Here is a 57,671-nt window from a genome sequence, read left to right on the forward strand (position 1 = left end):
TGTGACGTTAACTCAGTTAATATACGTTCACGTTCAACTGCCTCATCATTACGCAAGCGACTAATTTGGTTGTTCATTTCTACCACAGATGATGGTTCAATATACAACGTTTGTCCTGATGCAGATTGATCATGAACAATACCGTTAAAATCTTGTCTATATTCTGCTTTTACTGGAATTACATTTCTATCATTTCGAACAGTTACAATTGCATCTGATAATTTCTTTCGGTTGGCCTGACTTTTAACCACACGATCTAAATTCTGTCTAATTCGTTGATTTGTACTTGATATTTTACTTCGAATACTTTGTAACTCGTAACTCGCATGGTCATATAAATCATGGGCGTCACACTTATCATTAATATCCTTAAATAAATCCGTTAAAATGGGTAATTGTGCCATTTGGCTATCTAAGATAGGATATTTAACTTCTTCATCTTCTTCTAATAATTGATTATAAAATGTCTTAAACTGATTTTGAACTTGAATTAAGCGTTTAATCGCATTTAATTCGGTCACATTTAATACACCACCAATAGTTGAACGGTGAATGTACTGTGCTACTTTGGTTAGACCGCTTAAACTTGGCAATCGATGCTTATTATATATTTGTGATATTTCATCTGTTTCATTAATTTGAAATTCTACAGTTTCAAAATCTGTTGCTGGAGACATTTCTGCGACTTTTTCACGTCCTAAATCACTGATAGCTTCGTTAGCTACGAATGATTTTATTTTATCAAATTCTAAGACGTCTAATGTTTTTTGTCTCATGCAATCCCTCTATTTCTTCAATTTTTTATTATCATTGATAAATGATTTAAATGCTTCTCTAGACATCGTATTAATCACACGATCTTTAGTTACAAATCCTTTTTGAGCAGTAGCAACACCATATTTCATAAACTCTAAATGATCAACATGATGCGCATCTGTGTTAATAGTTAACTTTACATTTGGATATTGGCGTACGGTTTGTGCATTTAAGTCTAAACGTTTAGGATTGGCGTTGATTTCTAAGATAGTATTTGTTTCTTCAGCCAATTGAGCTAATTTTTCTATATTAGGCTCATAACCAGGACGTCGCCCAATGATACGACCTGTTGGATGAGCGATATGACGCACATATGGATTATGACAAGCATTTTCTAAACGTTGCATAATTTCCGCTTCTGATTGATTAAAACTTTGGTGAATGGCTGCAATAACATAATCTAGTTGTGCCAATATCTCATCATCATAATCTAAAGAACCATCCGGTAATATATCCATTTCAATGCCAGAGTATATATCAATCTCATCATATTCTTTATTTAATTGCTTAATTTCTTCATTTTGGCGAAGTAAGCGTTCAACTTGTAAACCATTGGCTACTCTTAGACTTTGTGAATGGTCTGTAATCACCATAAATTCATAGCCTTTAGCAATATTAGCCTCAACCATATCTCTAATAGAAAATGCACCATCACTATAAGTTGTATGCATGTGAAGGTCACCTTTAATATCATCGAGTTGAATAATCTGACTTAAATCTTTATCAAATTCACTGCCATCTTCACGCATTGAAGGTTCAATCCATGATACACCGAAATGTTCATAAATCTCCGCCTCGCTATTGAATTGAAGCAATTCTCCATTGGCTTTTTCAATGCCATATTCACTCACTTTTTCATCTTGTGCTTTTGCTAATTGTCTAATACGAATATTATGATCTTTTGAACCTGTGAAATGTTGTAATGTGTGATAAAAAGCTACAGGTTCGATTAATCTAAAATCAACACCGATTGTTTCATCGTCATACTCTAATTCTAACGATACTTTGGTTGACCCAATTGCTACATCTTTAACTTTATTTGGAATATCCAATAATTGTTGCTGAACTTTTTCTGGGTGATTTGTACTAATAATAAAATCCAAATCTTTACTTTGTTCTTTATATCTTCTAAAGCTACCTGCTGAAGCATATTGATCTATGTCATCTAGCCGACTAATATATTCAATGATTTGATGATTGAGCCCTCTCATTTGATCAATCGGATAACTTTCTTTCTTAGCACCTAACGCTTTGACTGCTTCTAAAATATTTTGTTCAGTTTTTTTCGCAAAGCCACTTAATTCACTAACTTTTCCTGTTTCACACGCCTCTTGTAACGATGTTTTATCAGTAATATTTAATTCTTTATATAATTTAGCAATTTTCTTACTACCTAAACCTTGTATTTTCAATAAAGGTACTAATCCTTCTGGCACCTCTTTTTGTAAGTCTTCTAAAGCTGTAGACTGACCATTTTGTCTATATTCATTAATCACATCACCTACACCTTTACCGATACCTTTAAGTTCTGTTACATCTTCTATTTCATCTAATGGTCTTTCGTCAACTTCTATACTCTGTGCCGCTTTTCGGTATGCTGACACTTTAAAAGTATTTTCCCCTTTTAATTCCATATAGGTAGCAATCTTTTCTAGTAATTGAATCACATCTTTTTTAGTCATATACATCTCTCCATAAAAAGAAGACCAGGACATAGCTCATTTTTTCAAATTGTCTGTCCTGACCTCAATATCATTTTCTTTATAAATTTAAAATCATTTGTGAAACATAAGGTGTATGCAATAAAATTTGTTTGGCAAGTAATGAATGTCCTAATTGACCTTGTAACATTGCATTGGGATATAACGCGATTATATAGGTAAATATTTGTATGATTATCACACCAATGAATAGGCTTAAAACAATACCTAAAACGCGGCTTATGATATTTAAAGGTTGATATGCCACTATATTATCAAATGTGACGATGATTAGATATAAAATCAACTTACAGCTTATTGCAATCACAATAAAAGCAATCATTGATTCAAAACGATACTGTAGGTGATTAAAATGAATGGCATATTGTGTATCAAATGCGACAGTCTTTGGAAATGGTAAAAATACAATTAATCGCTGCGCAATCTCTCGATAAAATTGTTGTGCAATCCATAACGATGCAAACGTACTTATAGCATGTATGCTCGAAAGCCATAATCCCCGTCGAAATCCAACAATTGAAACATAGCATAATATCATTAGTACAACGATATCTAATAGCATTTAATCTTCTCGTTGTTTAATCTGATCTAATTCGTGTTGTAATCGACGATTTTCTTCTTCTAAGCTCACTTTGTCATGCATCACGTTCACTGCTGTTAAAATCGCTTTTCTAGTAGTGTCTAAACCTGCAGATTTTCGTCCTAATTCTTTCATTTTCTCATCCACTAAATGTGCAACATGTCTTATATGTTCCGGGCTATCATCGCCGATTATTGTGAAATGTTGATCATTGATTGTAACATTTATCCTATTCTTAAACTCACCCATATCGATATCTCCTGACTTTTAATTAAATTATTCCGTATCTTTATTTAATTTAACCAAAATCATGTTTCTATATTATTTTGAACATAACATAATATTAATGTTTGGTTTTATACATTTACTTATCATTAAACATTATACATGAGTCACCTTTATTTTGTAAGTAGTGAGATGATAAAGAATAACTTTCTATTTATCAAGAGAGTATGAGCCTATCAAGTAATTATTATTTTTCCTTCCGTCATCATTCTAAGGTTATTAATGTTATGATATCATTTGATTATTATGAAAAGATTCTAGCAAAGAGAGGTCTAACACTATATGGCAAACGTTGTCCATAAATTAACAGCAACTGAGATTCAATCATTAATGTCCAAGATTAAATTTGATACATCCCAATTACCTCAAGGTATGAAAGCACGAGCAAAACATAATAACGCTGTGATTAATATTTACAATTCTGGAAAAGTCATGTTTCAAGGAAAAAATGCCGAAATAGTTGCACAGCAATTACTCCCTGAAAAAAGTAGCTCAACACCAAAATCAGCAGCTTCAACTTCTAAAAAAACAACTTCTTCAATTAAATATAATCAATATAACTGTATTGGAAGCGATGAAGCTGGTAGTGGCGATTATTTTGGTCCACTCACAGTATGTGCGGCATATGTCACAAAGGATCACGTCAAGATTTTGAAGGAATTAGGTGTAGATGATTCTAAAAAGTTAACCGACGCTAAAATCGTCGAACTTGCCGAACAACTTGTAACGTTCATACCACATTCCTTGCTCACTCTTGATAACGTCAAATATAATGAGCGTCAACGTGCAGGTTGGTCACAAGTAAAAATGAAAGCTGTCTTACATAATCAAGCAATTGCGAATGTTGTTCAAAAAATTGATGCGCCATCATTAGATTATATTGTAATAGATCAATTTGCGGAACGTGGTGTTTATCAACGTTATGCCTTGTCCGATTTACCTTTCCCTAATAAAACAAAGTTTGAAACGAAGGGTGAATCTAAGTCATTAGCTATCGCAGCTGCGAGTATTATCTCTAGATATGCATTTGTTAAACATATGGATCAAATGTCTAAATCAATAAAAATGGATGTACCTAAAGGTGCTAGCAATAAAGTCGATTTATTCGCTGCAAAAATCATTGAAAAATTAGGTGTCGAGCAACTCGATTCTATTTCAAAAAAACATTTTAAAAATAGAGAGAAAGCACAAATATTAGTAAATAAAAAATATCAATAATTACTATACACAAAAAGGCAAGTTCTACTGTATCCACAATAGAACTTGCCTATTACTTTTATTTTTAATTATCTAATTGTTGCACCTTTTGCTTTAAGTGCTTCAATGATTTGGTCATGTACTTTCGTTACACGTTCATCTGTTAAAGTATTTTCAGTATTTAAATAATATAATCTGATGGCAACTGATTTTTTACCTTCTTCTAAATGCTCACCTTCATATACATCAAACACAAGCGTATCTTGAAGAATATCAGCTCCATTTTGATGAATCGTATTTAATAATTCAGATGCTGGTACATCATGTTCAACTTCTAAAGCAATATCACGAGATACACCAGGATATTTAGGAATTGGTTGGTAATTGATATAACCTACTGATACATTCATCATTTCTTCATAATTCAATTCAAAGACATATGTGCGTTTTAAATCGTTATCAGCAGCTACTGTAGGATGCAATTCTCCGATGAAACCTATATCTTTACCGTTTAAAGATACCAACGCTGTTCTTCCTGGATGTAAACCATTGATTTCTGTAGCACGATATTCAAAATTTAAGTTAAGTTTTTGTGCTACGCGTTCTATGACACCTTTAGCTAAATAGAAATCCACTTTTTCTTTCTTACCTTGCCACTGATTTACTACATAATCACCTGTCATAATACCACTTAAATATTCTACTTCATCAGGCAATTCACCTTCAGCATTACCGAAGAAGACACGACCAATTTCGTATAATTTAACATCTTGATTTTTACGCGCAACATTATACGCAGCTGCTTCAATCAAATGTGGTAATAAACTTTGGCGTAACGTTGAATGTGCCTCGCTCATTGGCATTAATAACTCGATAGTTGGTCTATCTTGTAATGCAAAATCTTTCGCATGTGATTTTGATACAAGTGAATATGTGATTGCTTGGTTTAAACCCGCACCTTCAATTGTTTCTTTAACTGTACGTGTTTTATGCTGACGATCAGTTAATGCACCATTAGTAACATCTTCAAATACAGGTAAAGTTGATGGAATTTCATCATAACCATAAATACGAGCAACTTCTTCAATCAAGTCTTCTTTGATAGAAATATCTTTACGTCTTGATGGTACATAAACAGTAAGCTCATCCTGTTTACTTTCAGTTTCAAATCCTAATTGTTCAAAGATATTTTTAATTGCTTCAGTAGATAAATTAAATCCAATCGTACGATTAATTTTATCTGTTGTAATTTGAATTGGTGTAATGAACGAGCCTAAATCCCCTTGAGCTACGCGATCTTTAAGCACACGACCTGATGCATATGTTTCTAATAAATAACATGCGCGGTCAACTGCTTCGTTAACAAATTCTGTAGCAATACCTTTTTCAAATCGACTTGACGCTTCGCTACGTAAATTTAATCGTCTTGAGGTATGACGAATTGATACTGAATCAAAAATTGCGCCTTCTACAACAACATTTGTTGTATTGTCGCTAACCTCTGAGAAGTCGCCTCCCATCACGCCACCAAGTGCAATTGGAGATTGTCCGTTAGTAATAACAATATCTGACTCAAGTAATGATCTTTCTTGATCGTCTAAAGTTGTCATTTTTTCATCTTGATGTGCTTGACGAACTTCAATATGATTTGAACCAATTTGATCTTGATCAAACATGTGTAACGGTTGTCCATATTCTAATAACACATAGTTAGAAATATCTACAACGTTATTGATTGGTCTGATACCAGCTTTCATTAAACGTGCTTGCATCCATATTGGTGATGGTTCAATAGTGACATTTTTAACGATTCTAGCACTATAATAAGGAACTTTATCGCTATTTTTCACTGTCACTTGTAATTCTTCCATTGCAGAGTTAGCCTCTTCATTACTATTTGTTTCTGGCTTAGTCATTTGTGTGTCGTATAGTGCTGCAACTTCATAAGCTGTACCGACCATACTTAGCGCGTCTGCACGGTTTGGTGTTAAATCAAATTCCATAATTTGATCATTTAAGTACAATGCATCCAATGCATTTGTACCCGGCGTTATTTTTTCAGGGAATACGAAAATACCATTTTCAAACGCTTTAGGTACGACATTACTTGAAATACCAATTTCTTGTAATGAACAAATCATACCTTCAGAGCGTTCACCACGTAATTTAGCTCGTTTAATTTTAATTCCACCAGGTAATCTGCCACCCACTTTAGCAACAATGACATATTGTCCTTCATCAACATTGGGTGCACCACAAACGATTTGTACAGGCGTTTCCTCACCAATATCGACTTGGCAAATATTTAATTTGTCAGCGTCAGGATGTGATGCTTTAGATATAACATGGCCTACCACTAAATTTTTAATATCTTTTGTTAAATCTACTAAATCATCTACCTCAATACCAGTACGTGTAATACGTTCAGCTAAATCTTGAACATCTTGTTCTACGTCAACATAATCTTTTAACCATTCATTTGAAATTAACATTACGCTTCACCTCTATCTTCTACAGCCTTAAATTGATCTAAGAATCGCACATCGTTTGTATAGAAGTGTCGAATATCTTCAATACCGTACTTCAACATAGCGATACGGTCAGGTCCCATACCAAACGCGAATCCAGAGTATTCATCAGCATCAAATCCTGCCATTGTTAATACGTTAGGATGCACCATTCCTGCACCTAAAATCTCAATCCAACCGGTATGTTTACACACATTACAACCTTGGCCTTTACATTTAAAGCATGAAACATCCACTTCTACAGATGGTTCAGTGAATGGGAAATAACTTGGACGTAGACGAATTTCTCTATCTGCACCGAACAATTCTTTAGCTAATAATTCTAATGTACCTTTTAAATCACTCATCTTAATATTTTTATCTACAACTAAACCTTCAATTTGTGTAAATTGATGACTATGCGTCGCATCATCTGAATCACGACGATATACTTTACCTGGACAAATAATTTTCACTGGACCTTGTCCATTACGTTGTTCCAACGTACGTGCTTGTACTGGAGACGTATGTGTTCTCATTAAAGTCTCTTCAGTAATATAAAAACTATCTTGCATATCACGTGCAGGATGTGATTTAGGTAAGTTTAATGCCTCAAAATTATAATGATCCTGTTCTACTTCATAACCATCAACAATTTCATAACCTAAGCCCAAGAATAAATCTTCTATCTCTTCAATTGTACGTGTCAATGGATGTTTTGAGCCTATTTCTATTTGGCGACTAGGTAATGTCACATCAATTGTTTCTTCTGCAAGTTGTTGATTTAACTTTTCATTGGCTAAAATCGTTTGTCTTTCATCTAGTTCTTGTTGAATCGTTTGTCTTAATTCATTCACCTTTTGTCCGTACGCTGGCTTTTCTTCATTAGGTAAGTCTTTCATATTTTTCATTAAACTACTTACCGAACCTTTTTTACCTAAATATTTTACTTTGACATCTTGTAATGCTTTTTCATCATTTGCAGCATTAATATCAACTAATGCTTGTTGTTTTAATTCACTCATATAATCATTTTGAGTCATTTTAACTTCCTCCTTAGTTGCCAGTACATGTTTTTATACTCAGACATTAATATATATCTCAGTCATCTTTCTTTTATCTCACTCCAACAAATAAAAAAGACTCTCGTCCATTAACTGGGACGAAAGCCTTCCGTGGTACCACCCAAATTTATGCTTATGCATACACTTGTATACGTTGCTAACGAAGACGTACTCCGACTTAAATCTCTTTAAGTAGCCAAAAAGATGAAAAAAACTAACCAAAGTTGGAATAATTTTCAGTCACGATTATTCTCCCTTATACAACTTTATACATTAATTTAAGTCTTTTTATAGGCTATTGATTCACTTTTATATAAGTTAATATTTATTGTTATGAATTCATCATTCATTATAGACGATTTAGATATATAGGGTCAACCTACAATCACATCATAGCGCATTATGAAAAAATAAGAATGATTATTTAGTATCTAAAATTTATCCTTTGAGTTGATATAACAAGATACTACCCGCAATGGCTACATTTAAGCTTTCAGCTTGTCCATATATTGGAATCGTTATATTTTGCGTAGTATGTTCTAATAATGCAGGATCTACACCTTCACCTTCATTGCCAAGAATCAATGCAAATGTCTCTTGTGCTTCAACCTCTTTAAAACTTACTGCGTTATCTAATGCAGTGCCATAAACAGGATCATTAAAGGTATTAATGTATGACTGTAATGATTCTGATATAACTGGAATATGAAATACACTACCTTGACTAGCACGTAACACTTTATCTTGATAAGGATCTGCTGTTCCCTTTTCCATTACAATCAGGTCAATACCTGCAGCATCTGCTGTACGAATTAAAGTACCCAGATTACCTGGATCTTGTATTCTATCAATTAATAAAACCTGTTTCGCAGTCGTTATATCATAGTCCGGTTTCTTAATGACAGCAAAAAACCCTTGAGGTGTTACTGTTCCAGATAATGATTCAGCTACCTTTAAATTGATTTCAAATGTTTCATTTGCATACTCAATTAAGCTACTATCCGTTCTACTTGGATCAACAACGAATAATTGTTCAATCACTAAGCCACTTTGATAAGCTTCTTCTATTAAATGTACACCTTCAATAAGTGCTAAACCTGTTTTATCTCGATCTTTCTTTTTCTTCAATTTATTCGCATTTTTAATTTTATTATTCTGTGCAGACGTAATTTGTTCCATATATCTAATCTCCAATGTGATGATTTCTTCTTCAATATAATTGTATAGGATTGCGCTACTTTTTTAAATAACGAAAGCAAACCATCGATATTTTTACGTAATTTATAGAAAAAGTTACTTCAATATTTTGTCCTATTTAAATATATGATAATAAAAAATATCCTAATTGAAATGACTATTCCAATTAGGATATTTATTGATATCTAAAATTATTTAGATACGATTTCTTCACCATTGTAAGAACCACAGTTTTTACAAACACGGTGAGATAATTTGTATTCGCCACAACTTGGGCATTCAGTCATACCAGGTACTGAAATTTTGAAATGAGTACGACGTTTGTTTTTTCTTGTTTTAGACGTTCTTCTTTTAGGTACTGCCATGATTTATCCTCCTTAAAATTAAACACATCATTAAATGATATCAGTTTATTTAACAATATTATATCATTAATTAAACTGCTATTGGTCTTTATCGTATAATTGTTGTAATTTCTGAAGCCTTGGATCAACTTGCTTTCTGTCTGAATCATCATCTTCTTGGTCTTGTTCTTTTACAAGTTCCTCGAATTCATCTTCATCAATCACTTCCCAACCATTGCCTTCAGTTAACATTTGATTGCTATTGTCTGAATATGCTCTCATCGGTTTCTCGATAATTACAAAATCTTCAACAATATCTTTAATGTTAATCATACCGTCAGTTGCTGAATGATAATGTTCATCCTGCTCTTCTTCGTCAGTATAATAATCACTGCCTTCTAAATCAAACACTTCAGAAGTTTCGACATCTAGCGGTACTTCTACTGGTACTAATGTACGTGCACATGGCATCGTATATGTACCAGTGATATGCATATCTGCAATCACTTCGTTTGATTTAACAGTTAATTGTCCTTCAACATTGATTTCAGAAAGATCGATAAGATCTAATGATTCTTTTAAATGTTCAAAATTCACCGTTTGATTAAACTCAAATGGTTTACCTTGATATTTTCTTAATTGTGTTATTGACCATTTCATATGGCTTCACCTCTAACAAGCACAAAATTTATTTTAACTTTCTCAGTATAATATGTCAAGATTTTTTTCTTAACATACATACTTCTGTTACAATACTAATAATGAATTCTGAAAGGACGAATTGCAAATGAAAAGTGTTGGCATTATATCTGAATATAATCCATTCCATAACGGGCATTTATATCATGCACAACAATCCAAATTACAATCACAAGCGGATGTTTCTATTGCCCTTATGAGTGGCAATTTTGTCATGCGAGGTGAACCGGCTTTATTTAATAAATTTATTCGTACACAAATGGCCCTATCAGCAGTAGATTTAGTCGTTGAACTTCCAACCATCGCCAGTCTTTCATCAGGTGATTACTTTGGTGAAATGGCAATTAAATTAGCTGATTATTTAGATATTAATACCATCTCATTTGGAAGCGAGCATGGCAATATTAACGACTTAAAAGAAGCTACACGACAGGTTCTTGATTTGGAAAACAGTGATGCCTTTAAATCAAAATTAAAAGAAGGTAAGAGTTATCCTAGGATCATTAACGAATTAATCCAACAACAATCTACAAATGATATTTTACAATCACCAAATAATATTCTAAGTATTGGATATTTAAAAGGGATTCTGCAATTCGCACCTCAAATAGAAGCTATCACTATTCATCGCGATACTGCACAACATCGTGAGCAAACGATTCAACATCAACAATTTGCTAGCGGATCATCCATACGCCAATCTATCATTCATCATCATTCTGATTGGGAAAACGTTGTTCCAGAAGAAATTAAGTCACTATATCACTCGCAATTTACAACTGTTGAGCACGCCTTTCCGTATATCAAACATCAGTTATTAACACAGCGTATTTCAACACTTCAAACCATATATACTATGAGTGAAGGTTTGGAAAATCGATTAATCTCTATGATTAAGTATGCACACTCATTTAAAGATTTATTATCTAAAGTCAAAACGAAACGATACACTTATACACATATTCAACGCGTATTAATGAATATATTACTTAATATTCAACAAAGCGATATTAACCATGATATCTTTGCTGCTAGAATATTAGGTATGAATGAAAATGGTCGGGCATATTTAAAATATCTAAAACGACATTTTCCAGAACGACATTTTATTACGAATATCAACCAATCATCTTCCACTTATTTCCCAATTGAAATTAAAGCAACGCATATCTATAATCTAATAAGCCAGCAATTCGATGATGATTTTAATACACCAGTTATCAAATCTTAAAAAATGTACTTTTACATAATGTGATTCGCATTATATAACAGTACATTTTTTATTATATATGATATTTTTCTTTTAAGGCTTTAGCTACATTAGGTGGTACAAATTCTGAAATGTCAGCTTTGTATGCTGCTACTTCTTTTACTATACTCGAGCTAATAAATGAATAATTCGTACTAGTCATCATATACATGGTTTCGATATCACTGTTCAACTTTTTATTCATAGATGTTAAACGTAGTTCATATTCAAAATCACTTACCGCTCTTAAACCTCGGATAATTGTTTTAGCACCAACTTGTTTACAAAAATCTACTAACAAACCATTATAATGGTGAACTTCTACATTGGATAAATGTGCTACTGAGCCTCTTATTAAATCCATTCGTTCGTCTAAATTGAAAGTGCCACCCTTACTACTATTTTTTAAAACACAAACATGTATTTCGTCAAAACGATCTGCACTTCTTTCAATAATATCTAAATGACCATATGTAATTGGATCGAAACTTCCGGGAATGACTGCTTTCGTCTTATTCATATTATTCTCCTTTTTCTAATAACAAAGTATCTGTCAAACCATAATGATATCTTTTTATTTCTTTAAACGGTGCGCTTTGAATATGTTCATCATTACTAAACTCACAAATGATAATACCATTTTCTTTTAGTAAATTAAACTCCGCAATGCTTTTTAATGCTTCATCGATTAAACCTTTATTATATGGTGGATCTAGAAAAATATAATCGAATTGTATTTCTCTCTTAGCTAAGGCTTTCAAAGCTCGATCTGCATTATTTTTATAAACTTCTGATTGTGATATTAAATCGAGTTGTTTTAGATTTGATTTGATCACTTTAACCGCTTTAAAGTTCTGATCTACGAAAATGACCTTATCCATTCCTCGAGATAAGGCTTCAATACCAAGGGCACCACTACCGGCAAACAAATCTAAACCAAGCCCTGATACTTCATGTAAACTATTAAAGATGCCTTCTTTGACTTTATCCATAGTCGGTCTAGTATTGCGACCCTCTAAGCTTTCTAGCGCTTTACTTTTATGTATTCCTGCTATCACACGCATTTCATTCACACTTCCATTTCACTATGTAATTTAATATAATTTGACTTAAAAGGAGATTGATTTAACATATGAAACAATCATTTATTGTCTTGGGTGAAGGGTTAACAGATTTGTTTGAATTTACTACACTTATCGACTATAACCATTCACGCATTGATAAAATTATTTATTTCCATTCACCGCAAACTGAAAAACAATTATCATCTGTCGCTATTGTCATGCAACCAACTGAAGGTAATTATTTTCAAGCAATGTACATGATGATGAACGCAGTAAAATATCCTTATCCTGATAGCAATAAAAAGTTTGAAATGATTAACAACAAGGCAGAAGCCTATGATATTCCAGTCTTAGGCATAGACGTTCAACCACCTGAAGCATTTCATGACAATGACTTGTATTTTAATTATTTAATTAGCGTGTTACGACTACAACGATGGATTCCACCATTACAATAAAATACGTCATCTTAAACACGAGTTATAAAACTTCGTGTTTTTCTTTTTCATAAGTTTTCTTTAAAAATCGATAAGGGGATCCATCGATATGTCTTACATATTTTAATTTCATTAATTTATTTACAACATCATCCGCTTCATTCTCATTAACATACATAATAACGTACTTACGTTGTCTATTAGAATGAACGATGTGACCATATTTTCTAATTTGTCTCTCGTGTTTAATGTGTTTTAAGTAAACGACGAGGCTTACTCTAGGAACTAAATTCATCTCTCTTCACTCCATTTGATATACAATTTTAATCATATCATGAGTTTAAATTTTATGAAATAACAATCACCTTTTAATATAAACTAGGGAATTGCATTTGGAAACACATTTTATTTGTCAATTGTATTGTCTATCATTTGATTGTTAACACATTCTATTTCAGTACGCACTTCATTTTCCATATATAACTATTATCTGTTAATATGACTTTAATAACTTAAGGAGGATATTAAATGGTTAAACTAAATAAGTGGTTAGTTAATGGCTCATTAGCAGCGGCAAGTATAATAGGAAGTGTGCTTTATATTAATCAAAATAAAAAGCCACGTGAAATTAATGCAATTCCTCCATTCTTTTCAGGTGTAGCACCATATCTGTTTGCTCATAGAGGTGGTATGGCCGTAAGACCTGAACAAACTAAATTAGCATTTGATAATGCAGTTCAATATGGCGTGGATGGCTTTGAGACGGATGTACGATTAACTAAAGATAAAGCGCTCATTGTTTTCCATGATGCAACGGTAGATCGTACTACGAATGGATCAGGAAAAGTATGTGAACATACGCTTGCTGAGTTAAGAAAATTAGATGCCGGTTATTATTTTACAGATATTAATCGTCAATACCCATATCGTGGACATTCAGACGCAAAAATTCTTACGTTTGAAGAGTTATTAGAACTTTACCCAGAAATGTATATCAATGTAGACTTGAAAGATCATCCTGATAGCTATGAAGGTGCCATAGCACCTGAAGTACTTTATCATCAAATTTCTAAACATCAAGCAGAACACCGTGTTTTAGTCACAAGTTTCCATAAAGAACAAATAGAACGCTTTGACCAATTAAGTAAAGGTACAGTTGCAATTGGTGCAAGTCAAAGTGAAGTTACTGAAGCTTTCATTAAATTCAATACCTTTAGAGGTAACACTTATCATCCTAAAGCTAATACTTTCCAAATGCCTATCGAATTTAAAGGTATACGACTTACATCTGCAAGATTTATTAAATGGTTAACACTACTAAACATCGTACCAGGATATTATGGCATTAATAGCATTGATTTAATGACAGACCTTTATCAAAAGGGTGCACATACCCTTGTAACTGATCGTCCTGATCTAGCACAACAGTTTAAAGAAACATTAAAATAAGATGTCAAAATAATGGCAAGGTCTAATGTTAAACATAGACCTTGCCATTTATCTTTCTATAGTGAGCAATTACATGATCCTCCAGAAGCACATCCATGTGCAGTTGTTTGAAAGAATGGATTACCCGTTTCAATTTTTACATTATCTGATACTGCTAATGCAATTTTACTAATCACTTCATCTATTAAATTCTGTAATTCTACTTCTTTAGATTTATAGTCCATAACCACAGGCAACATTTCATAAGCTCTTTTACGTTGACGTGTTTCCATCATTATTGTTTTATAATCCGGATGATATCTACCAAAACGCATGACATCATCATATTTATCTTTAGACTTTAAAAAAGCTGAGTATAATAAGTGCGCTTCATCATCTTGATATAATAATTCCTTTGCTTCAATGTAGTCATGATATATTACAGAATCTACGATCATATCAGACAATGCTTCGACATCGTCTAAAATAGACAATGTTTCTTCATTTATCATTTGTCATCTTCCCCTTACTTATTTTTCTAAGAAAATTAATGAATAATAATCTTTCATCACTTCTCCGCCCATTTCATCATACTTGGTATTTAACATTCTTGATCGATGAATATCCGAATTCATCCAACTATGAATTAATGTAGGAACATCATCAAAGTTATAACCCACATTTTGACTTGTAGAAGTATAGCTAATATCTCGTTCATCTAATTGCTGTTTTAATGCATTTTCAGTAAATTCAACTGAATCATAACCACTCTTCGTTGCATCAAACAAATTAATAGAGGCTATATGCGCAATATCATTATTTACTTTTAATGGTTTTAAACCTTTTAACTTTCTCATTTCGTTTGTCACTTCATAGAGTGTCATTAACTGATTGGGATTTTGTTCATATGGTAATTCTTTATGTTTTTTGCTAGATGAAGACTGAGATTCATTGGTTTTGTATGGTTGTAATGAAGCTAATGCATCTTTATCTAAAAAACGAATTGCCATAATCTTATTAGATTGTTGATCAGAATATACTTGCGCATACACATTACCGTATTTAATTAATGTTTGCGTTTTTAAGTCTTCATCAGACAATTCAAACTCATAAACCTTGCCATTAGATTTAATAGTTGGTTCAGGATTAATGCTTGTATTTTCATAGATTTTAGAATTTTCTTCACCTATATGTAACGGACTCATATTTACATCATTGCCAGTAGCATATACAGATTTAATTTGATTATCTTTAACGCTTACAATGTAATATTGATTTTTCTTCTTAAACACATAATTTTTATAACCATCACTAACAGGATATGTACGATTAGCTTGCCCATACTTTTTAGTAAGCTGATTAATATTTTTCCCAATCCAAGTACCTACACCTTTTTTAGGCTTTGGATTTTCAATATCTTTATTAGTATTCTTAAACTGTTCAGTTCGCTCAGTTTTTTGATTTTTATTAGGGTTTTCTAATACATCAAACTTTAAACGTGGTGAGTAAAATAAATAGATTAGAAAAGAAACTAAAAAGACTACACCTAATATTCGTATTACTAATTTTTTCATTTTTCACCCACCTCAATAGAATTATTATCATTGTACATAAATATATATTTCATAATCAAGATAAGTCTATTTTCATCATAAATTTCATTATAAACACTTTTAGCTATTTATGTTTGTAAAATGAATTACCGATTTAAATATATTAAAAAACTGATAAAACCTACGATTAAGTTTTATCAGTACATTTAAAATATTAAATTATAAACCTAAAGTTGCTTTAATTAATGAAGTCGTTTCGCCACCTGGATATAAGATGTATAAAAGTAAATATACTGCCACACCAGTAATAGCTGTAAAGAACCAAATAATTGAAGCAATAGGTCCAATTTTTCTATGAATATTAAATTTATCTTTGAAGGCCGTAAAAATTTGTATTAAGCCTAATACCCCACCAATTGTTGCTAGGTTAATATGGAATACTAAGAAAATCGTATAGTAAATTTTAATACTATCTGGACCACCAAATGCAGTATTTCCTATAAAGATTGTACGACTAGCATAAATAATAAAGAATGTAGCTGCGAAAATAGCTGCCCATAGCATTACTTTTTTATGCTTATCAATTTGTTTTTTCCAAATAAGTCTCCAACCAATTGCCACTAATATCGCACTAATAACAATGCATGAGGTACTTAACGTTGGTAATATAGGCACGTTCATATGTTTCATCCTTACTTAATTTTATATTTATATCATTTTAATAAGTGATACGACTACAACAAGTACAAAGAATACAACTAAATAGTTTAATGAATAGATAAACATTGTTGTTGCCCATTTAGTTTGATCACTATTGCGTTTGAACGATGTCAAACCTAATGCCATCCAACCTAGATTTAATAATGTAGCTAATACAATAAATGTAGTACCTAAACTAGATAACATGAATGGTATTGGCAATAATAATACTAACCAAATGAACATACTTATACGTGTTCTATTGAATCCTTTAACTGATGGTAACATTGGAATGTTTGCTAATGAATATTCATCACTACGTTTAATAGCTAAAGCGTAGAAATGAATAGGTTGCCAACAAAATACTACTAAAAATAATGCTATTGCAGCAACACTGATAGAACCATCAATCGCTACCCAACCAATTAATGGTGGTACAGCACCTGGAAAACTACCTACGACAGTATTCCAAGTTGTGTGTCGTTTAGACCAAATCGAATAATAAGAAACGTATCCTACGATACCAATTAATCCTAATACGCCTGATGGAATATTGAGTAAAAATAAACATGCCTCACCTACTAACATCATACCAAAGCTTAAAATTAATAAGTGTTTATTTGAAATTCTATCATTTACAGTGGGTCTATTTTGTTTACTAGGCATGATCTGATCAATATCTTGGTCATAGTAATTATTAAGTGCACATGCACCGCCCATTATAAATGTAGAACCTATAATCATTAATAAAATTTGAGGTATCGACGATAGGAAGGAATGGTTTGTCATTACAACAGCCAACCAAGCCCCGGCAAATGCAGGAATTAAATTCCCTTGAACAAGGCCCATCTTAATAATCTGTTGTAACTCTTTGAATGTCACACGGCCCGCATCTTGTGACAAAGTTTGTTCTTTGTTCATAATTCCCCTCCTTGAACTTTTTCATATAATATAATGATATAGCAAATAGTTATAAAAGACTAGGTTTTAAAAAATTAAATTGTGACACTTTAACGACATTCTAAATAGTTGATTTTGTAATGCATTTAAAAATGGTATCATTAATATAATGTAAAAGAAAAATATATACGTTAATTTAAAGGAAATGTCTAACATGATATAAGCGATTAGATAAAGTACTTTATTTTAATGATGGGGTGTTTATCATTGTTTAGAAAAGAAAACCTTAAATGGTTAAGTGTCTTAGCAACAATTATCATGACATTTGTACAATTAGGTGGTGCACTCGTCACTAAAACTGGTTCAGAAGATGGTTGTGGTTCCTCGTGGCCTTTATGTAATGGTGCATTTCTGCCACAAAATTTACCTATACAAACCATTATCGAATTGAGTCACAGAGCTGTATCAGCATTGTCCCTTATCGTGGTATTGTGGTTAGTTATAACTGCATGGAAACATATCGGATATATCAAAGAAATTAAACCATTATCTATAATTAGTGTTGGTTTCTTATTACTGCAAGCTTTAGTAGGCGCTGCAGCAGTTGTGTGGCAACAAAATGATTATGTTTTAGCACTACATTTCGGTATATCACTAGTGAGTTTCTCTTCAGTATTCTTAATGACACTAATTGTCTTCTCAATTGATCAAAAATATGAAGCTGATGAGGTAATGATTAAAAAGCCACTACGTACATTAACTTGGTTAATGGCAATTATTGTTTATTTAACAATTTACACAGGTGCACTAGTAAGACATACTGACTCAAGTCTAGCTTATGGTGCATGGCCAGTACCTTTTGATGATATTGTCCCACACAACGTACATGATTGGGTACAGTTCGCACATAGAGGTATGGCATTTATTACTTTCATGTGGATTATGTTCACTTTTATTCATGCCGTCAAAAATTATGCTGATAATCGTACAATCAAATACGGTTACACAGCTGCTTTTATTCTAGTTATTTTACAAGTAGTCACTGGTGCATTATCAGTCATTACAAATGTTAATTTGTTTATTGCATTACTTCATGCTTTATTTATTACTTATTTATTCGGTATGATTGCCTATTTCATTCTATTAATGTTAAGAACCACAAGAAGTTTAAAAAACAAATCATAATATTTATCCCCAACATTCATCATGTCTGATTGAATGTTGGGGATTTTTAAATTAATCTCATACTTTTTCAATTTCTATTAATAAATCACCTGTTGCAATCGCATCACCACTTGCTACGGTAATCCGTTTAATCACTCCATCAAATGGTGCTTGGACAGTTGTTTCCATTTTCATGGCTTCAGTGATGAGTAGAGCTTGGTTAGCTTTTACTTTATCACCAATAGCTACTTTCACCTCGGTCACTGAACCTGGCATTTGTGCACCAATGTGACAAGGATTAGTTTTATCTGCTTTTGGTTTTACATTAACATTCGCTTTAACATTTTCATCTTTAATATATATACGTCTTGCTTGACCATTCATTGAGAAATAAATGGTTCTTTGCCCATTTTCATCTGGTTCACTAATTGTTTCTAACTTAATGATTAGTCGTTTACCTGTGTCAATTTCAATTTCAACTGTTTCTCCATTTCTCATACCAAACAAGAATGTAGGTGTATCTAGTAATGATAAATCACCAAATTGCTCTTTCGTTGCAATAAATTGTTTGTATACTTTTGGATATAAGACGTAACTTATAATGTCTTGCTCAGTTACTTCGATGTTTTGAATTGAAGCTAATTCTTGTTTTACTGCATCGAAATCAACAGGTTCTAAATATTCACCAGGTCTATTTTCTAATGATGTTTGCCCTTTTAAAATTACTTTTTGAAGTTGTGCATTAAAACCATTGACAGGTTGACCGATTTCCCCTTTAAAGAACGAAACTACAGATTCTGGGAAATCTAATTTATGTCCTTGATTAATAACATCATCTTCATTTAGATCGTTTTGAACCATAAATAATGCCATATCTCCGACTACTTTCGAAGATGGAGTTACTTTGACAATATCACCAAATAAGAAATTCACACGACGATACATATCTTTAACTTCATCGAAGCGTTCTCCTAAACCAAGGCTTTTAGCTTGTTGACTTAAATTAGAATATTGTCCGCCAGGCATTTCATGTTGGTAAATTTCTGTATTTGGAGATTTGATATCACTTTCAAAATCAACATAATAAGGGCGCACTGTTGACCAATAATGACTTATTTCTTCTAACCCATTAATATCTGCTCTCAATTGACGTGGGAAGCCGTTTAAAGCATAGTATAATGAATTGGCACTAGGTTGACTTGTTAAACCACTCATTGATGCTACAGCCGTATCGATGATATCCACACCTGCATCAATCGCTTGCATATACGTTAATAAACCATTGCCACTTGTATCATGAGTATGAAGATGTATCGGCATATCAACTGCTGCACGTAAATGTCCAATAAGTTCATAGGCTGCTTTCGGTTTTAATAAGCCGGCCATATCTTTAATGGCTAAAATATGGAATCCTTCTTTTTCTAATTCTTTTGCTAATTTCACATAGTAGTCCAATGTATATATATTAGATCTTTCAGGATTTAAGATATCTCCTGTATAACAAATAGTACCTTCTGAAATCTTTCCTGCTTCTTGAACTGCTTCGTTCGCCACTTTCATTTGATCTACCCAGTTTAATGAGTCAAAAATTCTGAATACATCAACACCTGCTTCTGCACTTTCTTTCACAAATTTTTGTATAACATTATCTGGATAATTTTTATAACCCACGGCATTTGAAGCACGTAATAACATCTGAAATAGCACATTAGGTATTGCTTGGCGCAATCTTTCAAGTCGTTCCCACGGATTTTCTTTTAAGAAGTTATATACTACATCAAACGTTGCACCGCCCCACATTTCAAGTGAAAAATTATCTTTAAATACTTCTGCTGTTTTAGAAGCAATATTCAACATATCTTTAGTACGTACACGTGTGGCTAATAAAGATTGATGAGCATCTCTAAATGTTGTATCTGTCATTAAAACATCTTCTTGTTCGCGTACCCAATTTGCCACACCTTTAGGGCCTTGTTGATCTAATAACTGTTTCGTACCTGAAAACGTAGCTATTTTCTTTTGTGATACTTTAGGAATAGATGCAGCTTCATAAAGTGGTTTAGGTCGTTGTTCAACATTAGGGAACCCATTAATAGTTACATTACCTATGTACTCTAATGTTTTCGTACCTCTATCTAAAGTTGGTTCTATATTAAATAATTCAGGTGTCTCTTCTATAAATTTAGTTGTATAATCGCCACTTCTAAATTGTTCATTTCTCATCACATTGATTAAAAATGGTATATTCGTTTTCACACCTCGAATACGCATTTCTCTTAATGAACGTTCCATCTTTTCTTCAGCTTGTTTGAATGACATAGCATGCGTCGATAGTTTTACTAATAATGAATCATAATACGGCGAAATCTCTGCACCTTGGAAACCATCGCCAGCATCTAAACGGACTCCAAATCCACCACTAGAACGATATGCAATAATTGTGCCAGAGTCAGGCATAAAATCATTGAGTGGATCTTCAGTAGTAATACGACACTGGATCGCATAACCTAATGTTTGAATATCTTTTTGCTTTGGCATACCTATTTCTTCACTAAATAATTCTGCACCATCAGCAACTAATATTTGCGTTTTAACGATATCAATACCTGTAATCATCTCAGTGATTGTATGCTCCACTTGCACACGTGGATTGACTTCTATAAAAAAGAATTCATTACCAGATACTAGAAATTCGACAGTTCCTGCGTTTACATATTTGATATGAGACATTAATTGAAGCGCAGCGTCACATATTTTCTTTCTTAAGGATTCTGACAATCCAACGGACGGCGCTACTTCGACAACTTTTTGATGACGACGTTGAACAGAACAATCACGTTCATAAAGATGGATCAAATTACCATATTCATCACCTATAACTTGTACTTCAATATGTTTAGGGTTATCAATGTAACGTTCTATATATATTTCACTATTACCAAATGATTTCTCTGCTTCAGATTTAGCACGATGGAATGCATCTTCAAGCTCACTTTCTTCATGAACGATACGCATACCTTTACCGCCACCACCACTGGTAGCTTTAATCATCAATGGATAACCAGCTTCATTAGCAAAAGATTGGGCAGCTTCATAGCTTTCTATAGGTCCATCTGTGCCTGGTATAACTGGTAAGTTAGCTTTAAGTGCAGTAGCTCTAGCTTTAACTTTATCTCCAAACATATCCAAATGTTCTAGATGTGGTCCAATAAATTTGATACCCTCTTCTGCACATCTGCGCGCAAATTGTTCATTTTCACTTAAAAATCCATAACCTGGGTGGATCGCATCTACATTTGCTCTTTTAGCTACATCAATAATGCGTTCAATATTCAAGTAACTTTCAGCTGGTCCTAAATCACTACCAACTAAGTAGGACTCATCGGCTTTATATCTATGTAATGATGATTTATCTTCTTTAGAGTATATGGCTACTGTATTAATATTTAATTCTGCAGCAGCTCTAAAAATTCTGATAGCGATTTCCCCACGATTGGCTACTAATAACTTTTTAATATGTTTCAAAAGTGATCACACCCCTGTTAAATTTTCGGAATTTTCTTACTAGTCTGATACTAAGATTTTATCTTATATAGATTGCTTTTTCTATAGTTATTGCATATTAGTCATAATTCTTTAATTTAAGTGTCACATAAGATAAATATTCTTATTGCGAAGCTAACTCAACTTATCAAATTCATATAAACTTATCATAAACAATAACTTTATATTATCATTGCATCAATCATATTTCCAGTTAAATCTTGTATGTTTAATAAATATTTATAATAAAAAAAGCTAATCTCTATAACTTTAGAAAATTCAATATAATGAATTTTCTAAAGCGAGATTAGCTAAATACTTATTGATATCGTCGTTTAATATCGACTTTATGTTGTTTGGCTCTTTTTTCATCCATTTTAATCTGTTTAGCAGTAATGAGTAATAATCCCATTGCTATACTTAAACTAATCATGGCAGATCCGCCAAAACTTATAAATGGTAATGGTACCCCTGTTAATGGGATCGTCGCTGAAATACCACCTAAGTTAACAAATGTTTGACTTCCAATATAACTTGCGATACCAACACAAACCAATTTATAAAAATATGAGTTAGTTTTATTTGCAAGCTGAAACGCACGATAAACAATGAAAAATTCTAGTAAAATGACAAACAAACCGCCTACTAATCCTAATTCTTCACAGATAACCGCAAAAATAAAGTCAGTATGTGGTTCAGGTAAATAACCTAATTTCATAATACTATTACCTAAACCACGACCAAACAGACCGCCATTACCTATTGCCATAAGTGAATTCGATATATGATAACCAGTTCCTGATTCGGCACTAAACGGATTGGTTAAAGTACTAAATCTTGCTTCAAGATAACTAGGTAATAAACCTGCAATCAGAACTAATAACGAAATCAAAACACCTGCAATTGCTACCATAATACCGTATTTCAAAATATTATGTACACCGATTCCTGCATAAAAAATGATTGAAAAGAATATGATTAATATTAATAGCGTTTGCCCTACGTCCTTTTGTAAAAAGACTAAAGCGACACAACTGGCTACTAAAATAATAGGTGCTGAAATTAATTTAATTTTATTACGCACTGCTGGCATTTTCTTTTCTATCATAAATGGTAAATATAATATAATAGCAATTTTAAGTAATTCGGATGCTTGTAAGTTCATAAATCCTAAGTTGATCCAACTTTTAGAACCATTAATATTTTTACCAATAACTAACGTAATTAAGAGTAAAACAAATATACCTATCATCATCCATTTTTGGACATTGGGTTGTTTCAGGACCTTTACATTCATGATAAATGCCATAAAAAAGACAATAGCAAAGCTCATAATGACGTATAGCAATTGCCTTGTATAGAAATAAGTACCTGATACTTCAGCACCACCTGTTAAAGTGCCTTTCGTAGCAGCAACCATACTGGCACTATAAACCATAACTAAACCAATTAAACATAGGATGACGTATGTGACCAACAATGGATAATCGATAAATTTAGATGTTTTTCCAATGTATCGCATTATATTTTTAAAATTTTTCATATACTTGTACATCCAATTCAAATTTTTTGAGAGTTGAGATTAAGAGCATCAATACAAATAATCAATGACTCTAAAACCTATCCTTTTCATTATAAACTTCCTATGTATCACAAAACAAATATTAACTTAACAATTATTCAAAAAAGATAAAATGACTGAGAAAATATCAAATATGATACTATCTCAGCCACCATTTTTACAATGTGCAAGTTACGGTTCCACATTTCATACTAGCATGAAAGTGTTGTCATAAATGTATTAAAATAATTCTAGTAACATCAATAACAATATATCAACACATCAAATTTATATAAAAAATTAAACGTTTGTAAATGCTTCGTGTAGTTTTGAAAGTTCTTTTTCAAGTCTTAACATAAGATTTTTGCCGTCTTCTTTCTCAACTAGCCCGAGTTGTACAGCAAAATCTACTTCTTTTTGAAGACCGAACATTTGTGTATCTAAAACTTCTTCGTAAAGTGGACAAGAAGGCACTGTTAAATTGTCCATTTGAACTTTAATAAGATGTAATATTCTATCTGCATCTTTGTTCAGTTGGTCATAAGCCGCATTATTTAATTTCGACTGATTAGCCATGACACGCACTCCCCCTATCATTTCATTAAATATCTTCAATATATAAAATTTTATCTTACTGAATGTTAAAAAGCAAGTATCTTTAAATTAAGTATAACGTATTTTATGATAAAATAATATAAGATAAAAATTTAGGGAGTGGGCAAGATGATTCAAATAAAAGGTGCGGTGAATTTCCCCATCACATTAGATAGTACAACATGGATTTTTGATGATAGAAAGGTAAGCCTCGAAGACTTAGAAAAAGGCGTTTTCGATGGCACTAAACCAATACAGTTCGAAGATAATCGCGAATGGAATCGTGCTATCTTAGAAGGTCAAACTAATCCACCAACATTAAATTCTGAAATTAAATATAAAAAGCGTTCTGTATTAGAGGGTTCATTTGTTATAAATATGACACCATTCTTTAAAACTTCTGAACCACAATCAAATGCAACCGCTATTAAATTATTTAATGACGAAGATGCTATAGAAGTTCCATTAGATTTATTACCATATTTATTCTTCCAATTTGCTAAAGATGGTAAACGTCTATATGACGATAACTCTGTGGATAGTTTTGTATATGATACTGAAAAAGGTTATAGTTACGAATTTAAGTATGTAAAATATATTGAGGTGATTTAATTGGTTCCAGTCAAATGTATCATTTGTGATACTACAGTACATATTGATGAAAACACTGTAGAAGCAAAACGACTTAGAAATAATCCTATTCGTACATTTATGTGTGATGATTGTAAAAGTCGTCTAGATACACCTAAACAGCCTCAACCATTTTCAACACATATTGATAAAAAGGAAAATGACTAATTAACTAGCGTATGATTGTAGCGTCTTTATATAAGAAGTTGTAATCATACGTTTTTTATATGCGTAGATGATTTATTCCGATTCGATTTATATCTACTTGTTTAAGATTAATTAAATCTAAATCCACAAAAGAAAACCACTTGATTATTGAAGAACATCAATAATCAAGTGGTTTTTAAATGACTCTTATTTAACAATGTATCAGACGTTGATTATTCGTCCTCTGACATCATTTGTTTAACGCGTTTAGCTTCTTTTTCACGCACTGATTTGTTTAATAATTTCTTTCTTAAACGAATACTTTCAGGTGTTACCTCAACTAATTCATCATCATTGATAAATTGTAACGCTTCTTCAAGTGTTAATACACGAGGTCGATTCATAGTTTGTGTTTGATCTTTCGTAGCAGAACGTACGTTAGTTTGGTGTTTTGTTTTAGTGATATTAACGGTTAAGTCATTTTCACGATTATGTTCACCAACAATCATACCTTCATATACTTCAGTACCTGGTTCCATGAAGTTAACACCACGGTCTTCTAGTCCTAAAATTGCATACGTACTAGCAGAACCTTGATCCATTGAAATTAATGCACCATTTCTTCTGCCACCAATTTTAGCTTTAATACGAGGTCTGAATTCTTCAAATGTATGGTTGATAATCCCATAACCACGTGTCATTGACATAAATTCTGTAGTATAACCAATCATACCACGTGCTGGTACCATAAAGATAAGACGAGTAAGACCATTATCAGTTGTCATCATATCTAACATTTCACCTTTACGTGCACCTAAAGATTCAATAACAGCACCAGAGTTTTCTTGAGGCACTTCACATTGAACTCTTTCGAATGGTTCACACATAACGCCATCAATTTCTCTAATGATAACTTGTGGTTTAGATACTTGAAGTTCGTAACCTTCACGACGCATATTTTCAATTAAAATTGATAAATGTAATTCACCACGTCCAGCAACTACCCATGCATCTGGTGAGTCTGTTGGTGTAACTTTTAATGATACGTCTGTTTCAAGTTGTTGATCTAAACGTTCTTGAATTTGACGCGCTGTAACGAAATCACCTTCACGACCTGCAAATGGTGAATTGTTAACTCTAAATGTCATTTCAAGCGTTGGTTCATCAATACGTAATACTGGTAAAGCATCTTGATGATCATGTGGTGTTACTGTTTCACCTACGTTGATATCTTCCATGCCAGAAACCGCGATTAAGTCACCTGCTTGTGCTTCTTCAATTTCTTCACGTTTTAATCCAAAATAACCAAATATTTTTGTTACACGGAAGTTCTTAACGCTACCATCTAATTTAATCAGTGATACATTATCACCTACACGCATTTTACCTCTGAATACACGTCCTACACCAATACGTCCAACATAGTCATTATAATCTAATAATGCTACTTGGAATTGTAATGGTTCATCACTGTTGTCAACTGGTGCTGGTACATAATCGATAATAGTTTCATATAATGATTGCATATTTTCATCTTGTTGTTCTGAATTTAAACTTGCAGTTCCATTAACAGCTGAAGCATATACAACAGGGAAATCAAGTTGTTCATCATTAGCTTCTAATTCGATAAATAAATCTAATACTTCATCTACCACACCTTCTGGTCTTGCAGATGGTTTGTCGATTTTATTTACTACTACCACTGGTTTTAAATTTTGTTCTAATGCTTTTTTAAGTACGAAACGTGTTTGAGGCATTGTACCTTCATACGCATCGACTACTAATACAACACCATCAACCATTTTCATGATACGTTCAACTTCGCCACCGAAGTCAGCGTGTCCTGGTGTATCTAATATATTAATTCGTGTACCTTTATAGTCAACCGCAGTATTTTTCGCAAGAATTGTAATACCACGTTCTCTTTCTAAGTCATTAGAGTCCATAGCACGATCGTCAACATGTTCGTTCTCTCTAAAAATTCCTGATTGCTTTAATAATTCATCTACTAACGTCGTTTTACCATGGTCAACGTGCGCAATAATCGCTATATTACGTACATCTTCTCTTATATTCGTCATATTATAAATTTCCTTTCTTAAGTAAACTCCCACTTTTAATTACAACTTTTTTATTATATCATAGATTAGAGAAAAAATAAGTAAAAGGTGGGGTATGGGATGCAACAAAAAAAATCTAAAGGCATTTTCTGGATATTCTCAATTTTGGCTTTAATCTTTTTATTGCTATTTAGCTTTAGCATTGGTGCAGCAAATGTTCCAATGATGATTTTAACATTTATATTACTCGTTGCAACATTTGGTGCCGGTTTCACAGTGAAAAAGAAATATCGCGAAAATGACTGGTTATAGATGATATAGCCCAATATTAATAAAATAAAACTTTATTTAAAATTCAATGTTAGTGGTATTTTGTTTTTAAGGTTTATTGCATAATGTGCTTGTCTCTTGGCAAGTCAGAAGAATAGTAATCGATATGATTAGCATATTAGGCATAACCATTTAAGATCATTGCATAATCAAACCCTAACAACTACTTTCTCTTTGATGAGTTAGTATGCTTTCAAACAAATTTTATTTAATTTTTACAAAAGACAAAGCCTGGAACATAATCTGATGTCCCAAGCTTTGTCTTTTTAATATTTTAATTTCCAAAACGTTTTTTATGATGCATTCTTAAAGTATCTTCATGATTTTTTAAATAATCACTTATTATTTCATCATGTAATAAAGGATTAGCCATGATAATAGAATTGGGTCGCGTAATAGTTAATGTTTCACCAAGTAAATTAGTGCCTTTTCCCCCAACTTCGTTGAGTATCATTAAACCACCAGCATAGTCCCACGGTTGTAGTCTTGGCGTTAAATATGCAGCTAGTTGTCCTTTAGCTACACTCACAATTTCTAATGCAGCACTACCATAAGCTCTTGCACTACGTGCATCATTCACTATTGGTGCAAAAATAGGTCCCATAATTGGTTTGGTTAACCAATTAGGATTAATGCCAATAATACTTGTTTTTAGTTGCGTATCTTTTAAAGGTTCTAAAGCATGGTTATTTTCAAATGCACCCTCACCTACTTTGGTATGATACAAAATATCTCTCATAACATCGTACACAAAGCCAGCATATGGTTTGCCTTCATGATAAATCCCGATTGAAATAGCGAAGTTTTCTTGTTGATGAACAAAGTTTAATGTGCCATCTATGGGGTCAACTACCCAAACAACACCGGAAGTATCAATCAAGTCATGACCATGACCTTCTTCACCAATCACTTTATGCTCTGGATAATTTTGATGTATCATATCATAAATATAATCTTCAGTTGCTCTATCTACATTTGTCACTAAGTCATTAGGATTGGATTTAGTTTCAATATTTAATTCATCTTTCATCATTAAGCGTACTTTATTACCCGCTTCTAATACTAATCCTTTTGCAAAATCGTAAAGTGCCATGGTATCATCTCCTATTTATCTATATTATACATGATTATGGTCTCAATTTTATATTTATAGACTCCCCTATTTTTAACAATTTATGCATTCTTTTGAAACTGCAATTTAGAATTTTAATGCTTTATTATGCTACAATAATTCTAATCATAATCCTAGGAGGCAAATCATGACTAAATACACATTTTCACCTCAAAATTTTAAAGCCTTTGATGTGGATGGACTAGATGCTAGAATGGAAGCACTTAATGAGCATGTTAGACCGCAATTGCATCAATTAGGGGATTATTTCACTGAATACTTTACAACTCAAACAGGTGAAACATTTTATCCTCACGTGGCAAAACACGCTAGAAGAAGTGTCAATCCACCTAAAGATACGTGGGTTGCATTCGCTCCAAATAAACGCGGCTACAAAATGTTACCTCATTTCCAAATCGGCTTATTTAGAGACCAATTATTTATAATGTTTGGTGTCATGCACGAAGCAAAAAATAAGGCTGAAAAAGTTAAAATTTTTGATAAACATTTTGATACATTAAGAAACTTACCGTCAGATTACAGCATCTGTCTTGATCATATGAAGCCTGAAAAGACGCTCATTAAAGACTGTACTGATGAACAGTTACATGAAGCCATTGATCGTGTCAAAAATGTTAAAAAAGGTGAATTCTTCGTAGCTAGATCAATTACACCAGATGATCAAAGGTTAAAAACTGATAAAGCTTTTATTCAATTTGTTGAAGAAACATTTGATCAATTTTTAAAATTCTATTCTGCTTAAGTCAAAAGAATTCACGATACTTGAACCTGTGACATCCACTCATGTCCAGGTTTTTTTATTTTGTAAAATATTTTTAGGTTGACCTAAAAATAACATTAGGTTAATATATCAATATATTTTAAGTTAGAGGTGAGTTTTGTTTATGAATAAGCAATCAGTCGACCAAGAACATCAAAAAAGCTTAGACGAAATTAATAATACGATTGATTTTGACTATAAAAGTAATGCAAGTCAAAAACTTTTGGCTTTCTTAGGACCTGGATTATTAGTAGCTGTGGGATATATGGATCCGGGTAACTGGATAACTTCTATGCAAGGTGGCGCACAATTTGGATACACCCTCTTATTTGTAATATTAATTTCTAGTTTAGCTGCTATGTTATTACAAAGTATGACCGTAAGATTGGGTATCGCAACGGGTAGAGATTTAGCTCAAATGACACGCCATTTTTTATCTAAACCTATCGCGATTATTTTCTGGATTATCGCAGAATTAGCTATCATTGCTACGGATATTGCTGAAGTGATTGGTAGTGCAATTTCACTTAATTTACTCTTTAATATTCCATTAATCGTTGGTGCTTTAATTACAGTATGTGATGTATTTTTACTATTATTTATAATGAAATTTGGATTTAGAAAAATAGAAGCCATTGTAGGTACGCTTATATTCACTGTTTTAGCCATTTTCACCTTTGAAGTTTATATTTCTTCACCGAATGTATTGAATTTATTAAATGGCTTTGTACCCCACACTGAAATCATTACAAACAAGGGTATCTTATATATTGCATTAGGTATTGTAGGGGCAACTATTATGCCACATAATCTATATTTACATTCTTCCATTGTTCAATCACGGAAATATGATAGAAATAATAATGAAGATAAAGCACAAGCAATTAAATATGCAACGATTGACTCCAACATCCAATTATCTATTGCATTTGTAGTCAATTGCTTGTTATTAACATTGGGCGCAGCACTATTTTTCGGAACTAACACAGATGAATTAGGTGGATTTTATGATTTATACCACGCTTTAAAAACGCAACCATTATTAGGTGCCACATTGGGTGGTATTATGAGTACCTTATTTGCAGTTGCTTTACTTGCATCTGGACAAAATTCAACAATTACAGGTACATTGGCAGGTCAAATTGTAATGGAAGGCTTCTTGAGATTACGTATTCCTAATTGGCTTCGTCGACTGATCACACGTTCTTTAGCTGTAATTCCTGTTATTATTTGCTTAATCATTTTTAATGGTAATGCCGAGAAAATTGAACAATTATTAGTATTCTCACAAGTATTTCTAAGTATTGCGTTACCTTTTACTTTAATACCACTTCAATTAGCTACAAGTAATAAAAAGTTAATGGGACCATTTATTAATAAAACATGGATTAATATTATTTCATGGTCACTCATTATTATTCTAAGTATTCTAAATGTCTACCTCATTATCCAGACATTCCAAGAATTATAAAATAAAAAACCGGTTGAAATGAATTAACAGTTCAACCGGTTTTTTATTATAAATCACTATCATTTTTAAGAATAATAGTTGAATTAATACGTATATGGTTTATCTTTTTGTTGATGTTCTTTTAATTCCTTTTCAGGATCCCACTCATTTCGTTTAGAATAATCTTCTTGATGATTATGAACAGTTTGATCTCGCTTAGGTCTCTGTTGATTAGATTTCGTTAATAGCATAATACCTGCAATGAACCATAAAATCATCGCAATGATATTCGTTGCCATAATACCGACCACCGCTGCTGCAATTAATAAACTGGCACCCAATTTATTTCTACCTTTTACTGTTAATGCACCAACAATTCCTAAAATAGTTGAAAATGCAAGCACACCCATAGATAATGCTATTGATGTAGTAAGCATTTCCATTGACATCTCTTGATTACCGCCCATCATTTGGTTAACCATTTCCTTATTTTGAGATGCACCGCTTCCTGATTTCATCGCAAAATAACCTATAATGACAAACAGTAAATATAAACTACTTAAACCATTGGCTATCCATGCTAATATCAATTCTGTTTTTCTCTTCATTACAGTACCTCCTTTAACTCTTACATTAATCATACTAAAAACTATCTTTACATGCTATTCAATACGATAAAAATCTATTAACAACAAAAAATACCAAAAGTGAATGTTAAGTATCACTTTTGGTATTTTAATTAATTATTTTTCATTGTCATTTCCGTCAATTTTTTGATGATCTTGTTTCACTTGATCTCTCATATCTTTTTCCGTATCACCAAACATTTGACGACGTTCTTCATAGTTCATTCTTCTTTGATTAACCGCACTTGGTTGATTCTTACGTTTTTCTTTCATACGCTGATTATACGCTTTACGCTTTTCTTTTTTCTTAGCACGAATTTCAGCTTTTTCTCTTTTACGTTGCGCTTTTAGCTCTTTAGGATCAACTTGAGGTTCTTCATTATATTGTTGTGATGGCTCTACATCATCTTGCTCATTATATACCTCTTGATTATCTGTAGAAGCCTTATCTGAACGTGACTTTTTGTTATATTTCGCTTGGCGAGATAATAATGTTGGTTCTTCATCTTGTTCATTATCATCTGAACGATATTCACTTTCTACAGCACGTTTAGGAAACTGTTCGTATTTATCATCTTGTGATTCTTGTTCGTCTTGAATTTGATTTGTTGAACCTGTTGTTGTGTCATACGCTTGTTCTTTTCGTTCCATACTACGACGTGACGGACGTCTACGTTGTTGTGGCTCTTCAACTGGTTCATTTTCAGTTTCATTATGATGCGTAAAAGCTTCTTGTTCTGACATTTCTTCGTATGGTTGATAACCATAACCACCGTTATAATAGTTCGGTACGGTTTCAACTTTATTCTTTCTTACAAACATCATAATAGCAATGATAAAGAATAAAATTGGAATAATTAATGTTACTACAAGTAATACTAAAGGTATTGTGATAATTGCTGATAACAAGAATAAGAAACCAGATAATATTCTAATGTTCATAGAAATTAAAGCTAAAAATGAAATCAATAAACAAACGATGAAATACACTATAATCGCCCAAACACCATTTTGTAACCAAATCACAAATTGTGTAGTGCTTAAGCTATTATTTGCTAAGACTTGTTGAATAAGATCATTATTATTTAATGTATTCTCTAAGTTAGCAATAGATGTATCATTACTAAATGACACTAAAGCTATAAACATCGTGACGATTGTCAAAATTAATAAGAATACCCAACTAAGCCACCCTAAAACTTTTTCTGTTAGTCGACTGACTGGACGTTTAATTTGAGTATATTGCTCTCCTGTCATTCGTTACAACTCCTTACTTTACTTATCAAGTTATTATATCGAATATAACAAAAAATAACTACCATTTTCATTTTACTTTAACGACATTTTAAAATTTAAAAAACTTTCGTTATATTCACTTAATGTTTCTTGCCCTAAATCTTGATATACTTCCAATCGTTGTTGTTCTTTTTGATTAGGATAAAATCTATGATCATTTCTAATATCTTTAGGTAACATCTTTCTTGCTTCTTTATTTGGTGTAGCATAGCCTACCCATTCAGTATTCTGCTTATTGTTTTTTTCATCTAACAGAAAATTCATAAAGCGATATGCGCCTTCTTTATTTTGTGCAGTTTTAGGTATTACCATATTATCAAACCATAAATTTGATCCTTCTTTTGGAATAACATAATTATATTTGTCACTATCTTGAACTAATGGAGCAGCAACTCCACTCCATACAACTGCAATACTTCCTTCATTTTGTTCAAGCATCATTGTGATTTCATCACCTACAACGCCTCTAACTTGTGGCGCTAAATGATGTAAATCAGATTCCGCTTTTTTGATATGTTGTGGATTTTTATCATTCAAACTATAGCCTAATTTATTAAGGCCCAAACCTATAATTTCACGTGCACCATCAACTAATAATACTTGGTTTTTATATTTAGATTTATACAAATCTTGCCAACTATTAAAAGATTCATTAGGATACTTATCCTTATTATATAGTATTCCAACAGTTCCAAAGAAATATGGTAATGAATATTGATTATGTCGGTCATATGACATATCCATATAATCTGAATCTAAATTTTTAATATTAGGTATTTTCTTATGGTCTAAAGGTTCTAATAAATGTGCACGCTTCAATTTTTGTACTGTATATTCACTTGGAAAAGCGACATCATAATGTGTTCCTCCATTACGTATCTTAGCTTCCATAGCTTCATTCGAATCAAATGTTTCATAAACCACTTGGATACCTGTTTCTTTTTCAAACTTTTTAATTAAGCTTGGATCAATATACTCTCCCCAATTATAGACGTATATTTTTTGGTTAGTGTCTGTGTTTTCTTTCGATTTGAACCAGTGACTCACGCCTAAACATAAAACACCTATCATAATTGAAATCAAAATCAATTGTAAAAATCGTTTCATGTATTGACACCTCGTTTCGGATGCTTTTTACGTTGCACGAGGTGTTGAATTGCGTAGTAACCAATAACACCTATCACGATTACACCGAATAAAATTGTTGAAATTGCATTAATTTCCATGCTTATACCTTTTCTAGCCATTGCATAAACTTCTACAGATAATACACTGAATCCATTACCAGTGACGAAGAAACTCACTGTAAAATCATCTAATGAATAAGTTAATGCCATAAAGAATCCACCGATTATAGCAGGCATAATATTCGGTATAACCACACTACTTAATAATTGCGATTCAGTAGCACCTAAATCTCTAGCAGCATTCAACATACTATCATTCATTTCATATAATTGTGGTAAAACAACAATAACAACAATTGGAATACAAAATGCGATATGGGATGCTAACACTGTCCAAAATCCAAGGCCTAAACCTGTAAAATGACCTATTGCAGTAAACATAATTAAAAATGACGCACCAATTACAACATCTGAAGATACCATTAGTACATTATTGAGCGTTAATAGCGTCACTTTAAACTGTTTATGTCTTAAGTGATATATAGCTATAGCACCGAATGTTCCAATCAATGTAGAAATTGCTGCTGCGATTAATGCGACGGCAACTGTATTAAATATGACTGACATTAATTTATCATTTTGGAATAAGGTTTGATAATGTGCCAGTGTGAAATGTTCAAAATGTATCATATTACCTGCTGAATTAAACGAATATACCATTAAAAATAATATAGGTATATATAATATAGCTATTAATATACCTATATATAGCTTGCCATACCACTTCACACAACTCACCCTTTCCTATGATTAGATTTTGATTTAGTCATAATTAAAATAAATGCCATAAAAATGATTAGGAATAACGCTATTGTTGAACCCATACCATAATTTTGAATAGTTAAAAATTGCTCTTCGATAGCTGTCCCAATATTGATCACTTTATTGCCGGCGATTAAACGTGTAATCATGAATAGTGATAATGCTGGTATAAAGGTTACTTGAACACCAGTCATTACACCTTCCCTCGTTAAAGGCATAATCACTTTACCAAAGGTTGTTAGTGGATTAGCGCCTAAATCACTTGATGCTTGTAGTAAATTATTAGGAATTGCTTTCATACTATTAAAGATTGGTAATATCATAAATGGTATATAGATATAACTTGATACTACTATGAATGCACCCGCAGTAAATAACATATTAATTGGAGATAAATTAAAGATGTTAAATAATTGGTTGATTAATCCATCATGACTCAACAAACCTATGAATGCATATGTTTTCAATAATAAGTTAATCCATGTAGGAATAATCATAATCATCAGTAGTAAATTTTGAAATTTAGATTGAGCGATATAATAAGCTGCTGGGTAACTTATTAATAACGTGACAAGTGTAATAATCACAGCAAATATAATAGAATCAGCAAACATTTTAAAATAACTCAAAGTGAAAATATTTTCATAGTTAGTTAAACTAAAATGGCCTTGATTGTCTAAAAAAGAATAATAAACAAGTAATACGACTGGAATGATTATGAATAATACCATCCAAATCAAGTATGGAATAAGCAATAAACGATTAGTATTACGCATTTTCAACATCCTCATAACTTTCAATACGTTTATCAAATTCTTCTTCCGTTTCACCTGGTACCATGATATGAATTGCTTCTGGCTCAAAATACAAGCCAACTTCACTGCCTACTTCAGCTTTACGTGTTGATTGGATCACCCATTCATATCCCTTTCTATCAACCACACAGATTTCGTAATGAACACCTCTAAAGAGCATTGAATCTACTTTTACTTGGAACAAACCTTTATCTGCTTCAATCAATGAAATATCTTCAGGACGAATGACAACTTCTACTTTTTGATTTGCAGGTATACCCATATCTACACAATCAAAATCTTGACCATAGATATTTACAACATAATCTTCTACCATTCGACCTTCTACAATATTCGATTCACCAATAAAATCAGCTACGAAACGATTGACCGGCTCATCATAAATATCGTTTGGTGTTCCAAATTGTTGAATTTTACCATCTTTCATAACAAAAATATAATCACTTAAAGCTAATGCTTCTTCTTGATCATGAGTAACAAAAATAAAAGTAATACCTAGACGAGATTGTAATTCTCTTAATTCATACTGCATTTCAGTTCTTAATTTTAAATCTAAAGCTGAGAGTGATTCATCTAATAATAAAATTTCTGGTTCGTTAACAATGGCTCTAGCGATGGCTACACGTTGTTTTTGACCACCACTCATACCATTAATATTACGATCTTCATACCCTGATAGCTTAACAAGTCGAAGTGCTTCTTCTACTTTTTCTTTAATAGCACTTTTACTCATTTTCTTTAATTTCAACCCGTACGCGATATTTTCAAATACATTGAGATGTGGGAATAAAGCATAATCTTGAAAAACTGTATTTACTTTACGTTTGTTTGGAGGTAATTTTCCAATTGGTTTATTTTGATAAATTACGTCTCCTTGATCAGGATATTCGAAGCCAGCAATTAATTTTAAAATGGTTGTTTTACCACAACCTGAAGGCCCTAATAATGTGTAAAAATGACCTGATTCTATATCTATATCAATTTCATTTAATATTTGAACGTCATCATATCCTTTGCTTACGCCTTTAAATGATAATAATGGTGCCAATATTCACAACTCCTTATAAATATGATGCTGTTGCAACAATTAATATTTTCACTTCCTGTTTTCCTTCATTAAAAAGACGATGATCATCATTTGCTTTAAAATAAAATACATCTTCTTTGTTTGCATGGTAACAATCATTACCTAATTGCAATGTCACTTGTCCTTGTAAACAATAAACAAACGTATCCGATTCTGAAGGGTTAAACGTCTTATATGATGCACCTGGTTTCAATGTTAATAGAAGTGGTTCCATTTCAAATTCATTAGATTTTGTAACTAACCAATTTAATATATAGCCTCTATCGTATTCATCATAAATGATTTGCTCTTCCTTTTTATAAATGACCTTTTGTTGCTCTGTTTCTTTAAAGAAGTCGCTAGCCGATGTTCCTAAAACCTCTAGTATATTTAAAAATGTTTCCATACTAGGAGATGCTTTTTGGCTCTCTATTTGGGATATGTATCCTTTTGAAAGATCTGTTCTTTCAGCTAATTCTTCTTGTGTTAAATTTTTAATTTTTCTAAGATTTTTGAGTTTATACCCTATTTCCATAATGAAACCACCTAAAAAAGCTATATTAAGTTTACTTTTATCAAACATTTTGTTTAACGCTTAATAAAAATACCAAAATATAGCTCTACAATCAATACTTTTTATTGTTTTAAGACAAACATTTTACATTCACAACATTTTGCTTTTTGTTAAGTCAGTTTTACTTAAGACTTAGCAGAAAACACTTGTTGATCAGGGTTTTTATTTACTTCTTGGACTACCTTATAACTATTATATCCACTGCTTTTTTCAAACTCTTTAAACAGTTGTTTCTCTTCAGCTTTACCAGGCACGATTTGTTTGAAACTTTTATAAGCTTTTTTAACCTCTTCACCTTTAACTGATGATTCATAATAGTTCTCAATTTTATTAAAGAAATGAATGACATCCATCATTTCATCATTTGTCCAATCTAAATCTAATGGATATTGATATTCCAAGTTAATTCACTCCTATAGTTTAATTAGAATACAGAATTAGTGTATATGAGATGATTTAAACTGACAAATAGTTTATGAATGATAAGTCAATATAGGATAAATATTCTTATTTGAGTAGCTTTAACTTATTGTAATAAAACAAAAAAACTGGCAACAAATAATGTTGCCAGTTTAATTTAACGTAATGTTAAATTACATTGTATGGATTGGGTATCCAATTGCTTTTTCAGCTGCTTCCATTGACATTTCACCTAAAGTAGGGTGAGCATGTACAGTTAATGCAATATCTTCAGCATTCATACCTGATTCGATTGCTAAACCTAATTCAGAAATAATATCTGAAGCGCCAGTACCTACTACTTGAGCACCGATTAATGTGTCATCTTCTTTAAGTGTAATTAATTTAACGAAACCATTTGTATCATCTAATGATAATGCACGGCCGTTAGCTGCATAAGGGAATTTAGAAGCTTTAATTGATAAACCTTCTTCTTTCGCTTGAGCTTCAGTATAACCTACTTGAGCTAATTCAGGCTCAGTGAAGCATACTGCAGGCATACCAATGTAATCAACTTCTGCTGCTTGTCCATCAATAGCCTCTGCAGCTACTTTTGCTTCATAGCTTGCTTTATGAGCAAGAGGTAATCCTGGAACGATATCACCAATTGCATAGATATTATTGATTGAAGTACGGCTTTGTTTATCAACTTCGATTAATCCACGTTCAACAAATTTAAGACCTAATTCTTCTAAGCCTAATTCATCAGTATTTGGACGACGACCTACAGTTACTAATACATAATCAGCTTCGATAGTTTGTTCTTCACCTTTAGCTTCATAAGTAACTTTTACGCCATTTTCAGTTTCTTCAGCTGATTTAGCCATTGCTTCAGTAACGATTTCGATACCTTTTTCTTTCATGCCTTTTTTAACTGGTTGAGTCATTTGTTTCTCAAAGCCACCTAAGATATCTTTAGCACCTTCAAGAATTGTCACTTCAGAACCAAAGTTAGCAAATGCAGTACCAAGTTCTGAACCGATATAACCGCCACCAACTACTACTAATTTACCAGGGACTTCTTGTAAGTTTAATGCACCTGTTGAATCGATAACACGGTTACCAAATTCAAAATTAGGAATTTCAATTGGTCTAGAACCAGTTGCAATGATTGCATTTTTGAAATTGTAAGTTTGAGCACTTTTTTCGTCCATAACGCGTAAGCTATTGTTATCAACAAAGTAAGCTTCGCCTTTAACGATTTCAACTTTATTACCTTTTAATAAACCTTCAACCCCACCAGTTAATTTATTAACAACTGATGATTTGAATTCTTGAACTTTTTCATAGTTTAAAGAAACACTTTCAGCGATTACCCCTAAGTTTTCTGAATGTTGTGCTTCAACAAAACGATGAGATGCGTGTAATAAAGCTTTTGAAGGAATACAACCAACGTTTAAGCAAACACCGCCTAAATTACCTTTCTCAACGATTGTTACTTTTTGTCCAAGTTGTGCTGCACGAATTGCTGCAACATAACCTCCAGGACCTGCTCCGATTACAATAGTATCTGTTTCAATTGGGAAATCTCCAACTACCATCTTTTTACCCCTCCATTAATAATAATTCTGGATTATTTAATAAACGCTTGATGTGATTCATAGCATTTTGTCCAGTTGCACCATCAATTTGTCTGTGGTCAAAGCTTAATGATAATGCAAGAACTGGAGCTGCTACAATTTCTCCATCTTTAACAATCGGTTTTTGAGCGATGCGCCCAATTCCTAAGATAGCTACTTCTGGGTGATTAATAACTGGAGTGAACCATTGTCCACCAGCTGAACCGATATTACTGATTGTACATGTTGCACCTTTCATTTCGTCAGATGTTAATTTACCGTCACGTGCTTTTACAGCAAGTTCGTTAATTTCATCTGAGATTTGGAAGATTGATTTACGATCTGCATGTTTAACAACAGGTACTAATAAGCCTCTGTCTGTATCTGCAGCGATACCAATATTCCAATAGTGTTTGTGTACAATCTCTCCAGCTTCTTCATTAAATGAAGTATTAAGTGCTGGATATTTTTTAAGTGCAGAAACAAGTGCTTTCACTACATATGGTAAGAAAGTAAGTTTTGTACCTTGTTCAGCTGCGATTTCTTTGAATTTCTTACGGTGATCCCATAATTGTTGAACATCAATTTCATCCATTAATGTAACATGTGGTGCTGTGTGTTTAGAATTAACCATTGCTTTGGCAATTGCTTTACGCATAGCTGGGATTTTTTCAGTTGTTTCTGGGAAGTCGCCTTCTGGTACTGATTGTGTTGCTGATGTAGTTGTAGTCTCTTCAGAAGTACTTGCTGCACTTTCATTAGATGCTGTTTGAGTAGCGCCACCATTTAAGTGTGCATCAATATCTTCTTTTGTGATTCGACCATTTTTACCAGATCCAGCAACTGCTTTAATATTCACGCCATTATCACGTGCATATTTACGTACTGAAGGCATTGCTTTAATTGTTCTATTTTCATCAACTTCAGCATCTTGAGTGCTTGCTGCAGGTTGACTTTCTTGTGATGAAGCACTTTCTTCTTTCGCTGCTTCTTCTTTTGGTTCTTCACTTGATGAATCATCACTGTGATTACCTTTGAATTGCATTTCTTCAGCATCTGGTGCATCAATTTTAACAATAATGTCACCAACAACTGCTACTGTACCCTCATCTACTAATACTTCTTCAACTGTACCACTTACTGGTGAAGGGATTTCTACAACAGATTTGTCATTTTGGACTTCTGCTAAGACATCGTCTTCTTCAATTGTATCTCCAGCTTTTACAAACCATTTTACAATTTCACCTTCGTGGATACCTTCCCCGATGTCGGGTAATCTAAATTCAAATGCCACGGTCTTTTTCCTCCTAAGATTTTCTTAATAAAGAAATCACTTTTTAATTTAAACTTTATTTAAAGATTAAAACTCTAAAGTTGCTTTTGCTTTTTCTACGATATCATTTTTGTTTGGTAACCAAACATTTTCAGCTTGAGTAAATGGATATACTGTATCTGCTGCTGCTACACGTGCAATAGGTGCTTCTAATGAAAGAATTGTACGTTCAGCTAATTCAGCTGCAACTTGTGCACCAACACCTGCTTGACGTTGAGCTTCTTGAACTACTACAGCTCTGTTCGTTTTTTCAACTGAAGCCACTAATGTATCGATATCAATTGGTTGAACTGTACGTAAATCGATTACTTCAACTGAATAACCTTCTTTTTCTAATTCTTCAGCTGCTTTTAATGATTCTTGTACCATTGCACCGTATGCGATTAAAGTAATGTCATTACCTTCTTTTTTCACATTAGCTTTTCCAATATCAATTGTGTATTCTTCTTCAGGAACTTCTTCTCTGAAAGAACGATATAATTTCATATGCTCTAAATATACAACTGGGTCATTACTTCTAATTGAAGAAATTAATAATCCTTTAGCATCATATGGGCCTGAAGGAATAACTACTTTCAAACCAGGAGATTGAGCTAAAATACCTTCTAAATTATCTGCGTGTAATTCTGGTGTATGCACACCGCCACCAAATGGACTACGAATAGTTACAGGTGCAGTTTTAGAACCACCTGAACGGAAACGAGTACGTGCAATTTGTCCAGCTACTGAGTCAAATACTTCAAATACGAATCCTAAGAATTGGATTTCCATTACAGGGCGGAAACCTTCAACAGCTAAACCTAAAGCTAAGCCACCAATTCCTGATTCTGCAAGTGGTGTATCGAATACACGATCTTCACCAAATTCTTTTTGTAAACCTTCAGTAACACGGAATACACCGCCGTTAACACCAACGTCTTCACCGAAAACTAAAACGTCTTCGTCATTTTTAAGTTCAGTTTTAAGCGCATCATTAATCGCTTGAACCATTGTCATTTGTGCCATGGCTTACTTCGACTCCTTCTCTTTGTAAATTTCATATTGTTCTGCTAAATTTTGAGGCATTTCTTCATACATAATTTCCATTAGAGAAGTAACAGTTTGTTTTTCTGTTTTGTCGGCCTCTTTAATAGCTGCTTTGATGTCTGATTTAGCACGTTCAATAACTTCATTTTCTTTGTCTTCATTCCAAAGACCTTTATTTTCTAAGAATTTTCTGAAACGAACTAATGGATCTTTTTTCTCCCATTCTGCGTCTTCATCTGAAGTTCTGTAACGTGTAGGGTCGTCACCAGCCATAGTATGTGGTCCGTAACGATATGTCATTGTTTCGATTAGTGTTGGGCCTTCACCTGCAACTGCACGTTCACGAGCCTCTTTAGTAGCTTGATATACTGCTAATGCATCCATACCATCAACTTGGATACCAGGGATACCAACAGCAATCGCTTTTTGAGCTAATGAAGTTGCTGCAGTTTGTTTACTACGTGGTGTTGAAATCGCGTAGTTGTTATTTTGAATAACAAAAATTGCTGGTGCTTTATATGCTGAAGCAAAGTTAATACCTTCATAGAAGTCACCTTGAGATGAACCGCCATCACCAGTATAAGTAATCGCTACTGCATTTTTGCCTCGTTTTTTAAGACCAAACGCAACACCTGCTGTTTGTACATACTGTGCACCGATAATGATTTGTGGACTCAGTGCATTCACACCTTCAGGGAATTGGTTACCTTTAAAGTGTCCTCTTGAGAATAAGAAAGCTTCCGTTAATGGTAAACCATGCCAAATAATTTGTGGCACATCACGGTAACCAGGAAGAATAAAATCTTCTTTTTCTAACGCGTATTGAGATGCTAACTGTGATGCTTCTTGTCCAGCTGTTGGTGCATAGAAACCTAAACGACCTTGTCTATTTAAAGAAATAGAGCGTTGATCTAGAATACGTGTCCATACCATTCTTTCCATTAATTCTACTAATTCTTCATCTGTTAAATCAGGTACTAAGTCTTCATTTACAACGTTGCCATCTACGTCTAAAATTTGAACCATTTCAAATTTCGACTGTGTGTCATTTAGTACTTTTACTGCATCGAATTGGGCTTGTAACTTAGGAGCCATTCAATTCACCATACCTTTCCCATATATAAATAGAAATTCATTTTATCCATAACAATTGTATCACAAAAAAATAAGCCTGTTAAACGATTTCATAAAGTTCTGTTTCATAGAAAAAAGATACAGATGTCAGAACTGTACTACTACATTCTTCCTATCTGTATCAGTCAAGAAATTATTTTAATTGGTCTACATCTTGTTTTTCTTTATTTACCTTGTTCATCGCTTTTGAATACGCTTTAAATTTCTTGTTCATATCTTTATATGTTTTACCTAACTCTTTCGATTTTTCATCAACTTCGTCTTGTGTTGCACCATCTTTATTGATAAAACTAAACAGTGATTTTTCTTTTTCAAGCGCTTTTTTGTAAGCCTTTGCATAATCACTATGTGATTTATATTTATCCTTAATAGCTTTATCTAACTCTTCAACTTCTTTTTTCTTATCTTTATTATCTATATTGTCTATATGTGATTCTGCCTTTTTAAATTCTTTTTCAGAATCGGCTAATGCCTTTTCTTCTTTCTTGAATTCTTTTTCACGTTTTTCTACATTTTCAACGATGTCATTAGCTGCTTTTTCTCTTGTTTGTTGATCTTTCTCGTTAGCTTTTTTAAATAACTTTTGTTTTTCTTCTTCTAATTTATTAATTTTTTTACTTACATTTGCAACTGGTTTCTCTTTATCAAAAGCATTTTGAACTTGTTCATCATATGCTTTTATTTCTTTTTTATCTGTTGTACATCCGGCTAGTAATACTGCTGATGTTGCAACAACTGCTATTGTTTTGTTTAATTTCATTTCTGTATCCTCCTCAAAGTTGTACGATTGTTATCATAAATAAATCTCTCTCATAAATCAAAGAAATCGGCTAAGTATCTTACGTCTATTTTAATCCCTAACGATATACATTAATAACGGTTATACTGCAGAGATATATCACGTTTGCGTATCTTCACATTTAATTTTAAAGGTACTTTCGTAACACATCATAATTCATGTGTATTATTATTTTAACTTTTATTTTCATTTTCTACTAATAATATAATTTACTTCAATGTACTTCTACCTATTATATTTGGTATATTTGTAATTAAGGAAGGTGTCAGACATGATAACAATGAAAGATATAATTAGAGATGGTCATCCAACACTTCGTGAAAAAGCTCAAGAATTAAGTTTCCCATTATCAAATGAAGATAAAGAAACATTAAAAGCTATGCGCGAGTTTTTAATCAATAGTCAGGATGATGACATCGCCAAAAAATATGGTTTACGCTCAGGTGTGGGTTTAGCTGCACCACAAATTAATGTATCCAAAAGAATGATTGCCGTGTATTTACCAGATGATGGAAATGGGAAATCATATGATTACATGCTAGTTAATCCAAAAGTGATGAGTTATAGTGTTCAAGAAGCCTATTTGCCAACTGGTGAAGGTTGTCTAAGTGTAGATGAAAATATTCCTGGTTTAGTTCATCGTCATAATAGAGTCACTATTAAAGCTCAAGATATCGATGGTAATGACGTAAAATTACGTTTAAAAGGCTATCCAGCTATCATTTTCCAACACGAAATTGATCATTTGAATGGCATTATGTTCTATGATCATATTGATGATTCTAATCCTTTAGCACCTCATCCAGATGCAGTTGAAGCATGATTTGATTTAACCTCGAAAGTAACATGACTTTCGAGGTTTTTTATTTAATAGATTTCAATCAAATAAAACAATAGCGTTTAAATAAATAAGTTTGAAGTTGTGACTAAATTGATATATGGTTTTTCCCAAAGCTAAATAGAGATTGAAGGTTCTTACTATATTACGTGCCCTGTTCGTTCACTTAATGATAAAACTGCTTTATTTCTTTTGATACATCATGTAAAATATACATTAACTGAAATCTTAGTGAATTAATCCTATTTTTCAAAAATTGAACGACATGATTTCCCTGGAAAACATACTCGGCAGTGAAATTAAATAATTATAGTTGTATATTTATTTAGATTAGCTGGTATGTCTGTTATTAAATTTAAATACACATACTTTTATTGAAGAACAATATCTATGATAAAACCTGATTTCTATCTTTAATAACCCGAGCTATCAACCACGGGACTTGAATAAATATTAAAAACATCCTTAGGAGGAATTATATCAATGGCAGTATTTAAAGTATTCTATCAACATAATAAAGATGAAGTTATCGTGCGTGAAAACACGCAAACGATTTATGTTGAAGCACAAACTGAAGAACAAGTAAGACGTTATTTAAAAGACCGTAATTTTAATATCGAATTTATCACTAAATTAGAGGGCGCACATTTAGATTACGAAAAAGAACATTCAGATCATTTTAATGTGGAGAATGCTGAATAATGAAGCAATTACATCAAAATGAAGTAGGTGTATATGCACTTGGTGGTTTAGGTGAAGTAGGTAAAAATACTTATGCTATCGAGTACAAAAATGAAATCGTGATTATAGATGCGGGTATTAAATTCCCTGATGATAATCTACTTGGAATTGATTATGTGATTCCTGATTACACTTACTTAGAACAGAACCAAGATAAAATCGTTGGTCTGTTCATCACTCATGGACACGAAGATCATATAGGTGGTGTGCCCTTCCTATTAAAGCAAATTAATGTACCTATTTACGGTGGTCCATTAGCTTTAGGTTTGATTAGAAACAAATTAGAAGAACATAATTTATTACGTACGGCTCAATTAAATGAAATCAATGAAGATAGTGTGATTAAATCCAAACATTTTGAAATATCGTTCTATCTTACAACACACAGTATTCCTGAAGCATATGGTGTTATTGTTGATACACCTGAAGGTAAAATTGTTCATACTGGTGACTTTAAATTTGATTTCACACCTGTTGGCGAGCCAGCAAACATTGCAAAAATGGCTAAATTAGGTGAAGAAGGCGTACTTTGTCTACTTTCTGATTCTACGAATGCATTAGTTCCTGACTTTACTCTTAGTGAACGTGAAGTAGGACAAAATGTCGATAAAATTTTCCGTAATTGTAAAGGTCGTATCATTTTCGCGACATTTGCTTCGAACATCTATCGTGTTCAACAAGCAGTCGAAGCAGCAGTTAAGCATAATAGAAAAATTGTTACATTCGGTCGTTCAATGGAAAACAATATTAAAATAGGTATGGAGCTAGGATACATTAAAGCTCCACCAGAAACATTTGTAGAACCAGGAAAAATCAATAATATTCCTAAACATGAATTACTTATTTTATGTACTGGCTCACAAGGTGAGCCTATGGCAGCATTATCTCGTATCGCTAACGGTACACATAAACAAATCAAGATTATCCCAGAAGATACTGTTGTATTTAGTTCATCACCTATTCCAGGTAATACTAAAAGTATAAACCGTACAATTAACGCTTTATATAAAGCTGGTGCAGATGTTATTCATAGTAAAATTTCTAACATCCATACTTCTGGACATGGATCTCAAGGCGACCAACAATTGATGTTACGTTTAATCCAACCTAAGTACTTCTTACCTATTCATGGTGAGTATCGTATGCTCAAAGCACATGGTGAAACTGGTGTTGATTGCGGTGTTGACGAAGATAACGTCTTTATCTTCGATATCGGTGATGTACTTGCTTTAACTCATGATTCAGCACGTAAAGCAGGTAGAATTCCATCAGGTAATGTGCTTGTTGATGGTAGTGGTATTGGTGATATTGGTAATGTGGTAATCAGAGATCGTAAATTATTATCTGAAGAAGGTTTAGTAATTGTGGTTGTTAGTATAGACTTTAATACAAACACATTACTTTCAGGTCCTGATATCATTTCACGAGGCTTTGTGTATATGCGTGAATCTGGACAACTTATTTATGATGCGCAACGTCGTATTAAAACTGATGTTATTTCTAAATTAAACCAAAATAAAGACATACAATGGCATCAAATTAAATCATCAATCATCGAGACTTTACAACCGTACTTGTTCGAAAAGACAGCTCGTAGACCAATGATTTTACCTGTCATTATGAAAGTTAATGAAGATAAAAAATAATAATATTATAATTTCCCATAAGCTACTATCATCTTTATGATAATGCTTATGGGATTTCTTAAAAAAATGGTTTAGCCAAGATAATTGACTAAACCATTTTTTATTTAGCTATGTTTTTTTCAAATCGACCTAAATCATTATCATGACCAATCATGATTAAGATATCACCAATTTCAATATTTAAATTTGGGTCTGGTGACACAATAAACTGCTTTCCTCTTTTAATTGCAATAATATTAATTCCATATTGTGCACGAATATCTAAATCGATAATTGTTTGGCCAGTCATTTTTTCAGTAGCTTTTAATTCAACGATAGAGTGTTCATCTGCTAATTCTAAATAATCAAGTACACTCGCACTAGCTACATTATGTGCTATACGACGGCCCATATCACGTTCAGGATGGACAACAGTGTCCGCACCAATCTTATTTAATATTTTAGCATGATAATCATTTTGTGCTTTGGCAGTTACCTTTTTAACACCTAATTCTTTTAAAATAAGTGTTGTTAACGTACTAGATTGAATATTTTCACCGATAGCAACTATAACATGGTCAAAGTTTCTAATTCCTAAACTTTTCATTACTGCTTCATCAGTAGTATCTGCTACTACCGCATGAGTTGCAATATCACTATATTCATTAACTCTATTCTCATCACTATCAATGGCCATAACATCCATATCTAAGGCGTTAAGTTCTCTAACAATACTGCCACCAAAGCGTCCTAAACCAATTACTACGTATTCCTTTTCCATATAGTCCTCCGCTTATTACACATTTACATAACAACGATTAAATCAACTTTCTTTTAAATGATACTAAATAAAGCTAATACAAAATCGAAATTATGATTTGTTCTACTTTAAGTTGATTATTTTTTTCCTTCAACATAATCTTTATCGAAAACAAATAGTCTCAATAATAATAGTAACGATGGAACTAATAAAAGTAAACCTAAAATAAATGCGATGACCAATGCTAGACCCATTTCATCATTCACATGGGAACTTGATATTTTTACGAATGGATGTAATAAATATGGTAATTTGCTCATACCATATCCAAAGAATGCGAATAACATTTGCAAAATTACCATTATAAATGCTAAACCATGATTTCTTTTGAAAATAGTTAGTGCACCTGCAACTAGGAAAAACATAAAACTTATCACAAACATCCACCAATAGTTAAAAACAGCATTATTAAAATGATCCGAGTTTTGTACTCTTAAAGATAAAAAGACAAACAATGAAATAATAATCATTGGTGGTCCCCAAAATATATGCCAACGTCTCATTAAATGATATGCCGGTTCATCCTTTGCTTTATTAGCATAGAATGTAAGAAATCCAGAAGATATATAAAGGACTGAAATAATCGCCAAGAATACAACTGACCAAGCAAATGGACTTAGTAATAGTTGAACCCAGTCTAAATCAACATGGTTCCCCACCTCTTTGATATAGCCACCTTCTGAAATTGTTAACGCAGTTGCTAATGCAGCTGGAATGAGTAAACCTGTTAATCCATATAGAAAAATCCATGGCAATTTTGTATCTTGTCCATAATTTTCAAAAGCATAGAAACTGTTTCTAATTGAGATTAGAATCGTACCAATTGATCCTGGTACAAGTAAAACCGTGCCTAAATACTTAACAGAATCTGGGAAAAAACCAATAAATCCAACAAAGAAAAATACAAAGAACACATTTGTGACTTCCCATACTGGGCTAAGATATCTTTCAATAAGATGATTAATTTTCTTCTCTTCACCTGTAATCTTAGAATGCAATGCGAAGAATCCAGCACCAAAATCAATTGAGGCTACGATGATATAACAAAATAAAAATATCCATAAAACTGAAATACCTATATATGAATATATCATTTGTTATCACCTCTTTCTTTTAGAACTTGATTGACATCATTGATAGCAGGTTTATTTCTAAACATTCTGAGTAGTACATATGCAGATGTCACGATGAGTACAAGATATAATAAACCAAATAAAATCGTCACTAATGTGATGCCTCCAGCTTGAGTCGCTGCCTGAGATACTCTTAAGTATCCTCTTACAATCCAAGGTTGGCGTCCCATTTCAGTTAAGAACCAACCAAATTCGATAGCTAACATAGACGCTGGTCCAGTAAGCAATATGCTATATAAAACGACCTTATGCGTGATAAAGTGTCGTAACTTCTTAATTAATAAAATCAACATAAATATCCCTGAAATCACAAAACAGAATACGCCCATTGAAACCATTAAGTCAAAGAAATAATGAACAATTAAAGGAGGCAATTCATTTTTAGGAAAATCGTTAAGTCCTTTAACTGTCGTCTTAAAATTATTATCAGCTAAGAAACTTAACATTCCTGGGATTTCTATTGCACCTGATACTTCATTTGTCTTTTCATTTAAAACACCAAAAAATACTAAATTGGCTTGGGATTGTGTGTCAAAATGCCATTCATATGCAGCTAATTTTTCTGGTTGTACTTTATGTAAAAATTTGGCAGACATATCTCCTGCTAACATCGATAACAATGTTGAAATAAAACCAACAATCATCGTCATTTTTAAGGCTTTCAAATGATATATTTTATCTTCTGAATACGACTGTTTTAACAATTTAAATGCAGCAATTGCCGCAAGAATAAATGCCATTGTCATTCCAGCGGTTGCAACGACATGGAAAGATCTTACGATGAATGATGAATTAAACATCGCTTCTAATGGTTGAACATTAACCATACGTCCATTTTTCATTTCAAAACCAGCTGGCGTATTCATAAACGAGTTAACTGATGTAATGAAAAATGCTGAGAATGATCCACCTATAATTACAGGTAATCCTATAACAAAATGAATCCATTTATTCTTAAATCTTTCCCAAGTATAAAGATAAATACTAAGAAATATAGCTTCAAAAAAGAATGCAAATGTTTCCATAAATAGAGGTAATGCAATCACATGTCCACCCATTTTCATAAATGTCGGCCATACAAGCGATAATTGCAAACCAATAATAGTACCTGTCACTACACCAACAGCCACTGTAATGGTATATCCTTTCGACCATCGTTTCGCTAATGCAATATAATGTGCATCATTGTTACGTATGCCAAGAAATTCTGCAATAACAAACATTAATGGCATACCTACACCAATCGTCGCAAATATGATATGAACGGCTAAGGTCATACCTGTAAGCAAACGACTCATTTCAACTGAATCCATATATAATCACCTTGAATTTATATTTTTGTAATTTCACAATGCTTAAAATTATAAATCCTTATCAAGATGAACTAAATGTTTTTGCTTGAATTTTTGATATAAAATTTTTATAGAGACACATAATGTTCACACCATTGATATTTTATAAAATTAAATATAAGATAGAATAATATAAATTAGCACATAGAAAGGAAGACTGAAGTGTCACATATTACGATTTATACACAAGATGATTGTCCACCTTGTACCTTTGTAAAAAATCATCTTCAAGCAAATCATGTGGATTTTACAGAAAAGAATATAAAAAATAATCAATATCGTATAGAAATGATGGATTATGATGCATTTGCGACGCCATTTATCTTATTGAACGATGAACCTATGTATCAAGTTGATATGGATAAAATTAATCAAGCTTTTGACATTCAATAATTGATTAGAAAAAAAAAAGACTAATTAAATAAAAACCAACTAAAGCAATTTAGATTGCTCTAGTTGGTTTTTTAATTATTATTTTGAAATGTTATTAACTAATTCCATAACTTCTTCTTGTGTTGCACAATGAATAGCACGGTTCGCTAGTTCTGACATTTCATTTTTACTTAAACCATTAATTTGTCTTCTAGCTTTAAGAATAGATGTTGGACTCATTGAGAATTCATCTAGACCTAAACCTAATAGTAATGGTACTGCAGTAGCATCTCCTGCCATTTCACCACACATACCAGTCCATTTACCTTCTTTGTGAGAAGCTTCAATGACTTGTTTTACTAAGCGTAAAATTGAAGGGTTGTATGGTTGATATAAGTAAGATACACGTTCAGACATACGGTCAGCTGCTAATGTGTATTGGATTAAGTCATTTGTACCAATACTAAAGAAATCTACTTCTTTAGCAAATACATCAGCTAATGCTGCTGTCGCTGGTATTTCAACCATGATACCTAACTCAATATCTTCAGAAACTTCATAACCTTCATTTTGAAGATTTTCTTTTTCTTCTAATAACATTGCTTTAGCATCACGGAATTCCTTGATAGTTGCTACCATTGGGAACATGATATTTAATTTACCATAAACTGATGCACGTAATAACGCGCGTAATTGTGGTCTGAAAATATCAGGTTGAGCTAAGCAAAGACGAATCGCTCTGTATCCTAAGAATGGATTCATTTCGTCTGGTAAATCTAAATATGGTAATTCTTTGTCGCCACCGATATCCAATGTACGAACAACAACACGTTTACCATCCATAGTTTCTAATACTTTTTTGTATGCTTCAAATTGCTCTTCTTCAGTAGGTAATTGATCTCTACCCATGTATAAGAACTCAGTACGATATAAGCCAATACCTTGTGCACCATTTTCAATGACACCTGGTAAATCGTTTGGTGTACCAATATTAGCTGCTAACTCTGCGTGAACACCATCAACAGTTACTGTATCAGCATCACGTAATTTTTGTAATTCTTGTTTATCTTCAAAGAAACGTTCACGTTTATTTTGATAAGCGATAACTTCATCTTCTGTAGGATCGATGATAACATCACCAGTTAAACCATCAACAATAATCATATCACCTTGTTTAACTTCTTTAGTGATTGATTTAGTACCAACTACTGCTGCGATTTCTAATGAACGACTCATAATCGCAGAGTGACTTGTTCTACCGCCAATATTTGTAACAAACCCTTGAACGAATTCTTTATTTAACTGCGCAGTATCAGAAGGTGTTAAGTCATTACCAATAATAACAACACTTTCATCAATCATACTTGGGTTTGGTAATTCAACCCCAAGAATATGTGCTAACACACGTTTAGATACGTCTCTAATGTCTGCAGCACGTTCTTTCATGTATTCATTATCCATTGATTCAAATATAGTAATGAATTGAGTTGTAACCTCATTTAATGCTGTAGCTGCATTAACATGATCATTTTTAATTTTATCTTGAATTGGTTGAATTAATTCTGGATCATCTAAAACAAGTAAATGCGCATCAAAAATGGCAGCTTTATCAGCGCCTAATTGAACTTCTGCATTATTTCTTATTTTAGTTAATTCAATTTTAGATGCTTCGATAGCGTTATTGAATTTGCTAGTTTCACCTTCGACATCAGTAATTGTTTCACTGCTATCAAAAGATAAATCTGGCTCAACTATTAAGTAAGCTTTAGCAATTGCTACACCATCAGATGCAGCAATACCATTAATTAATTTAGACATATTACTTAGTTAAACCTTCTTTTGATAAGACATCACTGATAGATTCGATTGCATCTGCCTCATCGCTACCGTCAGCATAAATTGTAATTTCAGCATCTTTACCTACACCTAAACTCATAACACCCATGATTGATTTTAAGTTTACTTTTTTACCGTTATATTCTAATTGAATATCTGAATCAAATTTTGAAGCTGTTTGTACCAACATTGTAGCTGGGCGAGCGTGGATTCCTGTTTCGTCGATAATTACATATGATTTTTGTTCCATAATTTATTTCTCCTTCTATAAGTTAGAATCTTCAATATACTTACAATCTAACATAAATTTTTATACCTTAACTTTACCAAAACCAATAGTTAAATTCAATTTCTTTAAAACCGGTTTCAGTATATTTCTACAATTTTTTAACAAATTATATCCCTTAAAGTAACTCTTTGATGACTTTTTCACATTTTTCGATATGATCTTGACCTAATCTTTTCATAAAGTAATAACTAATTGATGCTGAAACTGCTTGTCCTACAAATGGGAACCATTTAGTTTGTTTAGCTGCAGTACGTTTTGCCACATCTCTAATCACTACTTTCATCAGTGCATTAGTTAATTTTTTACCAATAAACTGACTACCTTGAATAGCTGCAGCAGACATTATTCGTTCTCTAACGTCATCACTTAATGAATTGACTTGTTTATGATCTAGTCCATAAATTTTATTGACATCACTAATGATATCTCTCATTAATTTTATATCAACACCAAAGTCTAATCCAGGAATTGGTACTACACTCATTCCTGATGATAGTAAAGATTTCTTCTTAACGAGATTCTCTGCTTGTGCACGTCTTTGTTGTAACTCATTTTGAGTCACAGGTAAATTACTTTTTTCTTTGATTTCTTCAATATTTAATACTTTATTACCAACTGTATTTGTGACTCTGTTCGTCATTTTATTTCTTATGCTCATCTTATTCACACTCCCATGAATCTTATTTCAATAAGACTCTATACCCAGATTACAACTATTTAATGCTCAATATTAACAAAAATTGCTTTTAAATACTTTGAAGGTTTGTAATGTGGATGTGTTTTAAAGTCTTTAGGTAATCCCATCACCTCATTGATTTCATAATCCACTTCAGCTTCATCTAATGTTGTTTTGATAACATTTTTAAATGCCTTTAATGAAAACACGCTTGAATTTGTGCATAATAATAATGTACCTTTTGGTGATAATACTTCTAAAGCACCATTAATCAATTTGTCGTAATCTTTTTGTACTGAAAATGTTTTCTTTTTATTACGTGCAAAACTTGGTGGATCAATCACAATAGTGTCATATTGATGTCCGTGGCGTTTTGCATAATTATAATAATCAAATGTATCCATGACATAAATATATTGTGATTTTGGATCAATAGCATTAAGCCCAAAATTCTCTTCGGTTAATCCTCTAGAGCGATTAGCTAAATCTACACTAGTTGTTGATTTAGCCTTATTTGCAGATACTACTGAAAAAGCCCCTGTATAGCTAAACACATTTAAAAGATGACGCCCTTCTGAGAATTGATCACGTAATTTCTTTCTTACTTCTTTTTGATCAAGGAAAATACCTGTCATTAAGCCATCATCTAAATCCACATTATAAAAAGTGAAGTTTTCTTCGATGACGATTGGAAATGCTTGTTGTTCTCCCTCAACAAATCCACCTGTATATTCAGTATCTTTAAATCTCATTTTTTCGTAGATAGACTGATACTTAAAGACTGTTTTGATAGCTTCTAATATATGATATCTAAATTTGTAAATACCTTTTGAATACCATTGAATTAATAAATGCCCATCATAATTGTCGATCGTTAAACCACCGACACCATCACCTTCAGCATTGAACAATCTAAAAGCATTCGTACCATCTATATGATAGTAATATTCTCGTTCTTCTAAAGCTTTTTCAAATAATCGTTTAAAAAATGCAGTATTAATATCTTCAGATGGATCATAACTCAATACCCAACCTAAACCTTTGTGTTGTCTACCTACATAAGCAGTTGCTACATATTGTTCTTTCCCATCAACTAATTTGAATAAATCACCTTCTTTAAGATGATCTTGGGCATAAATATCTTCTTCATCAATTAAAGGATATTGATTGTGATATTTTGATTCTTTACCTCTATTTAAAGTTGCAATCTTCATTTATTACACTAACCTTTCTTTTATACGTTTAATTTCTTCAACCGTCACATTGCTATGTTGATTCGTAAATGCATTTTACATTATATATATTTACTAATTGAATGATTCATTTATTATTTTAACAAAGAATGCTACTTAGTCCTATTTTCTAACAAAAAAGAGTGAGCTTACAATTCGATCGATTAAAGAAGGAATTGTAACCCACCCTATAACACGTGTGATTTGTTTAGATTAATTTGTTTTTATATTCTTTTTATCATTCTTTTGGTTTATCTCTTAACTGTAATGAATAAGCAACAATCATTGCTAGTAACATAAGCAATAAAGTTGGTGTTATAAATACAGATAACAATAAACCGTGAACCATAATATTTATGAATTCAGTTAATAATTTAAAGAATAAGATACTTCCCATAAATAATTGTAAGAAGTAAAATTTACCTCTTAAGAAATAAGTAAGTGTTGTAGCAATATAAACAATGATAATGAATAAAAGTAATAATAATGTTACCCATTCAATCACATATTGCGTTTGTGATAATTCCCATTCTCCAGATAAGAACAATGCATTTCTGTTGTTAAATTCTAAGAATGTAAAGAAGAATATAACTAAACCACAGAAAATTTCAACATACATTGGTTTTATCCATTTTGGCTTTCTCATCCAATTTGGAATATCATCTTCTTGAATATCAACAATATTTTTTACTTTTTCTTTAAATTTATCCCTTTTAACTCTAATTCTTTCTAAATCAACACTTCTTCTTGTTTTACGTGCATATTCTGTTGTCTTATCTTGTAGTTGTTTTAAGTGAACTTTAGTTTGATTTGAGACATTACCTTTACTTGTTCTTGATAATTCAGGTTCTTCTTCGCCTAATTCTTGTTTAGTAAGCGGCAGAGCACGTCTTAAGAACAAGAAGTTCCAAATTGACATTTGTCCTAATAACCACATAATAATAAAGAATGTATTAACACTTAAAATATCAATAGATTCAATTTCATTAGCGTCAATACGACCATGCAATGCAATTTGAGTAATAAGATAACTGATACCATATGACACTATAATCCACATATAATGACTTTTTCGATTATCACTATTCAATTCATCTTTATATACAATGTATCCAATATGTATGATGAACGGAATAATAAATACGATACCAAAGAATCCATACACTTGCATCATAAGAACTAGAGTAATTAAGAAATACATTACCCCTATGACCAAGAAGAAAATTGAAATATCATAATCATACTTAATTGTTCTAAATAACGTATGACCTAGTAACATTACTAAGATACCAAATAATATAATGATTATGGCACTTACAATTGGGAAACCCCCGATAAATCTACTCATCACTTTAATTATTTCAGCGAAAAATGCGTTCAGGAATTCCCATATATTATACACATGTGTATTTACCTTCTTATCTCCATTTAACTGTTTAATAAGCGGTAAGTTAATTAATATAATGAGTCCTGTGAAAAGTGAAACGATACCGATGATATAACTAAATATGATCTCGGTGTGTTTCTTAAGAAAAGACATACTATTCACCTCAAAAGTTATTATATATGAAGAACTTATTCTTGTCTTTAATAAATCACTAAATACGTCTATAGACCTAGAAAAGTTTATTATTAGCATAACTGGGTAAAAGGTGTATGTAAACAATAAAACACAATTAGGGGTGGATTTATTATGAGTAATGAAGAATTTGCAAAAAAATCAGCTGAAAAAGCCAAAGAAGCAGAAGAGAAACTAAAAGAACAAAAAGAAGAAAAAACAAATGATACAGAACAAACTAAAAAAGATATTGATGATGCGTTAAATTAATATCTACTTGCTAGTTAAATCATAATAAGAATTCAATTTTCTATAAAAACTACGTGCCTAGGGTGTTTTTGATATCCTAGGTACTTTTTATGTTTACAAGCAATATACGTCTATTTCACTTAATTTTTATGATTCTTTATTCCATATCCCTTTCTAAAATTCCTACTCACTTCCAATTATTTTGCATAAAATCAAAATATTATTTTATGAAATATTTTATTAACTTGACAATCCACATGAAAAATCATACATTAAAGACAAATTAAAAATAATAAACGCACTAGGGGTGTTTTGAACTGAGATGAGGTTAACCCTCAAACCCTTTGAACCTGATCTAGCTAGATACTAGCGTAGGAAAGTGTAATTAACAAAGATTATAATCGTATGTTGAATCATATTCTTATGTTTTACGCACAACTTTCCTAGAGATGGTTGTGCGTTTTTTTAGGAGGATGTTTTTATGTCAAAAGGTTTAAAGCTTTCTGAGATATTAGTGACAGTACTTATCTCTGTAATTTTTGCCATTATTTATAACTTATGGTGGTTATTTTATAATGTTGCACAAGTCGCTGGTTTACACCTTGAGCAATTAACCTATGGAGTATGGTTTATGGCAGCGATTGTTTGTTATTTAATTATTCCTAAGCCAGGTATCGCCTTACTTGCTGAGTTTGCTGCAGGTGCCGGTGAAACAATTGTGATGGGTAAATTTGATATACCTACGATTATCTATGCCCTTCTACAAGGTTTAGCATGTGAGATTGTCTTTGCTATTTTCAAATACCAGTCTCGTTCAGTCATGGTAGCTATGCTTGCTGGACTAGTGACTGCACTTGTATCATTCCCAGTCGACTATTTCTATGGTTATTTAAATGAAGTTGCTGGATGGAACTTAATTTTATTCATTGTTTTCCGTGCGATTAGTGGTATTATCATTGCTGGTTTATTATCTTATTTATTGGTTAAAGCATTGGATCAAACTGGTGTAACTAAAGTATTCAGACCCGCTTCTAAAGATGATTACGATACATTATAAGGGGACTTAAAAGTGTTAAAAGTTACAAATTTACGTTTGAAATATCCAAATGGACATCGAAAAATTTTTGATAATCTAAATCTAGAAATTAAAGAAAAAGAAAAAGTACTTTTACTAGGACCATCTGGTTCTGGAAAAAGTACGCT

59 protein-coding genes and 1 riboswitch (2 of these 60 only partly in view) are annotated in these 57,671 nt (G+C 32.3%); of the genes, 17 read left to right on the forward strand and 42 right to left on the reverse strand.

Going from position 1 to position 57,671, the window contains the following annotated elements; translation table 11 throughout:
• The 4 genes from ACZ267_RS05015 to zapA all read right to left on the reverse strand — a co-directional run.
• Positions 1–776: the 5' end (the start) of an endonuclease MutS2 gene (locus ACZ267_RS05015; RefSeq protein ID WP_047210711.1), read on the reverse strand. It extends 1,573 nt beyond the left edge of the window; the window shows 776 of its 2,349 coding nt (coding positions 1–776); its start codon is at positions 774–776; its stop codon lies beyond the left edge, outside the window.
• Positions 777–785: 9 nt separating this feature from the next.
• Positions 786–2,498 (reverse strand): DNA polymerase/3'-5' exonuclease PolX, encoded by a 1,713-nt coding sequence (gene polX, locus ACZ267_RS05020; RefSeq protein WP_015365174.1) that lies wholly within the window; start codon positions 2,496–2,498, stop codon positions 786–788.
• A gap of 79 nt (positions 2,499–2,577) precedes the next feature.
• Positions 2,578–3,099, reverse strand: coding sequence for a CvpA family protein (locus ACZ267_RS05025; RefSeq protein ID WP_002466000.1), 522 nt, complete (start codon positions 3,097–3,099; stop codon positions 2,578–2,580).
• Positions 3,100–3,366 (reverse strand): cell division protein ZapA, encoded by a 267-nt coding sequence (gene zapA, locus ACZ267_RS05030; protein WP_002450651.1) that lies wholly within the window; start codon positions 3,364–3,366, stop codon positions 3,100–3,102.
• A gap of 318 nt (positions 3,367–3,684) precedes the next feature.
• Between zapA and rnhC the strand changes: the two genes are divergently transcribed.
• A complete protein-coding gene (gene rnhC, locus ACZ267_RS05035; RefSeq protein ID WP_019235867.1) occupies positions 3,685–4,620 on the forward strand; it encodes a ribonuclease HIII in 936 nt (311 codons plus the stop codon).
• A 68-nt stretch (positions 4,621–4,688) separates the two neighbouring features.
• Here the strand turns inward: rnhC and pheT are convergent, their stop codons facing one another.
• The 5 genes from pheT to ACZ267_RS05060 all read right to left on the reverse strand — a co-directional run bounded on the left by pheT (position 4,689) and on the right by ACZ267_RS05060 (position 10,371).
• Complete coding sequence (pheT, locus tag ACZ267_RS05040) at positions 4,689–7,091, reverse strand: phenylalanine--tRNA ligase subunit beta (protein ID WP_079449139.1); 2,403 nt, start codon at positions 7,089–7,091, stop codon at positions 4,689–4,691.
• Positions 7,091–8,149 (reverse strand): phenylalanine--tRNA ligase subunit alpha, encoded by a 1,059-nt coding sequence (pheS, locus tag ACZ267_RS05045; RefSeq protein WP_015365177.1) that lies wholly within the window; start codon positions 8,147–8,149, stop codon positions 7,091–7,093. Before pheS ends, pheT begins: the two co-directional genes overlap by 1 nt.
• Positions 8,150–8,608: 459 nt before the next feature.
• Entirely contained in the window at positions 8,609–9,349 is a 741-nt protein-coding gene (locus tag ACZ267_RS05050) for a TrmH family RNA methyltransferase (protein WP_463680291.1), read from the reverse strand.
• Between the two features lie 209 nt (positions 9,350–9,558).
• Positions 9,559–9,732 carry a 50S ribosomal protein L32 gene (rpmF, locus tag ACZ267_RS05055; RefSeq protein WP_002442221.1) on the reverse strand — a complete coding sequence of 58 codons (174 nt, stop codon included), beginning with the start codon at positions 9,730–9,732 and terminating at the stop codon, positions 9,559–9,561.
• Positions 9,733–9,810: 78 nt separating this feature from the next.
• Positions 9,811–10,371 (reverse strand): YceD family protein, encoded by a 561-nt coding sequence (locus ACZ267_RS05060; RefSeq protein WP_002466530.1) that lies wholly within the window; start codon positions 10,369–10,371, stop codon positions 9,811–9,813.
• A gap of 127 nt (positions 10,372–10,498) precedes the next feature.
• On the opposite strand from ACZ267_RS05060, the gene ACZ267_RS05065 reads away from it, so the two are divergent.
• Positions 10,499–11,641 carry a nucleotidyltransferase gene (locus ACZ267_RS05065; RefSeq protein ID WP_015365178.1) on the forward strand — a complete coding sequence of 381 codons (1,143 nt, stop codon included), beginning with the start codon at positions 10,499–10,501 and terminating at the stop codon, positions 11,639–11,641.
• A 52-nt stretch (positions 11,642–11,693) separates the two neighbouring features.
• On the opposite strand, the gene coaD is transcribed toward ACZ267_RS05065, so the two are convergent.
• On the reverse strand, positions 11,694–12,179 hold the full coding sequence (coaD, locus tag ACZ267_RS05070; protein WP_015365179.1) for a pantetheine-phosphate adenylyltransferase: 486 nt from the start codon (positions 12,177–12,179) through the stop codon (positions 11,694–11,696).
• A 1-nt stretch (position 12,180) separates the two neighbouring features.
• Positions 12,181–12,723 (reverse strand): 16S rRNA (guanine(966)-N(2))-methyltransferase RsmD, encoded by a 543-nt coding sequence (gene rsmD / locus ACZ267_RS05075; protein WP_002466531.1) that lies wholly within the window; start codon positions 12,721–12,723, stop codon positions 12,181–12,183.
• Positions 12,724–12,791: 68 nt separating this feature from the next.
• Between rsmD and ACZ267_RS05080 the strand changes: the two genes are divergently transcribed.
• Positions 12,792–13,181 carry a DUF7147 family protein gene (locus ACZ267_RS05080; protein ID WP_002450660.1) on the forward strand — a complete coding sequence of 130 codons (390 nt, stop codon included), beginning with the start codon at positions 12,792–12,794 and terminating at the stop codon, positions 13,179–13,181.
• Positions 13,182–13,203: 22 nt separating this feature from the next.
• Here the strand turns inward: ACZ267_RS05080 and ACZ267_RS05085 are convergent, their stop codons facing one another.
• Positions 13,204–13,455, reverse strand: a complete 252-nt coding sequence (locus ACZ267_RS05085; protein ID WP_002450661.1) for a DUF2129 domain-containing protein — start codon at positions 13,453–13,455, stop codon at positions 13,204–13,206.
• A 233-nt stretch (positions 13,456–13,688) separates the two neighbouring features.
• Between ACZ267_RS05085 and ACZ267_RS05090 the strand changes: the two genes are divergently transcribed.
• Positions 13,689–14,609, forward strand: coding sequence for a glycerophosphodiester phosphodiesterase (locus ACZ267_RS05090; RefSeq protein WP_019235866.1), 921 nt, complete (start codon positions 13,689–13,691; stop codon positions 14,607–14,609).
• 56 nt (positions 14,610–14,665) lie between these two features.
• Here ACZ267_RS05090 and ACZ267_RS05095 read toward each other — a convergent pair whose 3' ends face one another.
• From ACZ267_RS05095 to cyoE, 4 genes are all read right to left on the reverse strand, one after another.
• Positions 14,666–15,100, reverse strand: coding sequence for a YlbF/YmcA family competence regulator (locus tag ACZ267_RS05095; RefSeq protein ID WP_002465502.1), 435 nt, complete (start codon positions 15,098–15,100; stop codon positions 14,666–14,668).
• A gap of 18 nt (positions 15,101–15,118) precedes the next feature.
• Positions 15,119–16,162: a CAP-associated domain-containing protein gene (locus ACZ267_RS05100; RefSeq protein ID WP_015365183.1), complete on the reverse strand. Its 1,044-nt coding sequence runs from the start codon at positions 16,160–16,162 to the stop codon at positions 15,119–15,121.
• A 198-nt stretch (positions 16,163–16,360) separates the two neighbouring features.
• Positions 16,361–16,822: a DUF420 domain-containing protein gene (locus ACZ267_RS05105; protein ID WP_002450665.1), complete on the reverse strand. Its 462-nt coding sequence runs from the start codon at positions 16,820–16,822 to the stop codon at positions 16,361–16,363.
• A gap of 27 nt (positions 16,823–16,849) precedes the next feature.
• The gene (gene cyoE, locus ACZ267_RS05110) at positions 16,850–17,761 is read right to left on the reverse strand and encodes a heme o synthase (RefSeq protein WP_002467502.1); all 912 of its coding nucleotides are present in this window, start codon (positions 17,759–17,761) and stop codon (positions 16,850–16,852) included.
• A gap of 246 nt (positions 17,762–18,007) precedes the next feature.
• Here cyoE and ACZ267_RS05115 point away from each other — a divergent pair, with 246 nt between their 5' ends.
• Positions 18,008–18,925, forward strand: coding sequence for a COX15/CtaA family protein (locus ACZ267_RS05115; RefSeq protein WP_002467503.1), 918 nt, complete (start codon positions 18,008–18,010; stop codon positions 18,923–18,925).
• Between the two features lie 57 nt (positions 18,926–18,982).
• Here the strand turns inward: ACZ267_RS05115 and ACZ267_RS05120 are convergent, their stop codons facing one another.
• The 3 genes from ACZ267_RS05120 to ACZ267_RS05130 form a co-directional block, all read right to left on the reverse strand.
• Positions 18,983–22,429, reverse strand: coding sequence for a pyruvate carboxylase (locus tag ACZ267_RS05120; RefSeq protein ID WP_124747915.1), 3,447 nt, complete (start codon positions 22,427–22,429; stop codon positions 18,983–18,985).
• Between the two features lie 337 nt (positions 22,430–22,766).
• Entirely contained in the window at positions 22,767–23,990 is a 1,224-nt protein-coding gene (gene ftsW, locus ACZ267_RS05125) for a cell division peptidoglycan polymerase FtsW (RefSeq protein ID WP_002467498.1), read from the reverse strand.
• A gap of 318 nt (positions 23,991–24,308) precedes the next feature.
• Positions 24,309–24,584, reverse strand: a complete 276-nt coding sequence (locus ACZ267_RS05130) for an Fpa/YlaN family protein (protein ID WP_002450671.1) — start codon at positions 24,582–24,584, stop codon at positions 24,309–24,311.
• Between the two features lie 147 nt (positions 24,585–24,731).
• On the opposite strand from ACZ267_RS05130, the gene ACZ267_RS05135 reads away from it, so the two are divergent.
• Positions 24,732–25,214: a hypothetical protein gene (locus tag ACZ267_RS05135; RefSeq protein ID WP_002467505.1), complete on the forward strand. Its 483-nt coding sequence runs from the start codon at positions 24,732–24,734 to the stop codon at positions 25,212–25,214.
• Positions 25,215–25,400, forward strand: coding sequence for a DUF2197 domain-containing protein (locus ACZ267_RS05140; RefSeq protein ID WP_002467494.1), 186 nt, complete (start codon positions 25,215–25,217; stop codon positions 25,398–25,400).
• A 212-nt stretch (positions 25,401–25,612) separates the two neighbouring features.
• Here the strand turns inward: ACZ267_RS05140 and typA are convergent, their stop codons facing one another.
• Positions 25,613–27,460: a translational GTPase TypA gene (gene typA, locus ACZ267_RS05145; protein ID WP_002467500.1), complete on the reverse strand. Its 1,848-nt coding sequence runs from the start codon at positions 27,458–27,460 to the stop codon at positions 25,613–25,615.
• Positions 27,461–27,559: 99 nt separating this feature from the next.
• Here typA and ACZ267_RS05150 point away from each other — a divergent pair, with 99 nt between their 5' ends.
• The gene (locus ACZ267_RS05150; protein ID WP_002467499.1) at positions 27,560–27,751 is read left to right on the forward strand and encodes a DUF5325 family protein; all 192 of its coding nucleotides are present in this window, start codon (positions 27,560–27,562) and stop codon (positions 27,749–27,751) included.
• A gap of 292 nt (positions 27,752–28,043) precedes the next feature.
• Here the strand turns inward: ACZ267_RS05150 and ACZ267_RS05155 are convergent, their stop codons facing one another.
• The gene (locus tag ACZ267_RS05155) at positions 28,044–28,862 is read right to left on the reverse strand and encodes an inositol monophosphatase family protein (protein ID WP_002467495.1); all 819 of its coding nucleotides are present in this window, start codon (positions 28,860–28,862) and stop codon (positions 28,044–28,046) included.
• Positions 28,863–29,028: 166 nt separating this feature from the next.
• Between ACZ267_RS05155 and ACZ267_RS05160 the strand changes: the two genes are divergently transcribed.
• Both ACZ267_RS05160 and ACZ267_RS05165 read left to right on the forward strand, forming a co-directional pair.
• The gene (locus ACZ267_RS05160) at positions 29,029–29,643 is read left to right on the forward strand and encodes a YktB family protein (RefSeq protein ID WP_002467504.1); all 615 of its coding nucleotides are present in this window, start codon (positions 29,029–29,031) and stop codon (positions 29,641–29,643) included.
• Between the two features lie 142 nt (positions 29,644–29,785).
• Positions 29,786–31,132 carry an Nramp family divalent metal transporter gene (locus tag ACZ267_RS05165; RefSeq protein ID WP_015365185.1) on the forward strand — a complete coding sequence of 449 codons (1,347 nt, stop codon included), beginning with the start codon at positions 29,786–29,788 and terminating at the stop codon, positions 31,130–31,132.
• Between the two features lie 83 nt (positions 31,133–31,215).
• Here the strand turns inward: ACZ267_RS05165 and ACZ267_RS05170 are convergent, their stop codons facing one another.
• The 13 genes from ACZ267_RS05170 to ACZ267_RS05230 all read right to left on the reverse strand — a co-directional run bounded on the left by ACZ267_RS05170 (position 31,216) and on the right by ACZ267_RS05230 (position 43,708).
• The gene (locus tag ACZ267_RS05170; RefSeq protein ID WP_015365186.1) at positions 31,216–31,719 is read right to left on the reverse strand and encodes a DUF4064 domain-containing protein; all 504 of its coding nucleotides are present in this window, start codon (positions 31,717–31,719) and stop codon (positions 31,216–31,218) included.
• 135 nt (positions 31,720–31,854) lie between these two features.
• The gene (gene auxB, locus ACZ267_RS05175) at positions 31,855–32,994 is read right to left on the reverse strand and encodes a lipoteichoic acid stability factor AuxB (protein ID WP_002465397.1); all 1,140 of its coding nucleotides are present in this window, start codon (positions 32,992–32,994) and stop codon (positions 31,855–31,857) included.
• A 72-nt stretch (positions 32,995–33,066) separates the two neighbouring features.
• A complete protein-coding gene (locus tag ACZ267_RS05180) occupies positions 33,067–34,140 on the reverse strand; it encodes an ABC transporter substrate-binding protein (protein WP_002465395.1) in 1,074 nt (357 codons plus the stop codon).
• A complete protein-coding gene (locus tag ACZ267_RS05185) occupies positions 34,137–34,949 on the reverse strand; it encodes an ABC transporter permease (RefSeq protein WP_015365188.1) in 813 nt (270 codons plus the stop codon). Before ACZ267_RS05185 ends, ACZ267_RS05180 begins: the two co-directional genes overlap by 4 nt.
• A 5-nt stretch (positions 34,950–34,954) precedes the next feature.
• Positions 34,955–35,758: an ABC transporter permease gene (locus tag ACZ267_RS05190; RefSeq protein WP_019235863.1), complete on the reverse strand. Its 804-nt coding sequence runs from the start codon at positions 35,756–35,758 to the stop codon at positions 34,955–34,957.
• Entirely contained in the window at positions 35,751–36,845 is a 1,095-nt protein-coding gene (locus ACZ267_RS05195) for an ABC transporter ATP-binding protein (RefSeq protein WP_015365190.1), read from the reverse strand. The genes ACZ267_RS05190 and ACZ267_RS05195 overlap by 8 nt, the downstream gene beginning before the upstream one ends.
• Positions 36,846–36,858: 13 nt before the next feature.
• Positions 36,859–37,398, reverse strand: coding sequence for a helix-turn-helix domain-containing protein (locus ACZ267_RS05200; protein WP_079449137.1), 540 nt, complete (start codon positions 37,396–37,398; stop codon positions 36,859–36,861).
• Positions 37,399–37,562: 164 nt separating this feature from the next.
• The gene (locus tag ACZ267_RS05205; RefSeq protein ID WP_002467472.1) at positions 37,563–37,838 is read right to left on the reverse strand and encodes a UPF0223 family protein; all 276 of its coding nucleotides are present in this window, start codon (positions 37,836–37,838) and stop codon (positions 37,563–37,565) included.
• 192 nt (positions 37,839–38,030) lie between these two features.
• Positions 38,031–39,437 (reverse strand): dihydrolipoyl dehydrogenase, encoded by a 1,407-nt coding sequence (gene lpdA / locus ACZ267_RS05210; RefSeq protein ID WP_079449136.1) that lies wholly within the window; start codon positions 39,435–39,437, stop codon positions 38,031–38,033.
• A gap of 4 nt (positions 39,438–39,441) precedes the next feature.
• On the reverse strand, positions 39,442–40,749 hold the full coding sequence (locus ACZ267_RS05215) for a dihydrolipoamide acetyltransferase family protein (protein WP_002467469.1): 1,308 nt from the start codon (positions 40,747–40,749) through the stop codon (positions 39,442–39,444).
• A 66-nt stretch (positions 40,750–40,815) separates the two neighbouring features.
• On the reverse strand, positions 40,816–41,793 hold the full coding sequence (locus ACZ267_RS05220) for an alpha-ketoacid dehydrogenase subunit beta (protein ID WP_002450689.1): 978 nt from the start codon (positions 41,791–41,793) through the stop codon (positions 40,816–40,818).
• 3 nt (positions 41,794–41,796) lie between these two features.
• Positions 41,797–42,909, reverse strand: coding sequence for a pyruvate dehydrogenase (acetyl-transferring) E1 component subunit alpha (pdhA, locus tag ACZ267_RS05225; RefSeq protein WP_015365191.1), 1,113 nt, complete (start codon positions 42,907–42,909; stop codon positions 41,797–41,799).
• A gap of 172 nt (positions 42,910–43,081) precedes the next feature.
• On the reverse strand, positions 43,082–43,708 hold the full coding sequence (locus ACZ267_RS05230) for a YkyA family protein (protein WP_002467474.1): 627 nt from the start codon (positions 43,706–43,708) through the stop codon (positions 43,082–43,084).
• Between the two features lie 310 nt (positions 43,709–44,018).
• On the opposite strand from ACZ267_RS05230, the gene def reads away from it, so the two are divergent.
• The 3 genes from def to rnjA all read left to right on the forward strand — a co-directional run bounded on the left by def (position 44,019) and on the right by rnjA (position 46,972).
• Positions 44,019–44,570 carry a peptide deformylase gene (gene def / locus ACZ267_RS05235; RefSeq protein ID WP_015365193.1) on the forward strand — a complete coding sequence of 184 codons (552 nt, stop codon included), beginning with the start codon at positions 44,019–44,021 and terminating at the stop codon, positions 44,568–44,570.
• Between the two features lie 498 nt (positions 44,571–45,068).
• Positions 45,069–45,287, forward strand: coding sequence for a DNA-dependent RNA polymerase subunit epsilon (locus tag ACZ267_RS05240; protein WP_002450694.1), 219 nt, complete (start codon positions 45,069–45,071; stop codon positions 45,285–45,287).
• On the forward strand, positions 45,287–46,972 hold the full coding sequence (gene rnjA, locus ACZ267_RS05245) for a ribonuclease J1 (protein WP_015365194.1): 1,686 nt from the start codon (positions 45,287–45,289) through the stop codon (positions 46,970–46,972). The genes ACZ267_RS05240 and rnjA overlap by 1 nt, the downstream gene beginning before the upstream one ends.
• Before the next feature lie 100 nt (positions 46,973–47,072).
• Here rnjA and ACZ267_RS05250 read toward each other — a convergent pair whose 3' ends face one another.
• The 3 genes from ACZ267_RS05250 to ACZ267_RS05260 all read right to left on the reverse strand — a co-directional run bounded on the left by ACZ267_RS05250 (position 47,073) and on the right by ACZ267_RS05260 (position 50,217).
• Entirely contained in the window at positions 47,073–47,732 is a 660-nt protein-coding gene (locus ACZ267_RS05250) for a potassium channel family protein (RefSeq protein ID WP_002450696.1), read from the reverse strand.
• Between the two features lie 116 nt (positions 47,733–47,848).
• Positions 47,849–48,865: a cytochrome d ubiquinol oxidase subunit II gene (locus tag ACZ267_RS05255; RefSeq protein WP_124747914.1), complete on the reverse strand. Its 1,017-nt coding sequence runs from the start codon at positions 48,863–48,865 to the stop codon at positions 47,849–47,851.
• A complete protein-coding gene (locus ACZ267_RS05260) occupies positions 48,862–50,217 on the reverse strand; it encodes a cytochrome ubiquinol oxidase subunit I (RefSeq protein ID WP_002465593.1) in 1,356 nt (451 codons plus the stop codon). Before ACZ267_RS05260 ends, ACZ267_RS05255 begins: the two co-directional genes overlap by 4 nt.
• Before the next feature lie 201 nt (positions 50,218–50,418).
• Between ACZ267_RS05260 and ACZ267_RS05265 the strand changes: the two genes are divergently transcribed.
• Positions 50,419–50,649 carry a glutaredoxin family protein gene (locus ACZ267_RS05265; protein ID WP_002465589.1) on the forward strand — a complete coding sequence of 77 codons (231 nt, stop codon included), beginning with the start codon at positions 50,419–50,421 and terminating at the stop codon, positions 50,647–50,649.
• Between the two features lie 78 nt (positions 50,650–50,727).
• Here ACZ267_RS05265 and ptsP read toward each other — a convergent pair whose 3' ends face one another.
• From ptsP to auxA, 5 genes are all read right to left on the reverse strand, one after another.
• Entirely contained in the window at positions 50,728–52,446 is a 1,719-nt protein-coding gene (gene ptsP / locus ACZ267_RS05270) for a phosphoenolpyruvate--protein phosphotransferase (protein WP_002465592.1), read from the reverse strand.
• A gap of 1 nt (position 52,447) precedes the next feature.
• Positions 52,448–52,714, reverse strand: a complete 267-nt coding sequence (locus ACZ267_RS05275) for a phosphocarrier protein HPr (protein WP_002450701.1) — start codon at positions 52,712–52,714, stop codon at positions 52,448–52,450.
• A 154-nt stretch (positions 52,715–52,868) separates the two neighbouring features.
• On the reverse strand, positions 52,869–53,411 hold the full coding sequence (locus ACZ267_RS05280; RefSeq protein WP_002465585.1) for a DUF697 domain-containing protein: 543 nt from the start codon (positions 53,409–53,411) through the stop codon (positions 52,869–52,871).
• A gap of 59 nt (positions 53,412–53,470) precedes the next feature.
• Positions 53,471–54,643 carry a class I SAM-dependent rRNA methyltransferase gene (locus tag ACZ267_RS05285; protein WP_002465587.1) on the reverse strand — a complete coding sequence of 391 codons (1,173 nt, stop codon included), beginning with the start codon at positions 54,641–54,643 and terminating at the stop codon, positions 53,471–53,473.
• Positions 54,644–54,899: 256 nt separating this feature from the next.
• Positions 54,900–56,201: a lipoteichoic acid stability factor AuxA gene (gene auxA, locus ACZ267_RS05290; RefSeq protein ID WP_015365195.1), complete on the reverse strand. Its 1,302-nt coding sequence runs from the start codon at positions 56,199–56,201 to the stop codon at positions 54,900–54,902.
• 153 nt (positions 56,202–56,354) lie between these two features.
• Between auxA and graF the strand changes: the two genes are divergently transcribed.
• The 3 genes from graF to ACZ267_RS05305 form a co-directional block, all read left to right on the forward strand.
• Positions 56,355–56,489, forward strand: a complete 135-nt coding sequence (gene graF / locus ACZ267_RS05295; RefSeq protein ID WP_002450705.1) for a glycopeptide resistance-associated protein GraF — start codon at positions 56,355–56,357, stop codon at positions 56,487–56,489.
• A 272-nt stretch (positions 56,490–56,761) separates the two neighbouring features.
• A riboswitch (TPP riboswitch) is annotated at positions 56,762–56,863 on the forward strand.
• An 86-nt stretch (positions 56,864–56,949) separates the two neighbouring features.
• Complete coding sequence (locus tag ACZ267_RS05300; protein ID WP_002467293.1) at positions 56,950–57,525, forward strand: ECF transporter S component; 576 nt, start codon at positions 56,950–56,952, stop codon at positions 57,523–57,525.
• Positions 57,526–57,537: 12 nt separating this feature from the next.
• A protein-coding gene (locus ACZ267_RS05305) for an ABC transporter ATP-binding protein (RefSeq protein ID WP_002467292.1) crosses the window boundary here: on the forward strand, positions 57,538–57,671 show its 5' end (the start). The gene runs 1,270 nt beyond the window's last position; only the first 134 of its 1,404 coding nucleotides appear in the window; its start codon is at positions 57,538–57,540; its stop codon lies off the right edge, out of view.

This window comes from Staphylococcus sp. AC872, assembly GCF_979255425.1.

Bases quoted from the DNA above. Each gene is read 5' to 3' on its own strand.
- ACZ267_RS05100 (WP_015365183.1), bottom strand. From the start codon at position 16,162: ATGAAAAAATTAGTAATACGAATATTAGGTGTAGTCTTTTTAGTTTCT.
- pheT (WP_079449139.1), bottom strand. From the start codon at position 7,091: ATGTTAATTTCAAATGAATGGTTAAAAGATTATGTTGACGTAGAACAA.
- rsmD (WP_002466531.1), bottom strand. From the start codon at position 12,723: ATGCGTGTGATAGCAGGAATACATAAAAGTAAAGCGCTAGAAAGCTTA.
- rpmF (WP_002442221.1), bottom strand. From the start codon at position 9,732: ATGGCAGTACCTAAAAGAAGAACGTCTAAAACAAGAAAAAACAAACGT.
- ACZ267_RS05050 (WP_463680291.1), bottom strand. From the start codon at position 9,349: ATGGAACAAATTACGTCTGCACAGAATAATAAAATTAAAAATGCGAAT.
- ACZ267_RS05250 (WP_002450696.1), bottom strand. From the start codon at position 47,732: ATGGAAAAGGAATACGTAGTAATTGGTTTAGGACGCTTTGGTGGCAGT.
- zapA (WP_002450651.1), bottom strand. From the start codon at position 3,366: ATGGGTGAGTTTAAGAATAGGATAAATGTTACAATCAATGATCAACAT.
- ACZ267_RS05135 (WP_002467505.1), top strand. From the start codon at position 24,732: ATGATTCAAATAAAAGGTGCGGTGAATTTCCCCATCACATTAGATAGT.
- ACZ267_RS05180 (WP_002465395.1), bottom strand. From the start codon at position 34,140: ATGAAACGATTTTTACAATTGATTTTGATTTCAATTATGATAGGTGTT.
- ACZ267_RS05240 (WP_002450694.1), top strand. From the start codon at position 45,069: ATGGCAGTATTTAAAGTATTCTATCAACATAATAAAGATGAAGTTATC.
- rnjA (WP_015365194.1), top strand. From the start codon at position 45,287: ATGAAGCAATTACATCAAAATGAAGTAGGTGTATATGCACTTGGTGGT.
- ACZ267_RS05130 (WP_002450671.1), bottom strand. From the start codon at position 24,584: ATGGCTAATCAGTCGAAATTAAATAATGCGGCTTATGACCAACTGAAC.
- ACZ267_RS05230 (WP_002467474.1), bottom strand. From the start codon at position 43,708: ATGAAATTAAACAAAACAATAGCAGTTGTTGCAACATCAGCAGTATTA.
- ACZ267_RS05150 (WP_002467499.1), top strand. From the start codon at position 27,560: ATGCAACAAAAAAAATCTAAAGGCATTTTCTGGATATTCTCAATTTTG.
- rnhC (WP_019235867.1), top strand. From the start codon at position 3,685: ATGGCAAACGTTGTCCATAAATTAACAGCAACTGAGATTCAATCATTA.
- ACZ267_RS05300 (WP_002467293.1), top strand. From the start codon at position 56,950: ATGTCAAAAGGTTTAAAGCTTTCTGAGATATTAGTGACAGTACTTATC.
- coaD (WP_015365179.1), bottom strand. From the start codon at position 12,179: ATGAATAAGACGAAAGCAGTCATTCCCGGAAGTTTCGATCCAATTACA.
- polX (WP_015365174.1), bottom strand. From the start codon at position 2,498: ATGACTAAAAAAGATGTGATTCAATTACTAGAAAAGATTGCTACCTAT.
- ACZ267_RS05080 (WP_002450660.1), top strand. From the start codon at position 12,792: ATGAAACAATCATTTATTGTCTTGGGTGAAGGGTTAACAGATTTGTTT.
- ACZ267_RS05085 (WP_002450661.1), bottom strand. From the start codon at position 13,455: ATGAATTTAGTTCCTAGAGTAAGCCTCGTCGTTTACTTAAAACACATT.
- ACZ267_RS05220 (WP_002450689.1), bottom strand. From the start codon at position 41,793: ATGGCACAAATGACAATGGTTCAAGCGATTAATGATGCGCTTAAAACT.
- ACZ267_RS05165 (WP_015365185.1), top strand. From the start codon at position 29,786: ATGAATAAGCAATCAGTCGACCAAGAACATCAAAAAAGCTTAGACGAA.
- def (WP_015365193.1), top strand. From the start codon at position 44,019: ATGATAACAATGAAAGATATAATTAGAGATGGTCATCCAACACTTCGT.
- ACZ267_RS05065 (WP_015365178.1), top strand. From the start codon at position 10,499: ATGAAAAGTGTTGGCATTATATCTGAATATAATCCATTCCATAACGGG.
- pdhA (WP_015365191.1), bottom strand. From the start codon at position 42,909: ATGGCTCCTAAGTTACAAGCCCAATTCGATGCAGTAAAAGTACTAAAT.
- typA (WP_002467500.1), bottom strand. From the start codon at position 27,460: ATGACGAATATAAGAGAAGATGTACGTAATATAGCGATTATTGCGCAC.
- ACZ267_RS05160 (WP_002467504.1), top strand. From the start codon at position 29,029: ATGACTAAATACACATTTTCACCTCAAAATTTTAAAGCCTTTGATGTG.
- ACZ267_RS05200 (WP_079449137.1), bottom strand. From the start codon at position 37,398: ATGGAAATAGGGTATAAACTCAAAAATCTTAGAAAAATTAAAAATTTA.
- ACZ267_RS05060 (WP_002466530.1), bottom strand. From the start codon at position 10,371: ATGAAATGGTCAATAACACAATTAAGAAAATATCAAGGTAAACCATTT.
- ACZ267_RS05025 (WP_002466000.1), bottom strand. From the start codon at position 3,099: ATGCTATTAGATATCGTTGTACTAATGATATTATGCTATGTTTCAATT.
- ACZ267_RS05170 (WP_015365186.1), bottom strand. From the start codon at position 31,719: ATGAAGAGAAAAACAGAATTGATATTAGCATGGATAGCCAATGGTTTA.
- ptsP (WP_002465592.1), bottom strand. From the start codon at position 52,446: ATGTCTAAATTAATTAATGGTATTGCTGCATCTGATGGTGTAGCAATT.
- graF (WP_002450705.1), top strand. From the start codon at position 56,355: ATGAGTAATGAAGAATTTGCAAAAAAATCAGCTGAAAAAGCCAAAGAA.
- ACZ267_RS05285 (WP_002465587.1), bottom strand. From the start codon at position 54,643: ATGAAGATTGCAACTTTAAATAGAGGTAAAGAATCAAAATATCACAAT.
- pheS (WP_015365177.1), bottom strand. From the start codon at position 8,149: ATGACTCAAAATGATTATATGAGTGAATTAAAACAACAAGCATTAGTT.
- ACZ267_RS05155 (WP_002467495.1), bottom strand. From the start codon at position 28,862: ATGGCACTTTACGATTTTGCAAAAGGATTAGTATTAGAAGCGGGTAAT.
- ACZ267_RS05280 (WP_002465585.1), bottom strand. From the start codon at position 53,411: ATGAGCATAAGAAATAAAATGACGAACAGAGTCACAAATACAGTTGGT.
- auxA (WP_015365195.1), bottom strand. From the start codon at position 56,201: ATGTCTTTTCTTAAGAAACACACCGAGATCATATTTAGTTATATCATC.
- cyoE (WP_002467502.1), bottom strand. From the start codon at position 17,761: ATGAACAAAGAACAAACTTTGTCACAAGATGCGGGCCGTGTGACATTC.
- ACZ267_RS05255 (WP_124747914.1), bottom strand. From the start codon at position 48,865: ATGATATATTCATATATAGGTATTTCAGTTTTATGGATATTTTTATTT.
- lpdA (WP_079449136.1), bottom strand. From the start codon at position 39,437: ATGGTAGTTGGAGATTTCCCAATTGAAACAGATACTATTGTAATCGGA.
- ftsW (WP_002467498.1), bottom strand. From the start codon at position 23,990: ATGAAAAATTTTAAAAATATAATGCGATACATTGGAAAAACATCTAAA.
- ACZ267_RS05260 (WP_002465593.1), bottom strand. From the start codon at position 50,217: ATGGATTCAGTTGAAATGAGTCGTTTGCTTACAGGTATGACCTTAGCC.
- ACZ267_RS05190 (WP_019235863.1), bottom strand. From the start codon at position 35,758: ATGCGTAATACTAATCGTTTATTGCTTATTCCATACTTGATTTGGATG.
- auxB (WP_002465397.1), bottom strand. From the start codon at position 32,994: ATGACAGGAGAGCAATATACTCAAATTAAACGTCCAGTCAGTCGACTA.
- ACZ267_RS05090 (WP_019235866.1), top strand. From the start codon at position 13,689: ATGGTTAAACTAAATAAGTGGTTAGTTAATGGCTCATTAGCAGCGGCA.
- ACZ267_RS05095 (WP_002465502.1), bottom strand. From the start codon at position 15,100: ATGATAAATGAAGAAACATTGTCTATTTTAGACGATGTCGAAGCATTG.
- ACZ267_RS05275 (WP_002450701.1), bottom strand. From the start codon at position 52,714: ATGGAACAAAAATCATATGTAATTATCGACGAAACAGGAATCCACGCT.
- ACZ267_RS05105 (WP_002450665.1), bottom strand. From the start codon at position 16,822: ATGAACGTGCCTATATTACCAACGTTAAGTACCTCATGCATTGTTATT.